General features: G+C 72.5%; 58 protein-coding genes, 2 tRNA genes and 1 pseudogene (1 of these 61 cut by a window edge). 25 read left to right on the plus strand and 36 right to left on the minus strand.

Features of this window, described 5'->3' with window-relative positions; genetic code table 11:
* Window positions 1–106 precede the first annotated feature (106 nt).
* Window positions 107–1,363 (plus strand): MFS transporter, encoded by a 1,257-nt coding sequence (locus tag V8J39_RS04585; RefSeq protein WP_336459671.1) that lies wholly within the window; start codon window positions 107–109, stop codon window positions 1,361–1,363.
* Window positions 1,364–1,411: 48 nt separating this feature from the next.
* Here V8J39_RS04585 and V8J39_RS04590 read toward each other — a convergent pair whose 3' ends face one another.
* The 3 genes from V8J39_RS04590 to rpsB form a co-directional block, all read right to left on the minus strand.
* Entirely contained in the window at window positions 1,412–2,608 is a 1,197-nt protein-coding gene (locus V8J39_RS04590) for an NAD(P)/FAD-dependent oxidoreductase (RefSeq protein WP_336459672.1), read from the minus strand.
* A 672-nt stretch (window positions 2,609–3,280) separates the two neighbouring features.
* Window positions 3,281–4,177: a translation elongation factor Ts gene (tsf, locus tag V8J39_RS04595; RefSeq protein ID WP_336459673.1), complete on the minus strand. Its 897-nt coding sequence runs from the start codon at window positions 4,175–4,177 to the stop codon at window positions 3,281–3,283.
* Window positions 4,178–4,319: 142 nt separating this feature from the next.
* On the minus strand, window positions 4,320–5,084 hold the full coding sequence (gene rpsB / locus V8J39_RS04600) for a 30S ribosomal protein S2 (protein WP_336459674.1): 765 nt from the start codon (window positions 5,082–5,084) through the stop codon (window positions 4,320–4,322).
* Window positions 5,085–5,458: 374 nt separating this feature from the next.
* On the opposite strand from rpsB, the gene V8J39_RS04605 reads away from it, so the two are divergent.
* Complete coding sequence (locus tag V8J39_RS04605; RefSeq protein ID WP_336459675.1) at window positions 5,459–6,262, plus strand: DUF502 domain-containing protein; 804 nt, start codon at window positions 5,459–5,461, stop codon at window positions 6,260–6,262.
* A complete protein-coding gene (locus V8J39_RS04610) occupies window positions 6,259–6,456 on the plus strand; it encodes a hypothetical protein (RefSeq protein ID WP_336459676.1) in 198 nt (65 codons plus the stop codon). Before V8J39_RS04605 ends, V8J39_RS04610 begins: the two co-directional genes overlap by 4 nt.
* A gap of 62 nt (window positions 6,457–6,518) precedes the next feature.
* Here V8J39_RS04610 and V8J39_RS04615 read toward each other — a convergent pair whose 3' ends face one another.
* Together V8J39_RS04615 and V8J39_RS04620 are read right to left on the minus strand one after the other, a co-directional pair.
* Window positions 6,519–7,589 (minus strand): patatin-like phospholipase family protein, encoded by a 1,071-nt coding sequence (locus tag V8J39_RS04615; RefSeq protein WP_336460199.1) that lies wholly within the window; start codon window positions 7,587–7,589, stop codon window positions 6,519–6,521.
* 365 nt (window positions 7,590–7,954) lie between these two features.
* Window positions 7,955–8,728, minus strand: a complete 774-nt coding sequence (locus V8J39_RS04620; protein WP_336459677.1) for a 3-hydroxybutyrate dehydrogenase — start codon at window positions 8,726–8,728, stop codon at window positions 7,955–7,957.
* Window positions 8,729–9,085: 357 nt separating this feature from the next.
* Here V8J39_RS04620 and V8J39_RS04625 point away from each other — a divergent pair, with 357 nt between their 5' ends.
* Together V8J39_RS04625 and V8J39_RS04630 are read left to right on the plus strand one after the other, a co-directional pair.
* A complete protein-coding gene (locus V8J39_RS04625) occupies window positions 9,086–9,652 on the plus strand; it encodes a hypothetical protein (protein WP_336459678.1) in 567 nt (188 codons plus the stop codon).
* A 415-nt stretch (window positions 9,653–10,067) separates the two neighbouring features.
* The gene (locus V8J39_RS04630; protein ID WP_442902547.1) at window positions 10,068–11,882 is read left to right on the plus strand and encodes an extracellular solute-binding protein; all 1,815 of its coding nucleotides are present in this window, start codon (window positions 10,068–10,070) and stop codon (window positions 11,880–11,882) included.
* 168 nt (window positions 11,883–12,050) lie between these two features.
* On the opposite strand, the gene V8J39_RS04635 is transcribed toward V8J39_RS04630, so the two are convergent.
* Window positions 12,051–12,503: a type II toxin-antitoxin system RatA family toxin gene (locus V8J39_RS04635; RefSeq protein ID WP_336459679.1), complete on the minus strand. Its 453-nt coding sequence runs from the start codon at window positions 12,501–12,503 to the stop codon at window positions 12,051–12,053.
* Between the two features lie 251 nt (window positions 12,504–12,754).
* Here V8J39_RS04635 and hpt point away from each other — a divergent pair, with 251 nt between their 5' ends.
* The 4 genes from hpt to V8J39_RS04655 all read left to right on the plus strand — a co-directional run bounded on the left by hpt (window position 12,755) and on the right by V8J39_RS04655 (window position 15,961).
* Window positions 12,755–13,312, plus strand: a complete 558-nt coding sequence (gene hpt / locus V8J39_RS04640) for a hypoxanthine phosphoribosyltransferase (RefSeq protein ID WP_336459680.1) — start codon at window positions 12,755–12,757, stop codon at window positions 13,310–13,312.
* Window positions 13,309–13,497 (plus strand): hypothetical protein, encoded by a 189-nt coding sequence (locus V8J39_RS04645; RefSeq protein WP_336459681.1) that lies wholly within the window; start codon window positions 13,309–13,311, stop codon window positions 13,495–13,497. The genes hpt and V8J39_RS04645 overlap by 4 nt, the downstream gene beginning before the upstream one ends.
* A gap of 324 nt (window positions 13,498–13,821) precedes the next feature.
* Window positions 13,822–14,712, plus strand: coding sequence for a cytochrome c (locus tag V8J39_RS04650; RefSeq protein ID WP_336459682.1), 891 nt, complete (start codon window positions 13,822–13,824; stop codon window positions 14,710–14,712).
* A gap of 154 nt (window positions 14,713–14,866) precedes the next feature.
* Window positions 14,867–15,961: a hypothetical protein gene (locus tag V8J39_RS04655; protein ID WP_336459683.1), complete on the plus strand. Its 1,095-nt coding sequence runs from the start codon at window positions 14,867–14,869 to the stop codon at window positions 15,959–15,961.
* A 145-nt stretch (window positions 15,962–16,106) separates the two neighbouring features.
* Here the strand turns inward: V8J39_RS04655 and V8J39_RS04660 are convergent, their stop codons facing one another.
* From V8J39_RS04660 to V8J39_RS04670, 3 genes are all read right to left on the minus strand, one after another.
* Complete coding sequence (locus tag V8J39_RS04660; RefSeq protein ID WP_336459684.1) at window positions 16,107–16,940, minus strand: lysophospholipid acyltransferase family protein; 834 nt, start codon at window positions 16,938–16,940, stop codon at window positions 16,107–16,109.
* A gap of 8 nt (window positions 16,941–16,948) precedes the next feature.
* A complete protein-coding gene (locus V8J39_RS04665) occupies window positions 16,949–17,794 on the minus strand; it encodes a GNAT family N-acetyltransferase (protein ID WP_336459685.1) in 846 nt (281 codons plus the stop codon).
* A gap of 199 nt (window positions 17,795–17,993) precedes the next feature.
* The gene (locus V8J39_RS04670) at window positions 17,994–18,167 is read right to left on the minus strand and encodes a DUF3553 domain-containing protein (RefSeq protein ID WP_336459686.1); all 174 of its coding nucleotides are present in this window, start codon (window positions 18,165–18,167) and stop codon (window positions 17,994–17,996) included.
* A 23-nt stretch (window positions 18,168–18,190) separates the two neighbouring features.
* Between V8J39_RS04670 and V8J39_RS04675 the strand changes: the two genes are divergently transcribed.
* Entirely contained in the window at window positions 18,191–18,898 is a 708-nt protein-coding gene (locus tag V8J39_RS04675) for a histidine phosphotransferase family protein (protein ID WP_336459687.1), read from the plus strand.
* A 124-nt stretch (window positions 18,899–19,022) separates the two neighbouring features.
* Here V8J39_RS04675 and V8J39_RS04680 read toward each other — a convergent pair whose 3' ends face one another.
* The 7 genes and pseudogenes from V8J39_RS04680 to V8J39_RS04710 form a co-directional block, all read right to left on the minus strand.
* Window positions 19,023–20,288, minus strand: a complete 1,266-nt coding sequence (locus V8J39_RS04680) for a glutamate-5-semialdehyde dehydrogenase (RefSeq protein ID WP_336459688.1) — start codon at window positions 20,286–20,288, stop codon at window positions 19,023–19,025.
* Between the two features lie 34 nt (window positions 20,289–20,322).
* Complete coding sequence (gene proB, locus V8J39_RS04685) at window positions 20,323–21,447, minus strand: glutamate 5-kinase (protein ID WP_336460201.1); 1,125 nt, start codon at window positions 21,445–21,447, stop codon at window positions 20,323–20,325.
* Window positions 21,444–22,484 carry a GTPase ObgE gene (obgE, locus tag V8J39_RS04690; RefSeq protein ID WP_336459689.1) on the minus strand — a complete coding sequence of 347 codons (1,041 nt, stop codon included), beginning with the start codon at window positions 22,482–22,484 and terminating at the stop codon, window positions 21,444–21,446. Before obgE ends, proB begins: the two co-directional genes overlap by 4 nt.
* Window positions 22,485–22,703: 219 nt before the next feature.
* On the minus strand, window positions 22,704–23,249 hold the full coding sequence (locus V8J39_RS04695; protein WP_336459690.1) for a GNAT family N-acetyltransferase: 546 nt from the start codon (window positions 23,247–23,249) through the stop codon (window positions 22,704–22,706).
* A 275-nt stretch (window positions 23,250–23,524) separates the two neighbouring features.
* The gene (gene rpmA / locus V8J39_RS04700) at window positions 23,525–23,794 is read right to left on the minus strand and encodes a 50S ribosomal protein L27 (protein WP_336459691.1); all 270 of its coding nucleotides are present in this window, start codon (window positions 23,792–23,794) and stop codon (window positions 23,525–23,527) included.
* 33 nt (window positions 23,795–23,827) lie between these two features.
* Window positions 23,828–24,178 (minus strand): annotated as a pseudogene (rplU, locus tag V8J39_RS04705) (50S ribosomal protein L21); the annotation flags it as partial.
* A 238-nt stretch (window positions 24,179–24,416) separates the two neighbouring features.
* Complete coding sequence (locus tag V8J39_RS04710) at window positions 24,417–25,310, minus strand: hypothetical protein (protein WP_336459692.1); 894 nt, start codon at window positions 25,308–25,310, stop codon at window positions 24,417–24,419.
* A 198-nt stretch (window positions 25,311–25,508) separates the two neighbouring features.
* Between V8J39_RS04710 and V8J39_RS04715 the strand changes: the two genes are divergently transcribed.
* A tRNA-Ser gene (locus tag V8J39_RS04715) sits at window positions 25,509–25,598 on the plus strand.
* Window positions 25,599–25,840: 242 nt separating this feature from the next.
* Here V8J39_RS04715 and V8J39_RS04720 read toward each other — a convergent pair.
* Window positions 25,841–26,083: a hypothetical protein gene (locus tag V8J39_RS04720; protein ID WP_336459693.1), complete on the minus strand. Its 243-nt coding sequence runs from the start codon at window positions 26,081–26,083 to the stop codon at window positions 25,841–25,843.
* Window positions 26,084–26,255: 172 nt separating this feature from the next.
* Between V8J39_RS04720 and V8J39_RS04725 the strand changes: the two genes are divergently transcribed.
* Window positions 26,256–27,371: a THUMP domain-containing class I SAM-dependent RNA methyltransferase gene (locus V8J39_RS04725; protein WP_336459694.1), complete on the plus strand. Its 1,116-nt coding sequence runs from the start codon at window positions 26,256–26,258 to the stop codon at window positions 27,369–27,371.
* A 64-nt stretch (window positions 27,372–27,435) separates the two neighbouring features.
* Here the strand turns inward: V8J39_RS04725 and V8J39_RS04730 are convergent, their stop codons facing one another.
* The 4 genes from V8J39_RS04730 to V8J39_RS04745 form a co-directional block, all read right to left on the minus strand.
* A complete protein-coding gene (locus V8J39_RS04730) occupies window positions 27,436–28,002 on the minus strand; it encodes an HNH endonuclease (protein ID WP_336459695.1) in 567 nt (188 codons plus the stop codon).
* 673 nt (window positions 28,003–28,675) lie between these two features.
* A complete protein-coding gene (locus V8J39_RS04735; RefSeq protein WP_336459696.1) occupies window positions 28,676–28,831 on the minus strand; it encodes a hypothetical protein in 156 nt (51 codons plus the stop codon).
* Window positions 28,832–28,894: 63 nt separating this feature from the next.
* Window positions 28,895–29,557 (minus strand): alpha/beta hydrolase, encoded by a 663-nt coding sequence (locus tag V8J39_RS04740; RefSeq protein ID WP_336459697.1) that lies wholly within the window; start codon window positions 29,555–29,557, stop codon window positions 28,895–28,897.
* Window positions 29,554–30,189, minus strand: a complete 636-nt coding sequence (locus V8J39_RS04745) for a DNA-3-methyladenine glycosylase family protein (protein ID WP_336459698.1) — start codon at window positions 30,187–30,189, stop codon at window positions 29,554–29,556. Before V8J39_RS04745 ends, V8J39_RS04740 begins: the two co-directional genes overlap by 4 nt.
* Window positions 30,190–30,518: 329 nt before the next feature.
* Here V8J39_RS04745 and bmt point away from each other — a divergent pair, with 329 nt between their 5' ends.
* Window positions 30,519–31,556, plus strand: a complete 1,038-nt coding sequence (gene bmt, locus V8J39_RS04750; protein WP_442902548.1) for a betaine--homocysteine S-methyltransferase — start codon at window positions 30,519–30,521, stop codon at window positions 31,554–31,556.
* Between the two features lie 175 nt (window positions 31,557–31,731).
* On the opposite strand, the gene V8J39_RS04755 is transcribed toward bmt, so the two are convergent.
* The 4 genes from V8J39_RS04755 to V8J39_RS04770 all read right to left on the minus strand — a co-directional run bounded on the left by V8J39_RS04755 (window position 31,732) and on the right by V8J39_RS04770 (window position 34,447).
* Complete coding sequence (locus V8J39_RS04755; RefSeq protein WP_336459699.1) at window positions 31,732–32,463, minus strand: DUF2726 domain-containing protein; 732 nt, start codon at window positions 32,461–32,463, stop codon at window positions 31,732–31,734.
* A 64-nt stretch (window positions 32,464–32,527) separates the two neighbouring features.
* Window positions 32,528–33,277, minus strand: a complete 750-nt coding sequence (locus tag V8J39_RS04760) for a DUF1638 domain-containing protein (protein WP_336459700.1) — start codon at window positions 33,275–33,277, stop codon at window positions 32,528–32,530.
* Window positions 33,274–33,426: a hypothetical protein gene (locus V8J39_RS04765; RefSeq protein WP_336459701.1), complete on the minus strand. Its 153-nt coding sequence runs from the start codon at window positions 33,424–33,426 to the stop codon at window positions 33,274–33,276. The genes V8J39_RS04760 and V8J39_RS04765 overlap by 4 nt, the downstream gene beginning before the upstream one ends.
* Before the next feature lie 319 nt (window positions 33,427–33,745).
* Window positions 33,746–34,447: a corrinoid protein gene (locus V8J39_RS04770; protein ID WP_336459702.1), complete on the minus strand. Its 702-nt coding sequence runs from the start codon at window positions 34,445–34,447 to the stop codon at window positions 33,746–33,748.
* Between the two features lie 168 nt (window positions 34,448–34,615).
* On the opposite strand from V8J39_RS04770, the gene V8J39_RS04775 reads away from it, so the two are divergent.
* The gene (locus V8J39_RS04775) at window positions 34,616–35,719 is read left to right on the plus strand and encodes a PA0069 family radical SAM protein (RefSeq protein ID WP_336459703.1); all 1,104 of its coding nucleotides are present in this window, start codon (window positions 34,616–34,618) and stop codon (window positions 35,717–35,719) included.
* Between the two features lie 157 nt (window positions 35,720–35,876).
* Here the strand turns inward: V8J39_RS04775 and V8J39_RS04780 are convergent, their stop codons facing one another.
* The 3 genes from V8J39_RS04780 to V8J39_RS04790 are packed head-to-tail and all read right to left on the minus strand — an operon-like array spanning window position 35,877 to window position 38,135.
* Entirely contained in the window at window positions 35,877–36,515 is a 639-nt protein-coding gene (locus V8J39_RS04780; protein ID WP_336459704.1) for a uracil-DNA glycosylase, read from the minus strand.
* A 22-nt stretch (window positions 36,516–36,537) separates the two neighbouring features.
* The gene (gene trpD, locus V8J39_RS04785) at window positions 36,538–37,557 is read right to left on the minus strand and encodes an anthranilate phosphoribosyltransferase (protein ID WP_336459705.1); all 1,020 of its coding nucleotides are present in this window, start codon (window positions 37,555–37,557) and stop codon (window positions 36,538–36,540) included.
* On the minus strand, window positions 37,554–38,135 hold the full coding sequence (locus V8J39_RS04790) for an anthranilate synthase component II (protein ID WP_336459706.1): 582 nt from the start codon (window positions 38,133–38,135) through the stop codon (window positions 37,554–37,556). The genes trpD and V8J39_RS04790 overlap by 4 nt, the downstream gene beginning before the upstream one ends.
* Window positions 38,136–38,338: 203 nt before the next feature.
* Between V8J39_RS04790 and V8J39_RS04795 the strand changes: the two genes are divergently transcribed.
* Both V8J39_RS04795 and V8J39_RS04800 read left to right on the plus strand, forming a co-directional pair.
* Window positions 38,339–40,351 (plus strand): divergent polysaccharide deacetylase family protein, encoded by a 2,013-nt coding sequence (locus V8J39_RS04795; protein WP_336459707.1) that lies wholly within the window; start codon window positions 38,339–38,341, stop codon window positions 40,349–40,351.
* Window positions 40,352–40,548: 197 nt separating this feature from the next.
* The gene (locus V8J39_RS04800; RefSeq protein WP_336459708.1) at window positions 40,549–41,319 is read left to right on the plus strand and encodes an enoyl-CoA hydratase/isomerase family protein; all 771 of its coding nucleotides are present in this window, start codon (window positions 40,549–40,551) and stop codon (window positions 41,317–41,319) included.
* A gap of 111 nt (window positions 41,320–41,430) precedes the next feature.
* Here the strand turns inward: V8J39_RS04800 and V8J39_RS04805 are convergent, their stop codons facing one another.
* Window positions 41,431–41,952: a cupin domain-containing protein gene (locus tag V8J39_RS04805; protein WP_336459709.1), complete on the minus strand. Its 522-nt coding sequence runs from the start codon at window positions 41,950–41,952 to the stop codon at window positions 41,431–41,433.
* 174 nt (window positions 41,953–42,126) lie between these two features.
* Here V8J39_RS04805 and V8J39_RS04810 point away from each other — a divergent pair, with 174 nt between their 5' ends.
* Window positions 42,127–42,729 carry a TerC family protein gene (locus tag V8J39_RS04810; RefSeq protein ID WP_336459710.1) on the plus strand — a complete coding sequence of 201 codons (603 nt, stop codon included), beginning with the start codon at window positions 42,127–42,129 and terminating at the stop codon, window positions 42,727–42,729.
* Window positions 42,730–42,865: 136 nt separating this feature from the next.
* On the opposite strand, the gene V8J39_RS04815 is transcribed toward V8J39_RS04810, so the two are convergent.
* Window positions 42,866–43,039: a DUF1328 domain-containing protein gene (locus tag V8J39_RS04815; protein ID WP_336459711.1), complete on the minus strand. Its 174-nt coding sequence runs from the start codon at window positions 43,037–43,039 to the stop codon at window positions 42,866–42,868.
* A 343-nt stretch (window positions 43,040–43,382) separates the two neighbouring features.
* Here V8J39_RS04815 and pqqA point away from each other — a divergent pair, with 343 nt between their 5' ends.
* From pqqA to pqqE, 5 genes are all read left to right on the plus strand, one after another.
* Window positions 43,383–43,481 carry a pyrroloquinoline quinone precursor peptide PqqA gene (gene pqqA, locus V8J39_RS04820; RefSeq protein ID WP_336459712.1) on the plus strand — a complete coding sequence of 33 codons (99 nt, stop codon included), beginning with the start codon at window positions 43,383–43,385 and terminating at the stop codon, window positions 43,479–43,481.
* A 69-nt stretch (window positions 43,482–43,550) separates the two neighbouring features.
* Entirely contained in the window at window positions 43,551–44,438 is an 888-nt protein-coding gene (gene pqqB, locus V8J39_RS04825; protein WP_336459713.1) for a pyrroloquinoline quinone biosynthesis protein PqqB, read from the plus strand.
* On the plus strand, window positions 44,435–45,202 hold the full coding sequence (gene pqqC, locus V8J39_RS04830) for a pyrroloquinoline-quinone synthase PqqC (RefSeq protein ID WP_336459714.1): 768 nt from the start codon (window positions 44,435–44,437) through the stop codon (window positions 45,200–45,202). Before pqqB ends, pqqC begins: the two co-directional genes overlap by 4 nt.
* On the plus strand, window positions 45,199–45,471 hold the full coding sequence (pqqD, locus tag V8J39_RS04835) for a pyrroloquinoline quinone biosynthesis peptide chaperone PqqD (protein ID WP_336459715.1): 273 nt from the start codon (window positions 45,199–45,201) through the stop codon (window positions 45,469–45,471). Before pqqC ends, pqqD begins: the two co-directional genes overlap by 4 nt.
* Window positions 45,468–46,598 (plus strand): pyrroloquinoline quinone biosynthesis protein PqqE, encoded by a 1,131-nt coding sequence (gene pqqE / locus V8J39_RS04840; protein WP_336459716.1) that lies wholly within the window; start codon window positions 45,468–45,470, stop codon window positions 46,596–46,598. The genes pqqD and pqqE overlap by 4 nt, the downstream gene beginning before the upstream one ends.
* On the opposite strand, the gene V8J39_RS04845 is transcribed toward pqqE, so the two are convergent.
* Genes V8J39_RS04845 through V8J39_RS04865 form a run of 5 tightly spaced genes read right to left on the minus strand, consistent with a single transcriptional unit; the run spans window position 46,576 to window position 50,594 of the window.
* Window positions 46,576–47,469: a nickel/cobalt transporter gene (locus tag V8J39_RS04845; protein ID WP_336459717.1), complete on the minus strand. Its 894-nt coding sequence runs from the start codon at window positions 47,467–47,469 to the stop codon at window positions 46,576–46,578. The genes pqqE and V8J39_RS04845 overlap by 23 nt on opposite strands.
* Window positions 47,460–48,089, minus strand: a complete 630-nt coding sequence (locus tag V8J39_RS04850) for a DUF1007 family protein (RefSeq protein ID WP_336459718.1) — start codon at window positions 48,087–48,089, stop codon at window positions 47,460–47,462. The genes V8J39_RS04845 and V8J39_RS04850 overlap by 10 nt, the downstream gene beginning before the upstream one ends.
* A 51-nt stretch (window positions 48,090–48,140) precedes the next feature.
* Window positions 48,141–48,848, minus strand: coding sequence for an alpha/beta fold hydrolase (locus V8J39_RS04855; protein ID WP_336459719.1), 708 nt, complete (start codon window positions 48,846–48,848; stop codon window positions 48,141–48,143).
* Window positions 48,841–49,842: an alpha/beta hydrolase gene (locus V8J39_RS04860; protein ID WP_336459720.1), complete on the minus strand. Its 1,002-nt coding sequence runs from the start codon at window positions 49,840–49,842 to the stop codon at window positions 48,841–48,843. The genes V8J39_RS04855 and V8J39_RS04860 overlap by 8 nt, the downstream gene beginning before the upstream one ends.
* Window positions 49,839–50,594: an alpha/beta hydrolase gene (locus V8J39_RS04865; RefSeq protein WP_336459721.1), complete on the minus strand. Its 756-nt coding sequence runs from the start codon at window positions 50,592–50,594 to the stop codon at window positions 49,839–49,841. Before V8J39_RS04865 ends, V8J39_RS04860 begins: the two co-directional genes overlap by 4 nt.
* A 302-nt stretch (window positions 50,595–50,896) precedes the next feature.
* On the opposite strand from V8J39_RS04865, the gene V8J39_RS04870 reads away from it, so the two are divergent.
* Complete coding sequence (locus V8J39_RS04870; protein ID WP_336459722.1) at window positions 50,897–51,028, plus strand: hypothetical protein; 132 nt, start codon at window positions 50,897–50,899, stop codon at window positions 51,026–51,028.
* Between the two features lie 320 nt (window positions 51,029–51,348).
* On the opposite strand, the gene V8J39_RS04875 is transcribed toward V8J39_RS04870, so the two are convergent.
* Window positions 51,349–51,432, minus strand: a tRNA-Tyr gene (locus tag V8J39_RS04875).
* 270 nt (window positions 51,433–51,702) lie between these two features.
* Between V8J39_RS04875 and rlmB the strand changes: the two genes are divergently transcribed.
* Both rlmB and V8J39_RS04885 read left to right on the plus strand, forming a co-directional pair.
* Window positions 51,703–52,485 (plus strand): 23S rRNA (guanosine(2251)-2'-O)-methyltransferase RlmB, encoded by a 783-nt coding sequence (gene rlmB, locus V8J39_RS04880; protein ID WP_336459723.1) that lies wholly within the window; start codon window positions 51,703–51,705, stop codon window positions 52,483–52,485.
* Between the two features lie 187 nt (window positions 52,486–52,672).
* Window positions 52,673–52,675, plus strand: the 5' portion of a protein-coding gene (locus V8J39_RS04885) for a YHS domain-containing (seleno)protein (RefSeq protein WP_336459724.1). 453 nt of this gene lie beyond the right edge of the window; 3 of the gene's 456 nt are visible here — the first part of the coding sequence; its start codon is at window positions 52,673–52,675; the stop codon falls past the right edge of the window.

Consider the following 52,675-nt stretch of genomic DNA (forward strand, 5'->3'; position numbering starts at 1 on the left):
CCCCCCGCACCTTCCTTCCCGCACGCTCTCGGCCGCGTCCTGCCGCGCCGTCCGGTCTTCCGCTCGCCGCGCCAAGCCGCTAGGCCTTGGGCAACCGGAGTTTTCCATGCCCCAGACCGACGCGCTTCCCCCATCCGCCCCGCCGTCCCCCCAGGCCGACATGCCGCGCGCCCGCCGCAACGTGGTGGTGCTCGTGCTCGCCCAGGCCGTGCTCGGGGCGCAGATGCCGATGATCTTCACCGTCGGCGGCCTTGCCGGGCAGGGTCTCGCGCCGAATGCCTGCCTTGCCACGCTGCCGATCTCGTCGATCATCCTGGGCAACGCGCTGGCCTCGACCCGGCTCGCGGCCTTCATGGAGCGGCACGGGCGGCGGCGCGGCTTCGTGCTGGCGACCGGGTCGGGTGCCCTCGGCGCGGCGCTCGCCGCGCTCGGGCTCTGGACCGGGACCTTCTGGCTGTTCCTGCTCGGCGGGCTGTTCACCGGCGTCTACATGAGCGCGCAGGGCTTCTACCGCTTCGCCGCCACCGATGCCGCGCCGAAGGCGTTCCAGCCCAAGGCGATCTCCTACGTGATGGCCGGCGGGCTGCTGGCGGCGGTGATCGGGCCGCAGCTGGTCAAGCTGACGGCCGAGGCGATGGTGATCCCGTTCCTGGCCACCTATCTCGCGGCGATCGCGCTGAACCTCGCGGGGCCGCTGCTGTTCGCCTTCCTCGACGCGCCGCGCCCGGCGGCGCGGGCGGCCGACGCGCCGCGGGGCCGGCCGCTGCGCGCGATCCTCGCCCAGCCCGAGGTCCGGGTGGCGATGATCTGCGGCATGGTCTCCTATGCGCTGATGAACCTGGTGATGACCTCGACCCCGCTGGCCGTCGTCGGCTGCGGCTTCCCGCGCTCGAGCGCGGCCGACATCGTCTCGACCCATGTGCTGGCGATGTACATCCCGTCGTTCTTCACCGGCCACCTGATCGCGCGCTTCGGCGCCAAGCCGATCGTGGCGATCGGCCTCGCGATCCTGGCCGGCGCGGGGGTGGTGTCGATGTCGGGGGTGGCGCTTGGCAACTTCTTCGTCGCGCTGGCGCTTCTGGGCGTGGGCTGGAACTTCGGCTTCATCGGCGCGACCGCGATGCTGACCGCCGCACAGCGCCCCGAGGAGCGCGCGCGGCTGCAGGGCCTGAACGACCGCATCGTCTTCGGCGGCGTCTTCCTTGCGTCGCTATCCTCGGGTGGGCTGATGAACTGCGCCGGCGGCTCGGTCATCGCGGGCTGGCACGCGGTCAACCTCGCGATGATCCCGTTCCTCGCGCTTGCGGGGGCGGCGCTGATCTGGCTGTGGCTGCGCCCGGCCGAGGCGGCCGCGGCGCGCTGAGACGCCGCCGCAGGCGACCGGAGCAGACGGTCATCGCAGGCGATCGCCTCAGACGATCGCCTGTTCCAGGAACCGCTCGCCGCGCAGCACCCGCTCCATCCCGAAGGGCGTGAGGTCGATGCTGCGATAGCCACCGGTCAGGATCAGCTCGGCCAGGCCGCGGCCGGCGGCGGGCGACTGCTGCAGCCCGTGGCCGGAGAAGCCGTTGATCAGGAACACGTTGTCAAGCCGCGGGTCGCGGCCGATGATCGCGTTCTGGTCGAAGCTGTTGAATTCGTAATGCCCGGCCCACAGCCGCAGCACCTTGGCCGCGTCGAATCCCGGCACCCGGGTGAAGACCCGTTCCCAGATCAGCGCCTCGAATTCCCCGGCGTTCGGCTCGAAATCGTCGGGGTCGCAGGGGCCGTCGACATCGGGCACGGTGGCCATGATCCAGGCCTCGCCCTCGGGGCGCATCCAGTAGCCGAGCGGATCGATCAGCAGCGGCGCGTCCGGGTGGCGGGCGTTCGGCGCATCGACCATGAACACCGTGCGCTTGCGCGGCTCGACCGGCAGCGCCTCGCCCATCATCGCCAGCAGCTCGCCCGCGCGGGGTCCCGCGGCCGACACGACCCGCGCCGCCGCGATCGTCGCCCCCGAGGCGAGGCGCGCGGCGGTGATGCGATCGCCCTGCCGCTCGAAGCCGGTCACCCGGTCGGTGACGAAGCGCGCCCCCTGCGCCCGCGCCGCCGCCCGCATCCCGTTCACGAGGCCCATGTTGTCGAACCACCCCTCGCCCGTGGGGCCGAAGCTGCCGGCGCTGATCCCCGAGGTGTCGATCCAGGGGAACTGGCGCGCGACCTCGGCCGGGGTCAGGATCCGCGTCTCGGCCCCAAGCCCGCGCTGCATCGCGGCAAGATCGCCGAGCAGCGCCGCGCCCTCGGCGGTCTCGGACAGGAACAGATAGCCGTTCTCGCGCAGCCCGAGCGATCCGACGCCGACGTCGTGGCCCAGCATCCCCTCGAAATCGCGCAGGAATTCCAGCCCGAAGCGCGACATCTCGACATTGGCGGGGTTCGAGAACTGCAACCGCACCGAGGCCGCCGACAGCGCCGAGGACGAGCGCGCGAAGCTTGGGTCCATCTCGACCACGGTGACCGTCAGCGCCGGATCCATCCGCGTCAGCCAGAACGCCGTCGCGGCCCCCATCGCCGCGCCCCCGATCACCAGCACGTCCGCCGTGCCCTGCGCCGCCACCTGCGTCATCGCGATCCCCGCTTCCGTCGTCGCCCAAGTGCTAGCGCCGAAGCGGCGCCGCCGGAAGCCCCCTCCGGCCCCCGCGCCGCGCGCGCGCCATCCTTCCCCCCGGCGCCGCCCCTGACGGGCGGCAGGCGGTCTGGACAGGGGCCGCACGCGGGGGTGGCGCGGCGCCGCCGGGAATCACCCCGGCACCCGCAACAGGCCCGCAATCGCAACTCACGCCCTCGCGATGGCGCCGTTTCGGCAACAATCCTCCGGTTTACCCGGGATTTCGGACCAGATGGTCAGTACAAAACGAGAATGACTTTCTAATAAGTGGTAAACGAGGCAGGATGAGGGCGTTCCGAGAGTGGTGGCTTTGGCCAGGAACACACCGCAAGGATCGTGCCCGTCGACTTAAGGCGGGGGTCTGCGCGGGGCCGGGAAGCCGGCGGGTCGATGCGGGGTGATTTCGCCCTCTAGGCCAAGATCTGATCCGGCGCTCCCCAGGGCCGGTGTGGAGAAGAAGACGGCGGCGCGATCCGGAGGGGACCGCGCCGCCTTTCTTTTGCCCGGGCGGCCCGCCCCGCGCCCGCCCCGCCCCCCGGTCCCGACAGCCCGCCCCGTCAGCCCCGGAGAAACGGCAAGGGCCGGAGGCATCGCTGCCCCCGGCCCTCGTGTCGCGTCGATCGGAACCGATCAGGCGCCGCGGGTCTTGGCGACCTCGGCGGCGAAGTCCTCTTTTTCCTTCTCGATGCCTTCGCCGACCATGACGCGGGCGAAGCCCACGACCTCGACGCCGGCTTCCTTGGCCGCCTGCTCGACGGTCAGGTCCGGGTTCACCACGAAGGCCTGGCCCATCAGCGTGACTTCCGACAGGAACTTCTTCATCCGGCCCGGGATGATGTTGTTCTGGATCACGGCTTCGGGCTTCGGCTTGGCCGAGGCGGCGTTCTCTTCGAGCGCCTTCGAGGTCTGCACGGCCAGCTCGCGCTCGACCACGGTCGGGTCCAGCTGGGCTTCCGACAGCGCCAGCGGCGCGGTGGCGGCGATGTGCATGGCGATCTGCTTGCCGATGCCGTTGTCGGCACCCTTCAGCGCGACCAGCACGCCGATCTTGCCCATGCCCTCGGTCGCGGCGTTGTGGACGTAGGAGACGACGGTCTCGCCTTCCACGACCTGCATCCGGCGCAGGGTCATGTTCTCGCCGATCACGGCGATCGCCTCGGTCAGCACGGTCTCGACCGGCTTGCCGTCGACGGTCGCGGCCTTCAGCGCCTCGACGTCCGACACGCCGAGCGCGGCGGTGGTGATGCCGCGCACGAGCGCCTGGAAGTCGGCGTTCTTGGCGACGAAGTCGGTTTCCGAGTTCACCTCGACCGCGACGCCCTTGCCGCCGTCGACGGCCACGCCGACGAGGCCCTCGGCCGCGACGCGGTCAGCCTTCTTGGCGGCCTTGGCAAGGCCCTTGGTGCGCAGCCAGTCGACGGCCGCTTCCATGTCGCCGTCGGTCTCGGTCAGCGCCTTCTTGGCGTCCATCATGCCGGCGCCGGTCGATTCGCGCAGTTCCTTCACCATCTGTGCGGTGATAGCCATGTCGGGCTCCTTACGATCTCGAAATCAGACGGGCCCGGTTCCCGGACCCCAGTCGTGTCTCAGGCGGGGAGTATCCCCGCCTGATGAAGCTTGTTTGACGGCGAAGCGATACCGGGGGGCGCCGCCCCCCCGGGAGCCCTGATCAGGCTTCGGTGCTTTCTGCCAGCTCTTCGGCCGGGGCCTCTTCCAGCTCGCCGAGGTCGACGCCGGCGGCGCCCATCTGGGCGGTCATGCCGTCGATGGCGGCGCGGGCCACGAGGTCGCAGTAGAGCGAGATCGCGCGGGCGGCGTCGTCGTTGCCCGGGATCACGTAGTCAACGCCCTTGGGCGAGCAGTTGGTGTCGACCACGGCGACGACCGGGATGCCCAGCTTCTGGGCTTCGAGGATCGCGAGGTCTTCCTTGTTGACGTCGATGACGAACAGCAGGTCCGGCAGGCCGCCCATCTCGCGGATGCCGCCGAGCGAGGCTTCCAGCTTGGCCTGCTCGCGCTCCATGTTCAGGCGCTCTTTCTTGGTGAGGCCCTCGGCGCCGGTCGCCATGATCTCGTCGATGGCCTTGAGGCGCGCGATCGACTGGGAGACGGTCTTCCAGTTGGTCAACGTGCCACCGAGCCAGCGGTGGTTCATGTAGTACTGGGCCGATTTCTCGGCGGCTTCGGCGATGGCTTTCGAGGCCTGGCGCTTGGTGCCGACGAACAGGATGCGGCCGCCCTTCGAGACGGTGTCGCGGATCACCTGCAGCGCCTGGTCCAGCATCGGGACGGTCTGCGTCAGGTCGATGATGTGGATGCCGTTGCGGTCGCCGTAGATGTATTCGGCCATCCGCGGGTTCCAGCGTTGCGTCTGGTGACCGTAGTGAACGCCAGCTTCGAGCAGCTGACGCATCGAGAAATCAGGGAGCGCCATGTCCAGTTCCTTTCCGGTTTTGCGCCTCGGCAGGGGATTTCAGGCTTTCGCCCAACCGGCGGACCCTCGGGGATGTCTCCCCCTCGGGCCCAGCCCCTGCCTGTGAAGTGGGGTGCGCTTAGCCGATCGCGGCGTCCCCGGCAAGGGTGAAACGTCGCCCCCCCGCCCGGCCCCGCGTCCGGGGGCCGCGCCGGACCGGCCCTGCACGGGCGCCAGCCCGCCGCACGGGGCCGGCTTGGCGCCCGCGCGGGTACCGGCCCGGTGCCACCGATCCCTGGCACCGCTCCCTGCCGCCGATCGTCGCCCCCGATCGTTGGCATTGTGCCCGGCGGGGCTTGGCCCTAGGCTGCCCTTCGCTCCCCGACGGCACCGAGATGACCGAAGACAAACCCCTGATCCCGCCCCCGCACCCGCCGCGTCGCCACGGCTTCTTCGGCGCGTTGCGCGCCTCGTTCCTGGCCGGCCTGGTGGTGATCCTGCCGATCGCGCTGACGGTCTGGCTGATCTGGTCGGTCACCGGCTGGATCGACGGCTGGGTGCTGCCGCTGGTGCCCTACCGCTTCCGGCCCGAACATTACATCGGCATCGACCTGCGCGGCGTCGGCGTCATCTTCTTCCTGCTGTTCACCGTGGTGATCGGTTTCTTCGCCAAGGGCTTCTTCGGCCGCTCGATCATCCGCCAGGCCGAGTCGCTGGTCGACCGGATGCCGGTCGTGCGCTCGGTCTATTCCGGCATCAAGCAGATCGCCGAGACGATCTTCGCGCAGAACGAGACCTCGTTCGACAAGGCCTGCCTCGTCGAATACCCCCGCCCCGGCACCTGGGCCATCGGCTTCGTGTCGACCATGGCCAAGGGCGAGATCGCCGCGCGCTCGCCCGCGGGCGACCCGCTGGTCTCGGTCTTCGTGCCGACGACGCCGAACCCGACCTCTGGCTTCCTGCTCTATGTGCCCGAAAGCCAGCTGAGCTATCTGGAGATGACGATCGAGGATGCGGCGAAGCTGATCATCTCGGCCGGCCTCGTCTATCCGCAGCCGCGCCCGCCCGCGGGCGAGACCCAGGGTGCGGGCCAGCCTGCGGGCCAGTCGTCATCCCCGTCGCCGACCACCCCTCCGGCCGCGGGCCGGAGCGTGCCCCCGGCCGCCCCCCTGCCGCAGAAGGAAAAGGACCCCGCATGAAATCCGCGCTTCTTCCCGCCGCGCTCGCGCTCACGGCGCTGGCCGCCTGCAACGGCCCGATCGGCGGGGTCGGCCAGTTCGGCGGCGCCCCGGCCGCGCCCTATGGCGCCGCCGCCCCCGCGACCGCCCAGCCGATGTTCACCCCCGAGCCGGTGGTGCCGCAGGATTCGATCTCGACCACCAGCCTCGGCTGACGGCGCGCGCGCGGGCCCGGCCGCAGCGGCGGGGCCCGCACCGCCGCTGCGGATCGCGCCGCTCAGGTGAACATCTTGACGATGTCGACCGAGGCGCTCTCGCCGATGCGCGCCGCGTCCTGCTGCAGGAACCGCCCGGCCGCCTCGCGCCCGGCCGCCTTCAGCTGCGCCAGCAGCGAGGGGGTCGGCAGCAGCTTGGTCATCGCCGACAGCGACTGCATCAGCGCGTCATCGGCGATCATGTGCACCCGCACATCCTTCATCGCCCCCTTCGCGATCACGCCCTCGGCCAGCAGCCGCTTGACGAAGCCGATGGCGCGCAGTTCGCGCAGCAGGGAAGAGTTGAACGATATCTCGTTGATCCGGTTCGAGATCTCTTGCGCGGTGGTCGGCACGGCCTCGCGCACCAGCGGGTTGATGTTCACGATCACCAGGTCGTCGGGCAGGTCGCGGTCATACAGCGGGAACAGCGCCGGGTTGCCGGCATAGCCGCCGTCCCAATAGGCCTCGGTGGTGCCGGTGGCCGGGTCCTCGATCTCGATCGCCTTGAAAAGGTTGGGCAGGCAGGCCGAGGCCAGGATCACCCGCGTGTCGATCTCGCCGTCCGAGAACACCCGCACCTTGCCGGTGCGCACGTTGGTGGCCGAGACGAAGAACCGCGGCCCCTCGCGGGCGCAGACCTTGTCCCAGGCGAACTGGTCGACGACCTTCTGCAGCGGGTTTTCCCAGAACGGCAGGTCGTAGGGGCTGATCGCGGTGGTCATCGCCTCGAACACCGGGAAGGGGAACATCGCCTCGAGCATCTTGGCGGTCATCGCCGGGCCGGGCAGGAAGGTCATCAGCCACTGGCCGAAGGACAGGTCGGGGATCGCGCCCATCTGTTCCCACAGCCAGTCGAGCGTCGCGCGCGCGCCCTCGCGCCCGCCCATCGCCCAGCCGGACTTCAGCGCCGCCCCGTTCAGCGCCCCGGCCGAACAGCCCGAGATCGCCGCGATCTCGAGCCCCTCTTCCTCGAGCAGGCGGTCGAGCACGCCCCAGGTGAAGGCGCCATGCGCGCCCCCGCCCTGCAGCGCCAGCGTGATCCGGCGCGGCCCGTCGGCAAACAGCTTCGGCCGTGCCCCCGCATTCGCCATCGTCTCGGCGCGCTCGGGCGTCAGCCCCTCGGCCGAGGCGGCGCCGCCCTGCCCCTCGCCGGTCAGGGTCTTGGCGGTCTTCGCCGGCGCCTTGCGCGCGGGGCGCCGGGCCGCCTTGCCCGCTTCTGCCTTGCCCGCGTCTGCCTTGGCGGCGGCAGGCTTCGCGGCGGACGCCTTCGGCCCGGCGGCCGATGCAGGCTTCGCCTTGGCCTTCGGCGCCGCCTTCCGCGCGGGCTTGGCCGCAGCCCCGGCCCCGGCCTTGGCGGCAGGCTTGGCGCCGGGGGTGGCGGCGCCGCGCCGCCGGCGCGGGCCGGACGACGTCTCGGGCGGGGCCTTGGGGGGCGTCTCGGGCGCGTCGTCGGCCATCAGAGCGCGGTCCAGCCGCCGTCGACCGAGATCGTGGTCCCGGTGATCTGGTCGGCCGCGGACGAGCACAGGAACACCGCGGTGCCGCCGATCTGCTCGACCGTCGCGAATTCCTTGGTGGCCGAGCGCTGCAGGATCACCTTCTCGATCGCCTCGTCGCGGTCCATGCCGTACTGCTTCATCGTGTCGGGGATCTGCGCCTCGACCAGCGGGGTCATCACGTAGCCCGGGCAGATCGCGTTGCAGGTGATCTTGTCGCGCGCCAGCTCCAGCGCCACGGTCTTGGTCATGCCGACGATGCCGTGCTTGGCCGAGACATAGGCCGACTTGTAGGGCGAGGCCGAGAGCCCGTGCGCCGAGGCGATGTTGACGATCCGGCCCCAGCCCGCCGCCTTCATCCCCGGGATCGCGGCCGCGGTGGTGTGGAAGGCCGAGGTCAGGTTGATCGCGATGATCGCGTCCCATTTCTCGACCGGGAAGTCCTCGATCGCGGCGACGTGCTGGATGCCGGCGTTGTTGACGAGGATGTCGCAGGCGCCCGCCTGCGCGATCAGCGCCCGGCACTCGTCGCCCTTGGACATGTCGGCCTTGATGTAGACGACCTCGGTGCCGAATTCGGCGGCCATGTCGGCGGCGAGCTTGTGATCCTCGTCCCGGTCGGTGAACGAGTTCAGCACCACCCGCGCCCCCGCCTTCGCGAGCTCGCGCGCCACGCCGAGGCCGATGCCCGAGTTCGAACCGGTGACGACCGCCGTCTTGCCCTTGAGAGACATTCTGCATCCTCCTGCATTGTCTTGGGGTCAGACGATAGATGCTGCGGACGCGAAGAACAGGGCAAATCCGCGCGATCCGCTGGCCGCCGGCGCACAGGATCACCCGCGCGGTGGCCGCCCGGATCAACGCCGGGTTGCGCGATCGGGGCCAAGCGGGTGTCCTGTTCCCGCTGAACCGCCCCCAAGGGGCCCCGGACGAGCGTCACCGGACAGGGGTCCCCAGCGGGCCCCGGACAAGGCCCCAGAGACGCGGGCCGCTGGACGCGGGCCGCCAGACACGGGCCGCCAGACACGGGCCGCCAGACACGGGTCCCCGGACACGCGCCCCCGGGCGGGGCGACACCGAGGAGGACGCCCATGACAGAAGCCCCGTCACCCGACCGCAGCCGGGATCCGCGCCGCCGCTGGGCGCCCCCGGGCCGGGCGCCCCGGCGCCTTGCCGCCGCCGCGCTCGCCACGGCGACGCTTTGCGACCTGCCCGGTCCGGGCGACGCCGCGACCTTGCGCGCCGCCTACACCGGCCCCGACCCATCGGGCGCGGGGCTTTCCTTCGCCATCGACTTCCTCGACCGCAACGAAGACAGCTTTTTCGAGATCGGCGAGATGACCGGCTTCAGCGGCTTCGCCATCGAGGGGATCACGTACGGGATCCTTGTGCAGGTGCCCACGGTCCCGGGCCTTGCCACCGGGAACACGACCTCGACCTTCTGGCTGTTCGAGAGCGCCACGGTTCCCTTCGCCAGCATCGCCGTGCCCTGGCAAAGCTGGAGCTATTCGCTGGCGCTCGACCGCTCGCTGCCCGGCCCCGGCGGCCCGAGGACCCCGATCCCCGGCGCGGTGCCGCTGCCGGCGACGCTGCCGCTGGCGGCGGCGGCGCTGGTCGTGCTGCCTGGCCTCGGGCGCCGGCGCCGCCGACCCGGCTGATCACGCCCGCGCCGGGCCCGCAGGTCGATCCCGCGGACGGGACGCGCGGATGGTTGGCGCAGGAAGACGGCACGGAAAGACGGCACGGTCAGATGGCGGGACGGCCCGGATCGGTCGACCGGTGCGATCAAGCGGTGCGATCACGGGTGCGATGACGGGGCGGGCGGACTGCGGCGCCTGCCGGAGATTCGGGCAAAAAAAAGCGCCCGCACAAGGCGGGCGCAAGTCGTTGAGGCAGGTTTCATACAGGCAAGAAACCTATCGAGCAGTGAGGCGGTTATACCTCTATCCATCGGCGGGTCAAAGCTAAAAGTTTGAAACCCACCCCTGGGGCGTCTAGCCTGCCCGCAACCACAAGAAGCAGGCTGGGACTGTTCCCGAAATGAATTCAATGTTGTCGAACGCTCACCGGAGCGTGATTCCCTTGCTGCAATCGCCCTTGCGGGGCCTGACCGCGGCGGCGGTCTCGGCGCTGTGGCTGGCCTGCGGGGCCGCGGCGGCGGCACCGAGCCACGGGCTGGCCATGTACGGCGCGCCGGCCCTTCCGGCGGGATTCGACCACCTGCCCTATGCCAATCCCGACGCGCCGAAGGGCGGGCGCATCGTCTATGGGGAATCGGGCAGCTTCGATTCGCTCAACCCCTGGATCCTGAAGGGGCGCGCGCCCTGGGGCATGGGCCAGCACGTGGCCGAGACGATGATGGTGCGCTCGATCGACGAGCCCTTCACCCTCTACGGGCTGCTGGCGCAGTCGGTCGAGGTACCGCCCGACCGCTCCTGGGTCGAGTTCACCCTGCGCCCCGAGGCGCGGTTCTCGGACGGCAGCCCGGTGACGGTCGAGGACGTGATCTGGTCCTACGAGACGCTGGGGACCGAGGGGCACCCGCGCTATCGCACCGCCTGGGCGCGGGTGAGGTCGATCACCTCGCCGGGGCCGGGCCGGGTGCGCATCGACTTCACCGAGCCCGACCGCGAGCTGCCGCTGCTGATGGCGCTGCGCCCGGTGCTGAAGAAGGCGCAGTGGCAGGACCGCGACTTCACCGCCTCGACGATGGAGCCGCCGATCGGCTCGGGTCCCTACGTGGTGGGCGCGGTCGATCCCGGCCGGTCGATCACCTTCCGACGCAACCCCGACTGGTGGGCGAAGGACCTGCCCCTGACCCGCGGCACGCAGAACCTCGACGAGATCCGCTACGAGTATTTCGGCGATGCGGGCATCGGCTTCGAGGCGTTCAAGGCCGGCGCGGTCGACGTCTGGCGCGAGACCAACGCCGCGAAATGGGCGCGCGACTACGACCTGCCCGCCATCGCCGCGGGCGAGGTGGTCAAGGAGGAGATCCCCCATCACCGGCCCTCGGGGATCACCGGGCTGGCCTTCAACACCCGCCTGCCGGTCTTCGCGGACTGGCGGGTGCGCGAGGCGCTGACGCTGGCCTTCAACTACGGCTTCATCAACCGCACGATCAACGCGGGCGACGCGCCGCGGATCGGGTCCTATTTCTGGAACTCGGACCTTGCCGCGCCCGAGGGGCCGCTGCAGGGCCGCGCCGCCGAGCTGCTGGCACCCTTCGCCGCCGATCTGCCGCCCGGCACGCTCGAGGGCGCGCCGCTGCCCGCGGGCAGCGACGAGCCGGTCAACCGCGGCGACATGCGCCGCGCGGTGCGGCTGCTGTCCGAGGCGGGCTGGACGGTGCGGGACGGGGTGCTGAAGGATGCCGCGGGCACCCCCTTTGGCTTCGAGATCCTGCTGGCGCAGGGCGCGGGCGAGCCGGGACAGGTCGTCGACATCTACCTGCAGTCGCTGGCGCGGCTGGGGATCGTGCCCACCGTCTCGACCGTCGATGCGGCGCAATACGTGCTGCGCACCGAGGCCTACGACTTCGGCATGGCCTGGTACACCCGGGCGCTGTCGCTTTCGCCCGGCAACGAGCAGCGGCTCTACTGGGGATCGGAGGTCGCGGGCGAGCCCGGCAGCCGCAACTGGATGGGCATCCGCTCGCCCGCCGTCGACCGGCTGATCGCGCATCTGGGCGAGGCGACCGAGCCCGCGGAATTCACCGCCACCGTGCAGGCGCTCGACCGGGTGCTGACCGCGGGGCGCTGGGTGATCCCGGTCTGGTATTCGCCCGTCGACCGCATCGCGCACAAGGCGCGGCTGCATCACCCCGACCGGCTGCCGCTGTATGGCGACTGGCCGGGGTTCCTGCCGGATGTCTGGTGGTCGCAGTGATCGTGCCGCGGAGGGGGCGCTGCCCCCGCCCCTGCGGGGCCCCCCGGGATATTTTCACCAGGGCGAAAGCCGGGAAGCAGGCTGACGCCGGGAGAAGGGGGGGCTCCGCCCCCGCGCGTGCCGCGCTCCCCCGGGATATTTCGGCAAAGTCGAGGGCGCGGGCGCGCCTCAGCGCGGGCCGTAGAGCTTGACCGCGCGGGTCTCGAAGGCCTGGACCATGCGGCGCACCGCCTCGCCGAAGACGACGCCGATGATGCCTTGCAGGATCGCGTTCCTGAATTCGAAATCGACGAAGAAGTCGACCTCGCAGCCGGTGGCGGTGTCGCGGAAGGCCCAGTTCGACTTCATGTAGCGGAACGGGCCGTCGAGATATTCGGTGTCGATCCTGCGGGCTTCGGGCCAGAGCACGACGCGGCTGCCGAACTTCTCGCGGAAGACCTTGAACGAGATCACCAGATCGGCCTCCATCACCACCGATCCGTCGTCGCGCGGCGTGGTCGAGCGGACCCGGGCGGCGGCGTTCCAGGGCAGGAATTCCGGGTAGCGCTGCACGTCCGCGACGAGGTCGTACATCTCTTGCGCGGTGTAGGGCAGCTTGCGGGTCTCGGCGTGTTTGGGCATCGCGTCCTTCCGGTCCGGTTCCCGGGAGGGCGGCCCCCGGGGGAAGTCTTGTTCGGTCTGGCGGCGTCACCGGGCCCTTGCCGGGGCCCGTCTGGTGAGCAGTCTTCTGGGCAGTCTTCCAGGCAATCCCTGGGGCAGTCTGGCATGCGCCCTCTGCGGCGCCGCCCGGGGCGGCCCAACGCGACGGCCGCGTGGACGTTCCGCCCCCCGTGTCGTAGAAACCGCCCCGAGGTTCAAGAGGAAGCCTGAGCATGGCCGCATCCGCACGTCCCTATGTCATCGACGAGATGATTTCGGCCAAGGCGATCGCCGCCCGGGTCGAGGCGCTGGCGCGCGAGATCGACGCGACCTTCGCCGGCACCCAAAAGCTGGTCGTCGTGGGTCTGCTGCGCGGGTCGTTCATCTTCATCGCCGACCTCGTGCGCGAGATCGGGCTGCCGGTCGAGGTCGATTTTCTCGAGGCCTCGAGCTATGGCGATGCCACCGTCTCGAGCCGCGAGGTGCGGATCCTGAAGGACCTGCGCGGCGAGATCGCCGGCCGCGACGTGCTGGTGGTCGAGGACATCGTCGACACCGGCTTCACCCTGAGCCACGTGATCCGCCTGCTGGAGAGCCGGGCGCCGCGCCGGCTTGAGGTCTGCGCGCTGCTGGACAAGCCGGCGCGGCGCGAGGTCGAGGTGCGCGCGACCTGGACCGGCTTCACCATCCCCGACGAATTCGTCGTCGGCTATGGCATCGATTACGGCCAGCGCGACCGCAACCTGCCGCATATCGGCAAGGTGCGGTTCACCGACGGCGGGGCGGCATGAACCACCTGCTGTGGCTGATGCGGGCGCGGCACTGGCTGCGCCATCCGCCGCGGCCGGGCCGGGTGGTGCTGGTGGCGGTGGTGATCGCGCTGTGCCTCGCGCTGGCGGGGGCCGAGCGGTTCGGCCTCTGGCCCGAGGGCTGGCAGGTCGAGGGCGGCCGGCGCGGGATGCTCGCGCGGCCCTGAGGCGGGACGTGACCCGGGAGCCGCGCCGAGCCCTGGGCCGAGCCCTGCGCCGGTGGTGGCGGTCAGGCCGGCTGGGCGCGGCGGTGTCCCCGCGCCGGTCGGCGGCCCGGAGAGACGGCGCGGAGCGGTGGTGCATCTCGATGCCGCGGCGCGAAAAAGCCTGCGATCCGACACGCTTGCGTGAGGGTGCGCCGCGGGCGCTTGCCCGGTGCGGCGCGGTCTCTAGGCTGGGGCGCAAGGCGCTGCCCCCGGTATGACGCGCCCCGGTGCGATGCTCCCCGGTGCGACGCGCCCCGCCCCGACCCGGAAGAAAGCGAGATCCCGATGCGCCGCCTGCTGACCGCCCTTGTCGTGCTTGCCGCCGTGATCGTCGCCGCCGGGCTTTGGATCACCCGCCCGCGCCACGCCGACCCGGCCGAATTCGCCGGGCTGAGCGGCGATCCCGGCCGCGGCGCGCAGGTGTTCTGGGCCGCGGGCTGCGCCTCGTGCCACACGGCCGAGGGCGCGGCGCCGGCCGAGATGCCGGTTCTGGCCGGCGGCCGCCGCTTCGACAGCGACTTCGGCAGCTTCACCGCCCCCAACATCTCGCCCGACCCGGATGCGGGCATCGGCCGCTGGAGCCTCGCCGATCTCGCCGATGCGCTGCGCGAGGGCACCGACCGCGCCGGGCGCCATCTCTATCCCGCCTTCCCCTATGCCAGCTACACCCATGCCAGCGCGCAGGACATCGCCGATCTCTACGAATTCCTGATGACCCTGCCCCCGGATCCGACGCCGAACCGCCCCAACGACGTGCGCTTCCCGTTCTCGATCCGGCAGGGGATCGGGCTGTGGAAGGCGCTGTACCTGACGGACGGCTGGGCGGTGCCCGGCCCGCTGTCGCCCGAGGCCGAGCGCGGGCGCTACCTTGTCGAGGCGCTGGGGCATTGCGCCGAATGCCACACGCCGCGCGACGCGATGGGCGGGCTTGACCGCGACCGCTGGCTGGCGGGCGTGCCGGGCCCGGACGGGCGCGGCGGGCCGCCGAACCTGACCCCCGGCGCGCTGGACTGGAGCGAGGAGGAGATCGCCGAATACCTGTCCTCGGGCTTCACCCCCGATTACGACAGCGCCGGCGGCGAGATGGCCGAGGTGGTGTCGAACTTCGCCCGGCTGCCGGCGGCGGACCGGCTGGCGGTGGCGGCCTATCTCAAGGCGGTGCCGGCGGTCGAGTGACGCACCCTATGGCGGTAGGGTGTGGAAAAACCGCAAGACTTGGGAAAGAAATCAAGGATCTGGTGGTTTTTCGGGTGCGACAGCGCCCCAGTTGCGCTAGCATCGCGCCATACCGGCCCGTCCAGAGGCCGGACCCGAGACCGAGGATGAGAGCATGTTCCGACCGATCCGCCCCGCGCGGGCGCGCGCCCGCATCGGGCTCGCCGCCGCCGCCGCGACCCTGTCGACCGCCGCGCTGAGCACCGCCGGCTGGTCCGAGGAATACCAGTACGGCTATACCGCCGCCAACGGCTATGGCGCGGGCGCCCCGCGCAGCGCCGCCCCCGGCTATTCCGCGCCCGCCTATGCCACCGCGCCGCGCGCGCCCAGCTATTCCGACGGCGCGCCGCCGGTGAGCCGCGGCTATGGCGGCGTGCAGTCGCCGTCGGGGCGCGGCTACACCGTCTCGGGCCGGCTGGAATACGAGACGCTGGTCAACCGCGACCATTCGACGGGCTTTGCCTATGGCGACGTGACATTCGGCTTCATGTCCCCTTCGGGCCCCTTCGGCTTCGAGCTGGGCTTCGAGGGCTATCAGGCCGGCGAGGGCGACATCGCCCCCTATGGCGCGGTCAAGTTCGACACCGGCGCGGGCGTGGTCTCGGCCGGGGTGCCGCGCTCGTCGATGGACACGTTCCTTGACATCCCGGCGATCGGCGGCTCGCAGCGCGAGGATCTCGCGGTGGGCGCGCTCACGCGCGGCACCGTCGGCACCAGCTATCTCTCGGGCGCCGACACGCCCTGGGGCCTGCGCTACGACGGCAGCTTCGGGCAGGCCGCGCTCTCGGGCTCGGTCCACCAGTTCGAGGGCGACGGGACCGTGGTCGACGGCACGATCCACGTGCAGACCGGGATGTTCACGCTCAGCGCCGGGGCCGAGAACGTCGACCGGACCGAGGGGCGCTCGGGCGTCAACATCGTCACCGGGGCCAAGGTCGCGACCGGGATCTGGGAGGGGGGGCTGTACTATTCCGACGTGCAGCGGCCCGACAAGATGACCGGCTGGACCGGCTATGGCCGCTGGGCCCCCGGCGGCCCGGTCGCGGTCACCGGCACGCTGATCTCGAAGCGCGAGAGCGGCGAGACCGACACGCTGTACGGGCTGTCGGGGGAATACACCTTCTGGGAGGGCGCCTATCTGCAGGGCGGCTTCTTCGACGGCGAGGACACCAAGGCCACCTACGACATCTCGATGGGCTGGAAGTTCTGACACCCGACACCCGGGTGCCGAAAGGGGCCGCGCCGGGCGCGGCCCCTTTTTGCTGCACGCCTCAGGCGCCCCGTGCGCGTCCCCGGGCCCGGCACCGCACCGGGACGGCACCGCGCCGGGGCGGCACCGCAGCGGCTGTCGCGGCTCAGTGCGGTCCGTGCCCCGTGGCGCGGTCGACCGGGCCGCGCACCGCCGCCTCGGCCGTCGCCGCCAGCGCCTTGCGCCCGCCCGACTGCGCGACGGGGATCTCGGGGTGGAAGGTCACGCGGGCCTCGGACCGGCCGCCGCTGGCCATCAGCTTGAGCAGGTGCGGCCCGAACGCCATGTCGCCCCACCAGCCCAGGAACCGCGGGTCCTGCCCCGCCGGGGCGCGGTAGCTGACCGAGACCGGCTGGATCGCCGTCTCCTGCGCCAGCCCGTCGAGGAAAAAGGCCGCGAAGAGCGTGGTCTTGAACGGCAGCACCCGGCGCCCGTCGGTCGAGGTGCCTTCGGGGAAGAACAGAAGCCGGTGCCCGGCGCGCAGCCGCGTCTCCAGCAGGTCCTGCTGGCGGCGCGCCGCGCGCGGGTCGCGGGTGATGAACAGCGTGCCCGTCGCGCGGGCAAGCCAGCCGATGCCGGGCCAGCGCGCCACCTCGGCCTTCGAGATGAAATAGATCCGGTCGCAGGCGTTCAGCGTGAAGATGTCGAGCCAGCCCGCGTGGTTGGCGACCAGCGCGCCGCGACCGCGCATCGGCCGCCCCTCGATCCCCAGCCGCACGCCCAGGATCGCGAGCGCGCCGCGGCAGACCCCTTGCGTGATCCAGGGCGTGACCGGCCGGTGCAGGCCCCAGATCGCGCGTTCGGGCAGGCGCAGCGCCAGCAGCAGCGCCAGCCCGCCGAAGGTCAGCCCCGCCAGCAGCGGGGCCCGGACGGCCACGCGCAGCCAGCCCCGGGCCGTGGCCCGCGGCACCGCCGGCGGCGTGTCGTGCCAGGTCGCCACCGCGCGGCTCAGCCGCGGCCGCGGCCGGGGTCGGCCTTGCGGGTGTAGAAGCCCTTGTGCTTGGCGCTCATCGCCTCGGTGTCCATCAGCAGGCAGACGTCGGTGGTGTTGAACGGGCGGTCGACGAAGGCCCCCTCGCCCACGAAACCGCCCAGCCGCAGGTAGGCCTTGATCAGCGCCGGCATCTCGAGCATCGCCTGCCGCCGGTCCAGGTCGTCCTTCGCCACCAGGTCCATCGGCTGGAACGCGCGCGAGCGCACGCGCAGCGGCTCGGGCGCGAGGTGGTGGTGGTGCAGCCAGGCCAGCGGCCGGCGCAGCGCCTCGACATCGGTGCCGTGGAACGAGGCGACACCGAACATCACCTCGATCCGCCGGTCGAGCACGTAGTCGGCGAGCGCGTTCCACAAGAGGAACATCGCGGCGCCGCCCCGGTGATCGGCATCGACGCAGGAACGCCCCAGCTCGAGCAGCCGCCGCCCCGAGGCCCGAAGCGGCGCGAGGTCGTATTCCGCGTCGCAGTAGAACCGCCCGAACGCCTCGGCCCGGTCCGAGGGCAGCAGCCGGTAGGCCGCGATGACATGGTCGTGGCCGGCCGGGTCGCGCGCGGGATCGACCAGCACCAGGTGATCGCAGACCGGGTCGAACTCGTCGCGCTCGTAGCGGCCGACCGGGTCGACCAGCGCGCCGCCGCCGCCCAGCTCCTCGACGAAGACGCGGTAGCGCAGCCGCTCGGCGCCGCGCAGGTCCGCCTCGGTCGCGGCGATCCTTGCCTGAAGGGCCGGCCCCGCCGTCGCCGCCGCCGCGTCCGTCGCCGCCGCCGCCGTCGCCGCGCCCCGTGTCACCGCTTCTGCCATGCCTGCCCCCGCCTGGTTCAGCGGCGTTCTAGGCGGCGCCGCGCCACCGCGCAACCGCCCAGACCTGCGGCAGTGTCGCCGCGCCGGCGCACGGTCGATGCGCGATTCGCATCCTGCGCGATCATTTCGCTGTCGGCAGCGCTCAGGGCGATTGACAGCGGAAATCCGCGCACGCATAGATTGTAAACATTCTAGGGATTCACGGGTTGTGCACGGGTTCGAGCGTAATGATCGTGCCATCCAGTACGAGCTTGCCCATGTTCTGGAAATTCACGGTGATGCGGTTGCCGATATTCGACTGTACCTGCCCCACGCCCCAGGATGGCTCGCTCGGATTGCGCACGATCATGCCGGGTTCAAGAAACTCATTCATCCGTTCAACCTCCGGTACCGCACTTGAGCCATGACATCTCTCCGCTGCCGCCCGTCCGGGCCGAGGATCTGCTGCCGCTTCTGGGCTCGCGGATCTGTCACGACCTGATCAGCCCGCTGGGCGCGATCAGCAACGGGCTGGAGCTGTTGCAGATGTCGGGCATGGCGCCGGGCCCCGAGATCGAGCTGATCGGCCAGAGCGTCGCCAGCGCCAACGCCCGCGTCAAGTTCTATCGCCTCGCCTTCGGTGCCGGCAGCAGCCAGCGCATCGGCGCGCGCGAGGTCGCGGCCCTGCTCGAGGAGATCTCGCTCGGCTCGCGGCTGAAGCTGGTCTGGCAGGGCGAGGGCGACGTGATCCGGTCCGAGCTGAAGCTGGGATTCCTCGCGCTCCAGTGCCTCGAGACCGCGCTGCCCTGGGGCGGCGAGGCCGCGCTGTCGCACGAGGCGCGGCGCTGGACGGTGACGGGCAGCGCCGCGCGCATGAAGATCGACACCGATCTCTGGGCGCTGATCGACGACGACCGCGAGGTGCCGCTGGATATCGCGCTGACGGCGGCGCATGTGCATTTCGGGCTGCTGGTGCTCGAGGCGCGGCGGCAGAACCGCTGCCTCGTGCACGAGGTCGCTATGGCCGAGCCGCCGCCCGCGGCGGCCCCCGGGCGCGACGGCACGCAGGCGCGCGCCCCGGGCGCCACGCCCGCAGGCGACAGCCGGATCATCATCCGCTTCTGACCGCCCTGCCCGCGCGCGCGCCGTCCTCGGGTCACAACACCCGCGGGCGCACAGGGCGGCCGCCGGGCGCCGCGACCGGCGGTCGACCGGCACGCCGCGCCCCGGCGCCGTGCCGGGGCGGCGGTCAGGCCCGGATCGCGCCATTGCCCTCGACGAGGTACTTGAAGCTCGTCAGCTGCTCGGCCCCGACCGGCCCGCGCGCATGCAGCTTGCCGGTGGCGATGCCGATCTCGGCGCCCATGCCGAATTCGCCGCCATCGGCGAACTGGGTCGAGGCGTTGTGCAGCAGGATCGCGCTGTCGAGCCGGGTGAAGAACCGCTCCACCGCCGCCGCGTCCTCGGTCAGGATCGCCTCGGTGTGCTGGCTGCCGTAGCGCCGGATATGCGCGATCGCGCCGTCGACGCCATCGACTAGCCGCACGGCGATGATCTTGTCGAGGAATTCGCGCCCGAAATCCTCGGGCGTCGCCGCGACGGTGCCCGGGATCCCGGCCAGCTCGGCCTCGACGCGGACCTCGACGCCCTTCTCCAGCAGCGCCTCGACCAGCCGCGGCCCCTGCGCCGCGTAATAGGCGCGGTCGATCAGCAGGCATTCGGCAGCGCCGCAGATGCCGGTGCGGCGGGTCTTGGCATTGATCACGATCCGCTCGGCCATCGCCGGGTCGGCGGCGGCGTCGACATAGACGTGGCAGATGCCCTCGAGATGGGCGAAGACCGGCACCCGCGCCTCGCGCTGGACCAGCCCGACCAGGCCCTTGCCGCCGCGCGGCACGATCACGTCGACATGCGCGGTCGCGCGCAGCAGCTCGGCCACGGCGGCCCGGTCGCGCGTCGGGATCAACTGGATCGCATCCTCGGGCAGGCCCGCCGCGCGCAGCCCCTCGACGAGGCAGCCGTGCAGCGCGCCCGAGGAATGGAAGCCCTCGGAGCCGCCGCGCAGGATCACCGCGTTGCCCGACTTCAGGCACAGCGCGCCCGCGTCGGCGGTGACGTTCGGGCGGCTTTCGAAGATCACGCCGATGACGCCGATCGGCGTGCGCACGCGGCGGATCTTCAGGCCCGTCGGCCGGTCCCACTCGGTGATCACCTGGCCCACCGGATCGTCCTGGGCCGCGACGGCCTCGAGGCTCTGCGCGATCGCCTCGATGCGCCCCGCGTCCAGCACCAGCCGGTCGGTCATCGCCGCCGAGATGCCCTTGCCCGCGGCATAGTCCAGGTCCAGCCGGTTCGCGGCCAGGATCTCGTCCGCGCGGGCGCGCACGGCGGCGGCGGCGGCGGTCAGCGCCGCGGCCTTCAGGTCGGATGGCGCGAAGGCAAGCTCGGCACTGGCGGCGCGCGCGCGCGCGCCGATCGCGTCGATCAGGGCGGGGATGTCGTCCATGTCCTTCATGGCCCTTGCCTCCTTTGGAACAGTCTGCGGTGCGCTAGAGCACCATGTCGTCGCGGTGGATCAGCGCCGCCCGGCCCGGATAGCCGAGGATCGCCTCGATCTCGCCCGAGCGGTGGCCGGCGATGGCCCGCGCCTCGGTCGAGGTATAGCGGCAAAGCCCCTTGCCGAGAACCTCGCCCGATGGCGCCACCACCGCCACCGGCTCGCCGCGGCCGAAGCTGCCGGTGATCCGCACCACGCCCGCCGGCAGCAGCGACTTGCCGTGGCTCAGCGCCTCGACGGCGCCGGCATCGATGCGCACCTCGCCGCGCGGCTTCATCGCCGCGATCCAGCGCTTGCGCGCGGCCTGCGGATCGCCCTCGGGCAGGAACCAGGTGCAGTTCGCCCCCGCGGTCAGCGCGCTCAGCGGCCGCGCGACCGAGCCTTCCATGATCGCCATCGCGCAGCCGCCCGACACGGCGGTGCGCGCGGCCAGAAGCTTGGTCTTCATGCCACCCTTCGACAGGCCCGACACCGGGTCGCCCGCCATCGCCTCGATCTCGGGCGTGATGTGCTCGACGATCTCGAAGCGCACGGCGGCCGGGTCTTCCTTGGGGTTGGCCGAATAGAAGCCGTCGACATCGGACAGCAGCACCAGCTGGTCCGCCCCCACGGTCACCGCGATCTGCGCCGCCAGCCGGTCGTTGTCGCCAAAGCGGATCTCGTCGGTGGCGACGGTGTCGTTCTCGTTGACGATCGGCACGACGCCCAGGCCCAGCAGCGTCTCCATCGTCGCGCGGGCGTTCAGGTAGCGGCGCCGGTCGGTGGTGTCCTCCAGCGTCATCAGCACCTGGGCCGCGGTGATGTTGTGCGGGGTCAGCACCTCTTCATAGGCGCGCGCCAGCCGGATCTGCCCGACCGCGGCAGCGGCCTGGCTCTGCTCGAGAGGCAGCGCCGCGAAGGGCAGGTTCAGCAGGATCCGCCCCAGCGCGATCGACCCCGAGGACACGAGGATCACGTCGGTCCCGCGCGCCCGCGCCGCCGCCACGTCCTCGGCCAGCGCGGTCAGCCAGCCGGTCTTCAGCCCGGTCTCGCGATCGACCAGCAGCGCCGAGCCGATCTTGACGACCAGCCGCCGCGCCGCCCGGATGTCGGGGCGGGTCGCCGCCGCCGCGGTCAGGGTTGCCACGGCTCGGCCTCCACGGGGGTGATCCGGTCGGCATCGATCTCGGCCATCAGCGCGCGCAGCACGTCCTGCACGCCCTTCTGCGCCGCGGCCGAGATCAGGAAGACCTTGCCGCCGGATGCCTTCTCCAGCGCGGCGCGCTTCTCCTCCAGCTCCTCGGGGGCGATGGCGTCGATCTTGTTCAGCGCGGTGATCCGGGTCTTGGCCGCGAGATCCTCGTCATAGGCCTCGAGCTCGTCGATGATGGTCTGGTAATCCTCGGCCACGTGCTCGGCAGTGCCGTCCACCAGGTGCAGCAGCACCGCGCAGCGCTCGACATGGCCAAGGAACCGGTCGCCAAGGCCCCGCCCCTCGCTCGCGCCCTCGATCAGGCCGGGGATGTCGGCCATGACGAATTCGCGCCCGTCGACGCCGACGACGCCCAGGTTCGGCACCAGCGTGGTGAACGGGTAATCCGCGATCTTCGGCCGCGCGTTCGACGTGGCGGCCAGGAAGGTCGACTTGCCCGCGTTCGGCAGCCCCAGAAGGCCCGCGTCCGCGATCAGCTTCAGCCGCAGCCAGATCGTGCGGTCGATCCCGGGCTGGCCCGGGTTCGCGCGCGACGGCGCCCGGTTGGTCGAGGACTTGAAATGCAGGTTGCCGAACCCGCCGTTGCCGCCGCGCGCCAGCAGGACGCGCTGGCCGGGTTCGGTCAGGTCGGCGATGATCGTGCCCTCGTCGCCCTCGTCGCTGTCGGGCTCGATGATCTCGGTGCCGACCGGCACCTTCAGCACGATGTCGTCGCCATTGGCGCCGGTCATCTGCCGGCCCATGCCAGGCGTGCCGTTCTTGGCGAAGAAATGCTGCTGGTAGCGGAAATCGATCAGCGTGTTCAGCCCCTCGACCGCCTCGGCCCAGACCGAGCCGCCATTGCCGCCGTCGCCGCCGTCGGGCCCGCCGAACTCGATGAACTTCTCGCGCCGGAAGCTGACGCAGCCGTTCCCGCCACCGCCGGACCGGATGTAGACCTTGCAGAGATCGAGGAACTTCATGAGGGGACACTTTCGGAAAGGCTGGCGGACCCGCCCCGCGACGGGCGGGGCGCATCGGGCTGTCATGCGAGCCGATAGGGGTTTTTGCGTCGGGGCTCAAGCCTCGCGCTCGGGCGACGGCCGTGCGGCCGCGGTTTCGACTTTGCGGAAATATCCCGGGGGAGGCCCGGAACGGGCCGGGGGCAGCGCCCCCTCGCCCGCCCGCAGCAGCGGACCGGCTCAGACCATCTTGCGCAGGTAGGTCCAGGTCGGGACGCGGGCGTTGCGGGCCACCGACCAGCTCTCGGCATCGCCGAGATAGTCGAAGCCGCAATTGGTCAGCACGCGGGCCGAGCCCGGGTTGTCCTGGAACACCTCGGCGAACAGCGTGCGCGCGCGGTGCGGGTTGGCCGCGACCAGCGCCGCCACCGCTTCCGAGGCGAAGCCCGTGTTCCAGAACCCGGGCGCCACCCAATAGCCGATCTCGGACTGGTCGTTTTCCATCCGGGTCAGCGACACCAGGCCCAGCACCTCGGCCAGCCCCTCGTCCGATCCGTCCATGGCCCAGACGTCCTCGACCCGGCCGGCCGACATCGCGCGGGTGACGAAGGCCTCGGTCGCGCCGGGTGGCAGCGGGTGCGGGATGGCGCGGGTGCCCTCGGCCACGCGGCGGTCGGCGGTGTACAGCGCGATGAGACCGGCATCCGACTTCCGCAGCGGTCGCAGCACGAAGCGCTCGGCCGTGATCACGGGTTGCTCTGCCAGCAGGATGGTGTCCTGGATCATCATCGTCTCCCTTCCCGCTCGCGCGGTCTCCCACCCCTGATGTGGCGGGTTCACACTTATCAATCCAGTGCCGGTGGGCGGATTTCGGCCCGAATCCCGGCAAAACATGGGTTTTTCGCCCGAACGTGATCCCGAAGCCGCAGTGATCACGGCCAGCCGGCCCGCATCGTTTCAGCGCGGCCCCGCCGACAGAGACGGGCGCGGGCGGCCCGAAATCGAAAAGGGACCGGCCCTCAGGCCGATCCCCTCTTACAGCAACCCTGTGAAGGTTCGGCTTACTCGGCCGCCTCCGCCACCGGGAGAACCGAGATGAAGGTGCGCCCCTTGAGGCCCTTCTTGAAGGCGACCTTGCCTTCGGTCACGGCGAAGATGGTGTGATCACGGCCCATCTCGACGCCCTCGCCCGGCCACCAGGTGGTGCCGCGCTGACGCACGATGATATTGCCCGGGATCGCCGCCTGGCCACCGTAGAGCTTCACGCCGAGACGACGGCCAGCCGAGTCGCGGCCGTTGCGGGACGAGCCGCCTGCTTTCTTGTGTGCCATGGGAGATTACTCCTGCGCTTCGAGTTTCGTGCGGGCGCCGACGGCGGCCTTCACGCCCGACTTTTCCGCGCCCGAGGCGAGGATGTCGGTGATCCGGACCAGCGTCAGGGTCTGACGGTGGCCACGGGTGCGCTGCGACGAGTGCTTGCGGCGGCGCTTGTGGAAGGTGATGACCTTGTCGGCCTTGATCTCGTCGATCACTTCCGCCTGCACGGCGGCGCCAGCGACCATCGGCAGACCGAAGACCGGGGCGTCGCCGCCGACCATCAGGATGTCGTTGAACTGGATCTTGTCACCGGCCGCAGCATTCAGGCGCTCGACGCGGAGCACGTCGCCCGCCTGCACCTTGTACTGCTTGCCACCGGTCTTGAGGACCGCGAACATGGGTCGTTCCTTTCGTTTCCCGCGTCCTGCGGCCCCCGGGCACCCCGGGCGTTCGTGGCGGGCATCCCCGCCGCCTTCAGACTGCGCGCCCCCGGATGGGGCGTCATTGCAATAACCCTCGGGCGGGCCGCGCGGGTCCGCCAAGGATGCGGGCTTATCGGGGATCGAAGCGCCCATGTCAAGCCGCCTGTGGCCCGTGTCCCGGCAGTCGTCGGGGGTGCGCGCGGCCCGGGCGGGACTAGAGGTCCTGCCCCGCGATCCGCTGCGCCGCGGCCAGGCCCATGCGATAGGAGACGTCGGTGAAGACGGCATCGAATCCGGCGAAGACGGCCGCGTTCAGCGCCTGCCCCGGCGCCGAGGCGGTGAAGGCGGTATAGCCGGCCAGCTCGCCCTCGCCCAGCGGCGCATAGGCAAGGGCGAAATAGGCGAACAGCCAGTCGCGGGTTTCCGAGCGGATGTCCTCGACCTGCGCCGTGACCTTGTCGAGCATGTCCTCCTCGGCCATCGGCTCAGGGAAGGCGCCGCCGTCCGACAGCCCGCGCCAGAACGCGAGGTTGGCGTTCATCGCGCCGATCACGTTCGCCTCGACCAGGTCGCCCGCCTCGATGAAGGCGCCGAGCGAGCGGAAGCGCGGGTCGCGCGCGGCCATCAGGTTGCCGGCCTTCAGCGTAGCGTCGTCCTCGACGTCGTCGTCCAGCATCGCGCGCCGCGCCGACACCTCGAGCGGGACCGCCCGCGCCCCGATTCCCTCGCCGAAGAACGCGGCGATCGGCGCGGTGTCGCGCCCGGCGAGCACGTCGCGGAAGGCCGCGTCGAACACCGGGCCGGTGCGCGCCGGATCGTAAAGCCCGCGCACCTCCTCGATCCAGCTCGCGCCGCCCTTGCCCGGGAACAGCTCGGCCTCGACATCCTCGGCATACGAGGCGCCCTCCTCGCGGGTCAGGTCCAGAAGCTCGGGCACCGCGATCAGCGCCTCCAGCCGCGCGACCTCGTCGGCGGCCACAGTGACCGAGGCGGTGGAGGTCGCGGTGGCGGGTGCCGGCGGCCCCTCCGCTACGGCGGCGCCGGGCAGGCCCAGCAGAATCGCGGCGGCGACGGGGACGAGCGTGAACGGGAGGGAGAGGTTCTTCATGATCGAAAGCTAGTGCGCGCCGCGACGGTTGCCAATGGGTCGGAACGGCGCTGAAACCCCTTGTGAGAAACGCTGCGGGATGCGCCGCCGGCCCGGTCCCGGACCGGCCGGTCGACGGATCTTCGCCGTGGATGAAAAATCGGGTTGCAGCCCGCGCGAACCATCGCTAAATCCCCGCTCCACGACGACCCCTGACGCGGAGAGGTGGCAGAGTGGTCGAATGCGGCGGTCTCGAAAACCGTTGTCGGTGTGAGCCGACCCAGGGTTCGAATCCCTGTCTCTCCGCCATCACTCCGGTCGCGATGACCCTTGGAAACAAGGCATCCGACCGGACGGCGCCCAGCCCCCCGGTTCCAGATTGTCCGGCATCACCGCAGCGTTTTCGCGCACGGACAGGCGTTTCGCGCCCCCGGCGCGGCGATCGGCATCCGGCAAAGTCTGTAAACGTCGCTTTCGCTGCGCCCGCGTTCCTGACCAATCGTCCCAGATCAGCCTGCGCGAACCGTCTGCGGCGGACGCCAGGCCGGGCGTCAGTGCCGGCGGGCGTGCAGCCGACCCCCGGCCACGCTGAGAAATGCCTCGGTCGTCAAGGCACGGACACGCTCGATCGAGCACATCTCGAGATCGCACCAGAAGATCGCCTCGTGCGCGGCCTCGACCAGCGCGTGGCCGCGGGCGTCGATGCGGTCCAGAAGGGCGCGCGCGTCGGAGGTGGTTGCAATCGCGGGCACAAGGTCGACAACCGCCCGATTCCCGCCAGCATAGCCTTGCATGCCTGCTCTCCCGTGTTCCTCTCATCCCGCCGTACAACCCACGGTTCTCTTGACAGTTCCCTGAAAAACCGGCCCGCGCCACAAATTTGAGCGGAAATTCGCCACGGTCCGACCGCTTTCGCCCTGCAAGAGCCCGCTTCCCGGCCGCGCCGCTTCCCGCTATGACCGCGCGATGACCGAGACATCCGATTTCGAGATCCTGCTGATCACCCCGCCGGGGCTGGAGACCGCGCTGGCCGAAGAGGCCGCGGCGGCGGGCTTCCCCGCGCCCACGACGATCGAGGGCGGCGTCCTCACCCGCGGCGGCTGGCCCGAGGTCTGGCGCGCGAACCTGACGTTGCGCGGGGCGACGCGGGTGCTGGCGCGGATCGGCAGCTTCCGGGCGCTGCACCTTGCGCAGTTGGACAAGCGGGCGTCGAAATTCCCCTGGGCCGACTTCCTGCCCAAGGGCCAGCCGGTGAAGGTCGAGGCGAGCTGCCGGGCCTCGAAGATCTACCACGACAAGGCGGCGGCGCAGCGGGTGGCCAAGGCGGTGTCCGAGGCGCTCGGCGCGCCGGTCAGCGCCGAGGCGGCGCTGTCGGTGCGGGTGCGGATCGAGGACGACCTGTGCACGATCAGCCTCGATACCTCGGGCGAGCCGCTGCACAAGCGCGGCATGAAGCCCGAGGTCGGCCGCGCGCCGATGCGCGAGACGATGGCGGCGATGTTCCTGCGCCAGATGGGCTTCGACGGGACCGAGCCGGTGATCGACCCGATGTGCGGCTCGGGCACCTTCGCGATCGAGGCGGCCGAGATCGCGCTGGGGCTGTTGCCCGGGCGGGACCGCGGCTTCGCCTTCGAAAGCTTCCCCGGCTTCGACGCCGCGGCCTTCGCGGCGCTGAAGGCGCAGGCGCCCGGGCGCGCGACCGACCTTCTGTTCCGCGGGTCGGACCGCGACGCGGGCGCGATCCGCGCGGCCAGCGCCAATGCCGCGCGGGCGTGCGTCGAGGGCTGCACCCGCTTCGTGCAGGCGCCGGTCAGCGCGCTCGAACGGCCCGAGGGGCCGCCGGGGATCGTGATCGTGAACCCGCCCTACGGCGCGCGGATCGGCAACCGCAAGCTGCTGTTCGGGCTCTATGGCGCGATGGGCCAGGTCTTGGCCGAGCGGTTCTCGGGCTGGCGCGTCGGCATCATCACCTCGGATGCGGGGCTGGCGAAGGCGAGCGGGCTGCCGTTCCTGCCGGCACTGCCGCCGGTCGCGCATGGCGGGCTGAAGGTGGTGATGCACCGCACCGCGCCGCTGCCCTGATCCCGGGCCCGATCCCTGCCCCAGACCCTGCCCTCATCCCGGGCCCGGTGCGGCGGCGCCGGGCCTAGTCGTCGAGTTCGCTGCCCCAGTACAGGAAGTCCATCCAGGTCTGGTGCAGGTCGCCCTTGGCCCAGGGCAGCCGCCGCGCCGCGGCGTCAAGCTGGCGCGGCGTCGGCTCGAACGGCTCGCGCATCAGCTTCATCCCGGCCTCGCGCGGGGTCTTGTTGCCCTTGCGCAGGTTGTCGGGGCCGCAGGCGGTGACGATGTTGTCCCAGCGCGACGACCCGGCGCGCGACCGCGGGATCACGTGATCGAAGGTCAGGTCGCGGGCGGCGAAGCGGTTGCCGCAGTACTGGCAGGTGAATTCGTCGCGCAGGAAGACATGGTAGCGGGTGAACGAGACCTTGCGCCGGCGCCGATAGCGTTTCAGCGCAACCACCGCCGGCACCTCGAAGGGCCGCGAGGCGGAGTGCACCATCACGTCGTCATAGGCCTTGAGCTGCACCACGCGGTCCTGCAGCACGGCGACGAAGGCCTGCTGCCAGCTCCAGACCGAGAGCGGCGCCCAGCTCAGGGGCTGCATGTCGGCATTCAGCACCAGCGTGCGCAGGTTCGAGACCGGGGCGTTCATCGCATCCCCCCCTGCGCCGGCCACCGACCCGCTGCCCGAGGCGCCGTCTCGAGAACCGGGCGCTCGAGAACCGGCGTCTCGGGAACAGTGCCCCTGAAAAGAACGAAGCGCGTGACGGCCACGCGCTTCGGGTTCGGTCCTGCGATGGAACGGCCGCCCAAGCTTTCGGGCGCCCTCGCGGCCGGCATCCGGCCGCCGCGGCTGTCGCCGAGGCCCGCCTGTCGCGCAGCGATTTCCCGGGCGCGCGGCGCGCGGCCCCAAGGCATCGGTGCGGTGTCTTCCCTGTGATCACGCATCGTCATCATCGTCCCTGCCTTCATCCGGCGGGCACCAAGGGTGCCGGGCGGACGGTCTTCGCGGTCCGTGGGCGGGGCGGGCAAGCACCCCGACCTTACGTCAACTATATCTGGCGTCGCGAGACTGACAAGCCCCGCGATCTCGCGGCTCTGCCCGCAGACTTGCTATCGCGCGATGGTGACAGCCGGGTGACGGCGGGGTGAGGGTTCGGCGAAGGCACGGCAGGGGCCACCCGCGGGCCGCGGCCGCGATCCGGCGGCGGGACAAAAACCGGGCCACAACGAAAAACGCCCGGTGCCAATGGCACCGGGCGCTTGGAATTGGGGTGGCATCGGCCTGCCTCTCGCGGCGGGACCGGGCCCCGCGCGCGGTGTCCTCAGCGGCGCGGCTGGCCGCGGCGGCGGCGGTCGGCTTCGACCGGGATCGGCTTCAGCTCGGGGGTCGGGCGCAGCGCCTTCACCACATGCGCGGCCACCTGTGCGACCACGAGGATCGCGACGGTCATCAGGGCGGCGTTCACGGTGTGGGGCATAGCGACCTCTCCTTGACTGCTACCCTTCGAAGATAGCGGCGCGCACGCCCCTATCAAGGGGATTCACGCGGGAAGGTTCTGGCGCAGGAAATAAAGTGCCGAGGAAAGCCCATCTGGCGCAATTCCGTGGCCAGTGCCGCGCATCACATGGGCAAAGACCTCGTTCCCCGCCGCCGAAAGCGCGTTCGCCGCCGCCTCCATCGAGGCGAAGGGGACGACATCGTCGGCATCACCGTGCAGCAGCAGAATCGGTGCGCGCACACGGATCTCGTCCTTCAGCGCCTCGGGCGCCACCAGCCGGCCCGAGAAGCCGACGACGCAGGCCAGCGGCGCGGCCCGGCGCGGCGCCACCTGCAGCGACATCATCGTCCCCTGCGAGAAGCCGACGAGCGCGAGCGCCGAGGCCGGCAGCCCGAACTCGGCCAGCCGCGCGTCGAGGAAGGCGTCGACATCGGCGGCCGAGGCCAGCATCGCCGCGCGCGCCGCCTCCTCGGTCGAGCCGTCGAAGCGCGGGATCGGGAACCACTGCCGGCCGAAGGGATTGCCGGCGCAGGGATCGGGGGCCTCGACCGACAGGAAGGCGGTGTTCGGCAGGTGCGGCGCCAGCGGATCGGCCAGGCCCAGCAGGTCGGCCGCATCGGCGCCGTAGCCGTGCAGGAACACGACCAGCGAGGTCGCGGTCCCGGACTGCGCCGGCTTGATCTTGTAGTCGAGGCTGCGCGTCATGAGATCCCCTCGCGTCCGGTGTCCATGCGGTAGTAGACCCACAGCGCCCGCGCCGCAACCGAGCCCCAGGGCGACCAGCCCGCCGCCATCGCCCGCAGCGCGCGCTCGCCCGGGCGCGCGTCGAGGCCGAACAGCCGCCGCGCCGCCTCTTGCAGGGCGAGGTCGCCCGCGGGGAAGGCATCGGCCTGCCCGAGGCTGGACAGCGCGTAGACCTCGGCGGTCCAGCGCCCGATCCCGGGCAGCGCCACCAGCCGCGCGACCGCCGCCTCGACCGGCATCGCCGCCAGCGCGCCGTAGTCGAGCCGCGCCGCGGCCAGCGCCATCACGGTGCGGATCTTCGGCCGCGACAGGCCGCAGGCGCGCAGCTCCTCCTCGGTCGCGGCGGCGGCGCGGTCGGGGTCGGTCAGCCCCGCCGCCGCCAGCCGCGCCACGATCGCCGCGGCCGAGGCGGTCGAGACCTGCTGGCCCGCGACGACGCCGACGAGGCTTGCGAAGCCCGCGGGTGCGAGCCGCAGCGGCAGCGGCGCGGCCAGCGCGGGGGCAAAGCGCGGCTCGCGCGCGGCAAGCCAGGCCGCGCCCTCGGCGAGGCAGGCGGGCCCGAGGATGCGGCGGGCGGCGGGGCGGTCGGGCATGGCGGCGGCTTTTCGGAAGGAGCAAGGGGGGCGGACGGGGGGGGGGGGGGGGGGGGGGGGGGGGGGGGGGGGGGGGGGGGGGGGGGGGGGGGGGGGGGGGGGGGGGGGGGGGGGGGGGGGGGGGGGGGGGGGGGGGGGGGGGGGGGGGGGGGGGGGGGGGGGGGGGGGGGGGGGGGGGGGGGGGGGGGGGGGGGGGGGGGGGGGGGGGGGGGGGGGGGGGGGGGGGGGGGGGGGGGGGGGNGCGCTGCGTGGCATGGCTCGGGCGCAGGCCGTCGCCGCGCCGGAGGGGCGCGGGCGGCGGGACCGGAACGCCCGAACGGAGGCCCGAGATGACCAGCACGCCCGCTTCACCCCTGACCGACAACCGGCTGTCGCGGATGCTGGCGGCGCGGGACTGGATCCTGGCCGACGGCGCGACGGGCACCAACCTGTTCAACATGGGCCTCGCGGCGGGCGAGGCGCCCGAGCTGTGGAACATCGATCGGCCCGACGACATCCGCGCGCTGTATCGCGGCGCGGTCGAGGCCGGGTCGGACCTGTTCCTGACCAACAGCTTCGGCGGCAACGCGAGCCGGCTGAAGCTGCACGGCGCGCAGGGCCGGGTGTTCGAGCTGAACCGCGCCGCCGCGGCGCTGGGGCGCGAGATCGCCGATGCCGCCGGGCGCGAGATCGTCGTCGCGGGCTCGATCGGGCCGACGGGCGAGATCATGGAGCCGATGGGCACGCTGACGCCCGCCGCCGCGGTCGAGATGTTCCACGAGCAGGCCGAGGGGCTGAAGGCCGGCGGCGCCGACGTGCTGTGGGTCGAGACGATCTCGGCGCCCGAGGAATATGCCGCCGCCGCCGAGGCCGCGCGGCTGTCGGGCCTGCCCTGGGTCGGCACGATGAGCTTCGACACCGCGGGGCGCACGATGATGGGCGTGACCTCGGCCCAGCTGGCGGCCCTGGTCGAGACGCTGCCGCTGCCGCCGCTGGCCTTCGGCGCCAATTGCGGCGTCGGCGCCTCGGACCTGATGCGCACCGTGCTGGGCTTCGTCGCCGCCGGGACCGAGCGGCCGATCGTGGCCAAGGGCAACGCGGGCATTCCGCGCTATCACGACGGCCACATCCATTACGACGGCACGCCCGCGCTGATGGGCGACTACGCGGTGCTCGCGCGCGATGCGGGGGCGCGGATCATCGGCGGCTGCTGCGGCACCATGCCCGAGCACCTGCGCGCGATGCGCCGGGCGCTGGAGGAGGTGCCGGCAGGCCCGCGCCCGACGCTGGACGAGATCGCGGCCCGGCTGGGGGGCTTCTCCTCGGCCGCCGACGGCACCGGGCCCGAAGAGCCCGGCCGCGAGCGGCGCGGGCGCCGGCGCGGCTGAGGCCGGGGGAGCGGCGGGGCGCGGCGGGGCGCTGGCACGCGCGCGCGCGGCGTGACGCTGCGCGCCCGGCCATGCCCGCCGGGGTCGGACCTGACCGGAGCTGACGGGGCCCGATTGGACCTGACCGGACCGGACCGGACCGCGCAAGACGGGACCGGGCCGGGTCGCGGCGGAATCAGCCGGCGGCGCGCCGCGGCTCGGGCGGGCGCGGCAGGTGCCGGTGCAACAGTGCACGCAGCCCGTCCGGCGTGATCTCGGCCGGCAGTTCGAGGAACGGCACCCCCGCCTTGCGCAGCGCCTCGCGCTTGACCGCGTCGCGCAGAAAGCTCGTTTCGTGGTAATGGCCGTGGCCCTGGTACTCGATGGCCAGCAGCAGCCAGCCGCCCCCGTCGAACACCGCGAAATCCAGGCGCTTGGCATTGATCGCGTTGAAGGCCGCGCGGCGGCTGTCGGCGGTGCCCTCGCTCTCCGACGGCCGCAGGATCTCGCCCAGCGAGACCTGGGCCATCACCCGGTGCCCGCGCCCGAGCGCCGCCACCTCGGCCTCGATCACCGGCAGAAGCCGCGCCTCGGCGCGATTGAGCAGGCGGCGGCGCTCGAAGCCCGACCGGGCGACGGCGTCGAGATGGTCATGGGCCAGGTCGGGCGGCGCACCGGGCGCCTGCCGCAGCCGCCAGAGCCGCGATGCCTGCACGACCGCTGTGCCCATCCCTGCTCTGGCCCCCGCTCCGGCCCCCGTGCGGCGGCCGCGCGGGGTGGACCGGTGCGCCAGTCGGCGGAGTGCGACGCGCAGGACCGCGACCAGCGCGCCGACAAGCAACAGCCCGATCCAGGCCAGCACCGGGTCGAGATCCTGGCCCGCGGGCAGCGTCGCCGGGGTCTGGAAGTGGGGATCGCTCTGGAACATCCTGTCTCTCCGGCACAGGGTCTGGCGACCAGACTGCCGGGCGATTCAGGCCAAATTCGGGCGCTCAGGCCCCGGCGAGCGCGGCGGCGAGGTCGCCGTAGCCGGTGAAGCGCCGCTCGTAGCGCAGGCCCAGCCGCGCCGCCGCCGCCTCGGCCCGCGCCGCCAGCGCCGGGTCCTCGGTCTGGGCAAGAAAGACCAGCCGGTCGTAATGGGCGAAGTACATGTCGCGCAGCTGCGGGTGACGGTCGAGGCCCATCGGCCGCCAGACGAAGGCGTCGAACTGGCGCACGAGGAAATCGGTGAGGTAGAAGGCGCCGATCTCCTCCTCGGCCCGCGCCGCGAAGGCGTCGTTGCCGTCGAAGAAGGCGTAGCAATGCGGGCCCGCCACCATCTCGACCCCCATCTCGGCGCAGGCGGCCTGCAACAGACCGCCGGTGCCGCAATCGGCATAGACCACGAAGACGCGGTCATAGGCGGCGCGGTGCTGCGCCACCGCCGCGCGCACCGCCGGGGTGATCCGGTCGGGCCAGAGATGCAGGTTCGCGGGCAGGCAGGTCAGGTCGAGATGGTCCCAGCCGTTCGCGGCCTTCAGCGCCAGGATCTCGCGCGCGAGCGCGCCGCAGGCGATCAGCAGCACCCGGCCCCGCCCCGCGGGCGCCAGACCGGCCCTTGTCAGGATCTCGTCTTCAGGCAGGACCCCGTCCCCGGGCAGGACCTCGTCCCCGGGCGGAAGGTTGTCCGCCGGCAGGATCCCGTCTTCGGACAGGACAGCGGGGGGCAGAACCGTGGGGGACACCACCGGAGGCGCGGTCATTTCCGCCCGAGCCTCAGCGCCAGCGCCGCCGCCAGCGTCACCGGCGCCAGCGCCGCGACCGGCGTGCCGGTGGCCCAGATCAGCGCCACGGTGGCGGCGGCCGCGATCAGCGCGCCGCCGAACATCAGCAAGGCCTGGTCTGGCGGCATCGCGGTCTCCTTCTCTGCCGTCTTCGGGCTGTGCCGTCTTCGGGGGCAGCGCCCACAGCCTGGCACCGGCGGTCGGTCCACGGCAGTCGGGCCCCGGCAGAGGCGCGCCCGAAATCCCGACCCGTGACCTGTCGCGCCCCCTGCCGGTCAGGGCGCGCGCCCCCGCGATCTGGGGCCGCGCCCCGGCCCGGTCAAGGGCGACCGGGCAAGGGCTGATGGCCGAGGACGGGCGTCACGGACGAACGTCCAAGGATCGGGGGCCGAGGGTCCGGGGCCGAGGATCTGGCGCGACGGGCCGGGGGCACGCCGGTGATGGGCCTCAGCCCGCCGCCATCCGGTTGTGCTTGCGCGCGATCCAGGTCTTGGCGGTCTCGACCGCCACCGCCGCGTCGCGGCAATAGGCGTCGGCCCCGATCGCGCGGCCGAATTCCTCGTTCAGCGGCGCGCCGCCGACGAGCACGATGTAGTCGTCGCGGATCCCCTGCTCGACCATCGTGTCGATGACCACCTTCATGTAGGGCATCGTCGTGGTCAGCAGCGCCGACATCCCCAGGATGTCGGCCTCCTCGGTCCTCAGCGCCTCGAGGTACTTGTCGACGGCGTTGTTGATCCCGAGGTCGACCACCTCGAAGCCGGCGCCCTCCATCATCATCGCGACAAGGTTCTTGCCGATGTCGTGGATGTCGCCCTTGACGGTGCCGATCACCATCTTGCCGACGCGGGGCGCGCCGGTCTCGGCCAGAAGCGGCTTCAGGATCGCCATCCCGCCCTTCATCGCGTTCGCGGCCAGCAGAACCTCGGGCACGAACAGGATGCCGTCGCGGAAATCGGCGCCGACGATGGTCATGCCGGCGACCAGCGCGCGGGTCAGCACGTCGTAGGGCGCCCAGCCGCGGCCGAGCAGGATGTGCACCCCCTCCTCGATCTCGTCCTTCAGGCCGTCGTAGAGATCGTCGTGCATCTGCTGCACCAGCTCGTCGTCGTCGAGCTCCGACAGGATGATCTCTTCCTCGTCCGCCATGATCCCGCCTCCAGGGAAAGCCTCCCCGCCAGACTACGGGCGGCACGCGCGGCGACATTGGCGGATTGCGACACCGGCAGGGCGCGAAGCGACTTGGCGGTGCGCGCCGGCGCGCGGGACCCCGGACGGGGGCTTCCCGATGTTCCACATATGTTCTAGCGTCCGGCCATGACCATGCCGCATCCGACTCGCCCCCTGCCCCCGGCCGACCCGGCCCTGCGCCTGAAGGCGCGGGGGGCGGGCGAGAACCCGGTGTCGCGCTTCGATCCCTACGTGCGCGAGGTCGACTGGGACGGCTGGGACATCCCCGAGGAGGCGCGGCTTGCCCGGACCGAGGTCAGCTTCGAGCGCCCCCGCTCGGTCCTGACCCGCAACGACAGCCCCGACGTGCCCTTCGACCGCTCGGTCAATCCCTACCGGGGCTGCGAGCATGGCTGCATCTACTGCTTCGCCCGGCCCTCGCATGCCTACCTCGGCCTGTCGCCGGGGGTGGATTTCGAGACCAGGCTGGTGGCGCGGCCGGCGGCGCCCGAGGTGCTGGCCAAGGAGCTGTCGCGCAAGGGCTACCGCCCGGCGCCGATCGCGCTGGGGACCAACACCGACCCCTACCAGCCGATCGAGGCGCGCCACCGGATCATGCGCGGCATCCTGCAGGTGCTGTGGGACTTCCGCCACCCGGTGACGATCGTGACCAAGGGCGCCATGGTCGAGCGCGACCTCGACCTGCTGGCGCCGATGGCGGCGGCGGGGCTGGTGCACGTGGGGATCTCGGTCACGACGCTCGACCCCGACCTGTGCCGCAGGCTGGAGCCGCGCGCCCCCTCGCCGCAGCGGCGGATCGCCGCGATCCGGACGCTGGCGGGCGCGGGCGTGCCGGTGCGGGTGATGGCCTCGCCGATCATCCCGGTGCTGACCGATGCAGAGGGCGAGGCGATCCTTGCCGCCGCGGCCGAGGCGGGGGCGACGGCGGCGAGCTGGATCCTGCTGCGCCTGCCGCACGAGGTGGCGCCGCTGTTCGTCGAATGGCTGCGCCGGCACTATCCCGGCAAGGCCGACCACGTGATGAGCCGGCTGCGCGCGATGCGCGGCGGGCGCGCCAACGATCCCCGCTTTGCCAGCCGGATGACCGGCGAGGGCCCCGAGGCGCAGATGCTGCACCTGCGGATGCGGGTCGCGGCGAAGCGGCTGGGGCTGGAGAAGGAGCGCCGCGCGCTCGACTGCGGCCAGTTCCGGGTGCCGCCGAAGCCCGGCGACCAGCTGAGCCTGTTCTGAGGCCGGGCCCGCGGCGGGTCCCTTGCCCGACGGTCGCGCGGGCGGCGGGGGCGGAAGCCTCCGGCGGGGATATTTGGGCAAAGTCGAGGGGCGGGAGGGACCGGGCGGGAGAGGCCGGGCGGACCGGGCCGGGAGGCGGCGGCGCGGGCGGGGCGCGTCAGGCGCTTGCGACCCAGTCGATCGGCGCCTCGCCCCGGGCGGCAAGCCAGTCGTTGACGCGGGAGAAGGGGCGCGAGCCGAAGAAGCCGCGCCGGGCCGAGAGCGGCGAGGGATGCGCGGTCTCGATGCGCAGGTGCTGCGCGCCGGTCACGCTGGCCGCCACCTTCTGCGCATGCGCGCCCCACAGGACCAGGGCAAGCGGCCGGCGCGCCGCGGCGTCGGCCAGCACCTCGGCCACCAGCCGGTCCCAGCCCCAGCGGGCATGGCCCCCGGCGCCGCCCGCCGGCACCGACAGCGCGGTGTTGAGCAAAAGCACTCCCTGCCGGGCCCAGTGCGTGAGGTCGCCGTCGCGCGGCCGCGCGCCGAGATCGGCCTCCATCTCCCTGTAGATGTTGGCAAGCGAGCGCGGCAGCGCCACCCCCGGCGCGACCGAGAAGGCAAGCCCGTTGGCATGGCCCGGCGTCGGATAGGGGTCCTGCCCCAGGATCACCGCGCGCACCTCTTGCGGCGGGGTCAGCGCCAGCGCGGCAAAGCGCCGGTCGGCGGGGGGCAGCACCACGCCCGGCGCACCCCGAAGCCGCGCCGACAGCGCCGGCCAGTCGCGCGCGAAGAACGGCAGCGCGCCCCAGTCGCCCAAGCCCTCCGGCGAAGCCACTCGTTCAGGCCGCGACCGGGCAGAGCCGCGCCAGCGCCGCGACCTTGGACTTCGCCGCGCCGCTGTCGATCGACTCGGCCGCCCTCACCGCGCCCTCGCGCAGATCCGCCACCACCCCGGCAACCTTCAGCGCGGCCGCGGAATTCAGCAGCACCGCGTCGCGGTAGCCGCCGGTCTCGCCTTCCAGCAGCCGCCGGAACGCGGCCGCGTTATGGGCCGGATCGCCGCCGACGATCTCCTCGAAGGCATGGACCGGCAGGCCCGCCTCCTCGGGATGCACCGTGAACTCGCGGATCTGGCCGCCCGACAGCTCCGCGACCCAGCTTTCGGCCGAGATCGCCAGCTCGTCGGTGCCGTCGCCGCCATGCACGAGCCAGGCCGCGTCCGAGCCGAGCTGGCCCAGCACCTCGGCCATCGGCCGGATCCAGTCCTTCGAGAAGGCGCCGGTCAGCTGGCGGCGCACGCCGGCCGGGTTGGTCAGCGGCCCGAGCAGGTTGAAGATCGTGCGCGTGCCGAGTTCCACCCGCGGCCCGCCGACATGGCGCATCGAGGGGTGGTGCATCGGCGCCATCATGAAGCCGATCCCGGCCTCGGCCAACGCCTGCTCGACCCGCTCGGGGCCGACCATCACGTCGATGCCCATCGCGCCCAGCGCATCGGCCGCGCCCGACTTCGACGACAGGTTGCGGTTGCCGTGCTTGGCCACCGGCACCCCCGCCCCCGCCACCACGAAGGCGGTCGCGGTCGAGATGTTGAGCGTGCCCTTGCCGTCGCCGCCGGTGCCGACGATGTCGATCGCGCCCTCGGGCGCGCGCACGGGCAGGCATTTCGAGCGCATGACGGCCGAGGCGGCGGCGATCTCGCCCACCGTCTCGCCTCGGGTGCGCAGCGCCATCAGGAAGCCGCCGATCTGCGCCGGCGTCGCTTCGCCGGCAAACAGCGCCTCGAAGGCCGAGCGGGCTTCCTCGGGGGTCAGCGGCCGGGTCGCGGCCACGCCGATCAGCGGTTTCAGCCGGTCGCTCATGCCGCCACCTTCGCGCCGTCGAGGAAGGTGCGCAGCATCTGGTGGCCATGCTCGGACGCGATGCTCTCGGGGTGGAACTGCACGCCCTCGATCGGCAGCTCGCGGTGGCGCAGCCCCATGATCATCCCGTCCTCGAGCCAGGCAGTGACCTCGAGGCAGTCGGGCAGGCTCTCGCGCTCGACGATCAGCGAGTGGTAGCGGGTGGCCTGGAACGGCGAGGGCAGGCCTGCGAAGACGCCCTTGCCCGCGTGGTGCATGCTGCCCATCTTGCCGTGCACGATCTCGCCCGCGCGCACGACCTTGCCACCGAAGGCCTGCCCGATGGTCTGGTGGCCCAGGCACACGCCCAGAAGCGGGGTCCGCGTCTCGGCCGCGGCGGCGGTCAGCGCCAGGCAGATCCCGGCCTGCGCCGGGTCGCAGGGCCCGGGCGACAGCACGATCGCCGCGGGGTTCATCGCCATCGCCGCCTGCACGTCCAGCGCATCGTTGCGCCGGACCACGACATCCGCGCCGAGCTCGCCGAAATAATGGACGAGGTTGTAGGTAAAGCTGTCATAATTGTCGATCAGCAGCAGCATCGCGGATCTTCCTGCACTTGGCACGGGCAGACTGGCTGCCGATGGACGGGCGCCCTGCGCCGGGGCGCCTGGCCGGAACATGTGGTGGACCGCGAACGAGGGATGACCCCTGCCACGGACCGGGGTATAGATGCGCCCGAAGCGCCCCCGGGGTCAAGGCAGGGCGCGCATGGCGGATGGCAGGCGGCGGACGGGGGCAGAGCATGGGCAAGGGCGTGATCTGGGGTGGCGTGAGCGGCCTTCTGGCGGGCGTGGCGCTGCTTGCCATCGCCTCGCTGAGCGCGCCGGTGCCCGAGCAGCCCCGCCTCGCCCTGCCCGGCGCCCTGACCGGTGCGCAGCCCGGTGCGCAGCCCGGTTCCCGGCCCGAGACCCCGCCTGCGACCGAGCTTGCGACCGGCACCCCGGACGGGGTGGCGCCCGAGACCGCGACGGGGGCCGGGGAGGCTGCCGAAAAGACTGCCGAAGAGGCGGGCGAAACGGCGGGCACAGAGACGGCGACCGGCGGGACCGAGACCGGAGAAGTGGCCGGCGCTGGCGCTGGCACTGGCACCGCGCCGACGGACCGTGCCGATGCCGTGCCGCCCGCCGAAGTGGCACCCGAACCCGCGCCCGGCCAGACCCCGGTGGCCGAGGCCCCGGCCGACCCCGAGACCGCCCCTCTGGCGCCGCCGCTTCTCGCCGATGGCGTGCCGCCGGCGCCCGGGACGAGCGGGACGACCGCGATGCCCGCCGAGGCCCCGCCGAAGGTCGCGCCCGAACCGGACACGGCCACCGACAGCCCCACCGACAGCGCCACCGACAGCACGCCCGGGGCGGCCCCCGGCGCCGCCCCCCCGGCCGATGCCGCCGTCGAGGTGCCCGGCGCCTCTGACTTCGCCCGGGCGGGCGAGGATCGCGCCCCGGTCTCGCCCGCGGCCGATGCCGGCCAGCCCGCGCCCGCCGACCCCGCGGCGCTCGAGGCGGCCCCCCGCGACGCCTCGCCCGATCCGGGCGCGGCCCTGCCCGCCCCCGACATCGCCCCGTCCGTGCCCGAGGCGCCCGCCGACACCAGCCGCATCGCCGTGCTCGATCCGGCGCCGCCCGCGGCCGGGCTGCCGCCCGGCCCGATGGCACTGCCGACGGCCCCGCCGCCGGCGCTGGCCCCTCCCGCGGCGGCCCCGGGCGACCGCCCGGCGCTTGCCGTGCCCGAAGCGCCGCTCGAAGCGCCCCCCGCTCCGGCCAACGCCCCCGCGGCCGATGCCCCCGCCGCTACCGCGACCCTGCCGACCGAGCCGCCGCCCTCTGCCCCCCTGCCCACGCCCTCCGGCGACGACTTGGCCGAGGCGCCCCGACCGGCGCCGGCGGGCGTCCCGGGCGTGCTGCCCGAACCCGGCACCGGGTTCCGCCCGGTCCCGGGGCTGGGCTCCAGCGGGCCGCAGCCGGGCTTTGCCCCTGCCCCGCGCCTTGGCCTGTCCGGCGCCCCCGCGACCACGGCCACCGCCCCAGACGGCACCGGCACCGGCACCGGCACCGGCGCCGACGACGGTGCCGCGGGCTCGCCGCTCGCGCTGCGGCGCAATGCCGCCGCCAGCGCGCCGGCCAGCGGCCCCGAGATGTCGGTGCTGCTGATGGACGAGGGCGCGCAAAGCCGCCCCGATCCGCGGCTGCTGGCCGACCTGCCGTTCCCGGTCACCGTCGCCGTCGATCCCGCCGCCCCCGGCGCCGCCGCCGCGGCCGAGGCCTACCGCGCCGCCGGGCTCGAGGTCGCGATCCTCGCGGGTTCGGTGCCCGACGGTGCCACGCCCGCCGATCTCGAGACCGCCTGGCAGGCGTTCCTCTACGAGGTGCCCGAGGCGATCGCGGTGCTCGACGGTCCGGCGGCGCGGCTGCAGAACGACCGCCCGCTCGCGCGCCAGCTGGTGACGCTCGCGGCCTCGGGCGGCTATGGCCTGCTCAGCTGGGACACCGGGATGAACCCGCTCGCCCAGATCGCCGAGACCGACGACGTGCCCGAGCTGCGGATCTACCGCCGGCTGGATGCCGCGGGCGAAGAGGCGCCGGTGATCGCGCGCTATCTCGACCGCGCCGCCTTCGAGGCGACGCGCAGCCCCGGCATCATCGTGGCCGGCGCCGCCCGGCCGGCGACGATCGCGGCGCTGCTCGACTGGGCGGTGGGCCAGCGCCGCGGGCTGACGCTGGTCCCGGTGTCGCAGCAGCTGCAGCAGCAGCTCGACTGACCCCGCCGCATCCGGTCCCCCCCCACGGCATCGGGCGCGACCCGACGTCCCGCGGGCCCGGCGATTGACAGGCCGCCCCGGGACGCGACCCTTGTGCGGGCCCGCCCGGCGCCCTGACCGCGCCCGGCCGGCGCCCGACCGGTCCCGCCCCCGGGGCCGCAGCGGGCCGCCGCCAACCGACCGATGCGAGGATGCGCATGACCGACCAGCTGTCCCGGGAATGGCCGAGCGAGCGGATCTGCCGCCTGCGGCTGCAGCGCCCGCGCGCCTACAATGCCCTCAGCCGCGCGCTGGTGGCCGAGCTGCGCGCCGCGATCGCCGGGCTTGGCGCGACGCGCGCGCAGGTGCTGATCCTCGCCGCCGGCGACCCCGGCTTTTGCGCCGGGGCCGACCTGAAGGAACGCGCCACCATGACCGCGGACGAGAAATTCGCCCACAACCGCGCCATCAACGCGCTGGCGAACGAGATCGCGGCCCTGCCGATGCCCACGATCGCCGCGATCAACGGCATTGCGCTGGGCGGCGGCTGCGAGATCGCGCTGGCCTGCGACCTGCGCTATGCCGCGGCCGGCGCCAGCCTCGGGCTGACCGAGGCGCGGCTTGGCGGCATCCCCGGCGCCGGCGGCACCCAGCGGCTGCCGCGGCTGATCGGCAGCGCCCGCGCGCTCGAGATGATGTATACCGGCGAGCCGATCACGGCCGAGACCGCCGCGGACTGGGGCCTCGTGAACGCGGCGGTCGCGGCCGACGCGCTCGAGGCGCGGGTGCTGCAGGTCGCCCAGACGATCGCCACCCGCTCGCGACGCTCGGCCGCGCGGCTGAAGGACACGGTCTGGCGCGGGCTCGACCGGCCGCTGGCCGAGGGGCTGGAGATCGAGGGCGCGGCGATCCGCGACGTGCTGGGCTCCGACGACTACCGCGAGGGCCTCGCCGCCTTCGCCGAGAAGCGCCCGCCGGTCTTCGACTGATCCCGCCCCCCGACCGCGCCTTCGTGATCACGCCATCCGCCCGCCGCGACGGGTGCCACGGGCGCCCCGGCCCGAAGCGCCGTGATCACGCGCGCCGCAACCGGCCGGGCGTCAGCCCTTGGGGCGATGGATCGGGTCGATCCAGGCCACCGCCTCGGGCGGCTCGACCGGGGCGATGTCGGGCAGGTTCACCACCACCGCCTCGTTGTCGGACCGCACCAGCACGCAGCGCAGCTCCTCGCCCGGGTCGGCGTTGATCTCCTGGTGCGGCACGTAGGGCGGCACGAAGATGAAATCGCCGGGCCCGGCCTCGGCCACGAATTCCAGCCGCTCGCCCCAGCGCATCCGCGCCCGGCCCGAGACGACGTAGATCACGCTCTCGAGCGCGCCGTGGTGATGCACGCCGGTCTTGGCATCGGGCGCGATGGCGACGGTGCCGGCCCAGATCTTCTGCGCCCCCGTGCGCGCGGCATTGATCGCGGCCTGGCGGTACATGCCCGGCGTCTGCGCGGTGTTGTCATCCAGCTTGTCGCCGGGAATCACCTGGACCCCGTCGTATTTCCAGCGCGGTGCCCCGGCATCATGGGCATGGTCGTGGGGCTGGCCCGCGTCATCGGACTGGTCGTGCGGCATCGGTCTCCTCCTCGGGGTCGTCCCGACCCGAGCCTAGGCCCCCGCCGCCGGCGGAACCAGCCCCCGGGGTTGCACATTCCCTCGCGGGGGCGTTCAACACCCCCCGACACACTCCCCGAAGGACGGCGCGCCATTCCCCGCGCGCCCCCTCCCCGAACCAACCGGAGAACGAGAATGGCCGAGGGCGAACTCGCAGCCTTCCTGACCGTCGTGCTGATCGACGTGGCACTGGCGGGCGACAACGCGGTGGTGATCGGCATGGCCACGGCGGCGCTGCCGGCGGCCGAGCGGCGCCGCGCGATCCTGATCGGCATCGGCTTCGCGGCGGTGCTGCGCATCGCGCTGGCCTTCCTCGCGACGCGGATGCTCGAGATCACCGGGCTGACCTTCGCCGGCGGCCTCTTGCTGCTGTGGGTCTGCTGGAAGCTGTGGCGCGAGTTGCACGAGGGCGACGAGGACGCGGCCGGGGCCACCGGCAAGGCCAAGACGCTGGGACAGGCGATCTTCCAGGTGATCATCGCCGACCTGTCGATGTCGCTCGACAACGTGCTGGCGGTCGCCGGCGCGGCGCAAGAGCACGTGACGGCGCTGATCTTCGGCCTGGCGCTGTCGGTGGCGCTGATGGCGCTGGCGGCGAACTGGATCGCGGGGCTGCTCTCGCGCCACAAGTGGATCGCCTATCTCGGGCTGGCGATCATCCTCTACGTCGCGCTGAAGATGATCTGGGACGGCTATTCCGACGTGCCCGAGATCGCGCACCGGATGGGCATGTTCTGACGCGGCCCGCGCCGGGGGCCGCGGCTGCACGGATCTGAACACCAAAGCAAAAGCCGCGGGGTCTGGCCCACCCCACGGCTTTCGCTCACTCGGAAAACGTCCTGCAAGGCGCCCTTGCGGATCGCCTGTGCCGCGGTCAGACCGGCGGCTGGCCGCGGACGGCGCGGGCGATCATCGCGACGATGAACAGCACGATGAAGACGAAGAACAGGATCTTGGCGATGCCGACCGAAGCGCCGGCGATGCCGCCGAAGCCGAGAAGACCGGCGATCAGAGCGATGACGAGGAAGGTGAGAGCCCAGCCGAGCATATCGGAAACTCCTTGATTAGGGATGGCGCGGCAGAGGCTCTGCCGGCCGCTCGAACCCCAAACGTCGCTCCGGCCACGGAAGTTCCACGACCACCGCACGACGGGTTGCAATTCACGCAACGCTCCCCCGTGCGCGCGCGGGCACGATCGCGCCGGTGTCGAATCGCCCCCGGACGCGGGCGAGGATCGCGATCCAACCAACTGTCATCGCACGGAAATCCACCTTCCCTGCCCGCACCCCGACGGCCGGGACCCGGCGGACAACTCATCCATAGGTCTCATTGCCTGCGATCCGCCGGACGCCCATACCTTGGACATTCGGTTCAAAAAGGAGTCCGAGAAAATGGCCTGGAGCAAACCCAAAGCCCGCGAAATCCAGTGCGGCATGGAAATCAACATGTACGGCCCCGCCGAGGATGAAGGCGCCCGCCCGCTGATCTGATCGCGCCGACCCGGCCCGCCTGAGTGCCGGGGACGCTCACCGGACAGTTCACCGGGAAAGGCCTGCGCGATGCGCCTCAAGGTACTTGGCGCCGCTGCCGGCGGCGGACTGCCGCAATGGAACTGCGGCTGCCGCAACTGCGCCGACGCCCGATCGGGACGACTGCCACGGATGACCCAGTCGTCCGTGGCCGTTTCCGCCGACGGCCGCGACTGGGTGGTGCTGAACGCCTCGCCCGACATCCGCGCGCAGCTGACCGCCACGCCCGAGCTGTGGCCGCGCGCGCTGCGCGACAGCCCGATCGCGGCGGTGATCTGCACCAACGGCGACATCGACCATCTCGCGGGCCTGCTGACGCTGCGCGAAAGCCAGCGCTTCGACCTCTGGGCCACCGGCGCGGGCCTCGGCGTGATCGAGGGCGACCGCGTCTTCGGGGTGATGAACCCCGACCACGTCGCGCGCCGCCGCATCACGCTCGACCAGCCGTTCGAACCAGTGCCGGGCCTGCGCGTCACCGCCTTCGCCGTGCCCGGCAAGGTCGCGCTGTTTCTCGAGAGCGACAGCCCCGACCCCCAGCGCCTCGGCGAGGAAACGGTGGGGCTGCGACTGCAGGCGAACGGGCGCACCGCCTATTACATCCCCGGCTGCGCCGCGCTGCCCGACTGGCTGGTCGCGCGCCTTGCCGATGGCGACCTGCTGCTGTTCGACGGCACGGTCTGGACCGACGACGAGATGGCCACGGCCGGCACCGGCACCAAGACCGGGGCACGGATGGGGCATCTCGCGATTTCGGGGCCCGGTGGCAGCCTTGCGCGACTGGCCGCGCTGGCGTCGCGCAAGGTGCTCATCCACGTGAACAACACCAACCCGGTCCTGCGGCCCGACGGGCCCGAGCGGGCCGCGATCGAGGCCGCGGGATGGACCGTGGCGCAGGACGGACTGGAGATCACCGCATGAAGGACGTCACGCAAACCGCGGCCACCCCTGAAGAGTTCGAGGCGCGCCTGCGCGCGATCGGCGCCGCGCGCTATCACGACAGGCACCCGTTCCACCACCGCCTGCACGGCGGCGGCTGCACCATCGACGAGGTGCGCGCCTGGGTGATCAACCGCTTCTACTACCAGTCGCGCATCCCGATGAAGGACGCGGCCTTCCTCAGCCGGGTCGAGGATCCGACCCTGCGCCGGATCTGGCGCGGCCGGATCGAGGATCACGACGGCACCGCCGAGCGGCCCGGCGGCATCACCCGCTGGCTGAAGCTGGCCGAGGGCGTCGGGCTCGACCCCGATTACGTGCTGTCGTGCGAGGGCGTGATGCCCGCCACCCGCTTCGCCGTCGACGCCTATGTCCGCTATGTCCGGGACGAGCCGCTGCTGAAGGCCGTCGCCGCCTCGCTGACCGAGATGTTTGCTCCTGCGATACATGAGGAACGGATCGCAGGTCTTTTGAAACACTACGCTTTCGCGAACCAGGAAACCACGTCCTACTTCCGTCACCGCCTGTCCGAGGCGCCGCGGGAAGTGGCCTTCGGGCTGCAATGGGTGCTGGATCGCGCGACGACGCTGCGCGACCAGGATGACGCCGCCGCGGCGCTGACCTTCAAGACCGAGGTGCTCTGGGCGCAGCTCGACGCGCTGTGGGGCGGCTATGTCGCGCCCGGGCGGATCCCGCCGGGCGCCTGGCAGCCGGGCGAGGCGCTGCTGCCCGGGGCCCGGCCATGAGCGGCGGCGTGCCGGTCCTGCCGCGCGGGGTGCGCTGGCGCTGGGACCCGGTGCGCCGGACCCATGTGCTGCTTGGCCCCGAACGCGCGCTGATGCTGGACGAGATCGGCCATGCCGTCATCGCCGAGGTCGACGGGCTGACCGACATCGACGGCATCGCCCGCCGGCTGGCCGAGCGCTATGGCGCGCCCGAGGCCGAGATCCGCGCCGACGTGGCCGAGTTCCTGGGCGGCCTTGCCCGGTCGCGCCTGCTGGAGATGCGCCCATGACCGCGCCGCACCGCCATGTGCCCCGCCCGCAGCCGCCGATCGCGATGCTGGCCGAGCTGACGCACCGCTGCCCGCTGGCCTGCCCCTACTGCTCGAACCCGCTGGAGCTGACGGCGAAGGACCGCGAGCTGTCGACCGCGCAATGGTCCGCGATCTTCCGCGACGCCGCAGCGCTCGGGGTGCTGCAGCTGCACCTGTCGGGGGGCGAGCCGGCCTCGCGCCCCGATCTCGCGGCGCTGGTCGCGGCGGCGTGCGCGGCGGGGCTTTACACCAACCTGATCACCTCGGGGATCGGGCTGACGCCGCGCCGGCTGCAAGAGCTGGACGCCGCCGGGCTCGACCATGTGCAGCTGTCGGTGCAGGGCGTGCGCGCCGACATCGCCGACCACGTGGGCGGCTATGCCGGCGGCTTCGCCCGCAAGATGGAGATCGCGGCAGAGATCGGGCGGCTGGGCCTGCCGCTGACGCTGAACGCGGTGATGCACCGCGCCAATCTCGACGACCTGCCCGCGACGCTGGAGCTGGCGCTGCGGCTGGGCGCACGGCGGATCGAGGTCGCCTGCGTGCAGTTCCAGGGCTGGGCTCTGAAGAACCGCGCCCAGCTGCAGCCGACGCGCGACCAGGTCGAGCGCGCCAAGGCGCAGGTGGCCGAGGCGCGCGCCCGGCTTGACGGGCGGCTGGTGATCGATTTCGTGCCGCCCGACTATTATTCCGACCTGCCGAAGGCCTGCATGGGCGGCTGGGGGTCGACGGGCCTGAACATCGCGCCCGACGGCCGGGTGCTGCCCTGCCACGCGGCCGAGACGATCCCGGGGCTGGCGTTCCAGAACGCGACCGAGGTGCCGCTGGCCGAGATCTGGTATGCCGGCCCCGCCTTCGACGCCTTCCGCGGCACCGACTGGATGCCGGCGGGCTGCCAGGCCTGCGACCGGCGCGACATCGATTTCGGCGGCTGCCGCTGCCAGGCGATGGCGGTGCTGGGCGACCCGGCCGCGGCCGACCCGGTCTGCCGGCGCACGGCCGGGCGCGCGGCGCTGGACGCGGCGCTTGCGGCCGAGGGCGACAGCGCCGCGCCCTACGACTATCGCCGGATGCCGAAGCCGGTCAAAGCCACGGCAGCGCGGTGAGCGCGACGATCACGAGCCCGCCCGCGACCTGAAGCCCGCCCGCCACCGCGCGGGCGCGGCCGGTATCGGCCCGGGCGCCGGCCCAGGCCAGCCGGCGCGCCACCAGCCCGCCGGTGATCGCCAGCGCGTTGAACGCCGCGGTGCCGCAGCCCATCGCCAGCACCGCCAGCGCCCCGGTCCCCGGGATGCCGAAGCGCCAGGCGATCACCAGAAGGAAGATCGCCCCCGTGCAGGGCCGCGCCGCGACCGAGCCGACCAGCGCCGCGGTCTCGCGCCAGCCCTGTGCGCGCGCGACCTCTGCCGGAGCGGGGCCGTGGTTGTGATCACAGCCGCAATGATGGTGGTGGTGGTGGTGGTGGTGCGCGCCGCGGGCCGTCAGCGCGCGCAGGCCGCGCCAGACCAGCGCCGCGCCGATCAGCGCGATCGCGACCCGGCTCGCGGTGGCAAGCCAGCCCTCGGCCAGCCGGCTCGCATCGGCGGAGCCGAGCGAGAACAGCCGCACCCCCACCGCCACCAGCACGATCGCCGCCAGCGCCTGCGCGAGGCTCGCCGCGGCGCCGATCGCGAACATCTTCGCCGCCGTCGCGCGCGAGGCCATCGCCGCGCCGCCCAGCACCACCTTGCCATGCCCCGGCCCCAGCGCATGCACGAAGCCATAGCCCGCCGCCAGCGCGCAGAGCGAGGCGACCGCATGCGGCTGGCCGGCCTGGATCGCGCGGATCGCGCCGGCCATGGCGTTCTGCACCTGAAGCTGGCGCGCCGCCGCCCACTGGAAGGCCGCCGCCGCATGGACCCCGCCCGCCAGCCAGGCCAGCGCCGCCGCCAGCCCCAGCGCCAGCGCGACCGGGACCACGACCCCGGTCAGTCGCATTGCAGGCGGATCTCGTCGGCGAAGCGGGCGCCGATCTCGGGATCGTCGGGGATCTCTTCCTGCGACAGCGCGGCGAGGGTCGCCATGATCCTGCGATCGGCATTGCCGGGCTCGAACGGGATCACCCGGGCTTCGCAACCGGCTGGAAGCTCGCCCGACAGGCCCTTGATCGAATAGGCGTAATAATAGCTGGGGTCGTAAAGCTTCAGGCTGGCCGCGCCCAGCCGCGCCGGGTCGGCCAGCGGCAGATCGAAGCTGACCTCGACCCGGTCGCCGACCATGCGCGCGGTGCCGTTGCGCGGCCGGCCCAGCGCGCGCGGGGCGCCGTCGACCCACAGGTAGGTGTCGCCCTCGTATTCGGGCGGCCAGTCGGTCTCGCCCTCGGCCACGCGGGCGAGGTCCCCGGCATCGAGCTGGCCGTCGCCATCGGCGTCGAGCGAGAGCTGGTCGTAAAGGACGAGCGTGGTGAAGGCGTCGTAGAGCCAGCTGATCCGCAGCCCCGCCAGCCGCCCCTCGGCGTCGAAGGCGAAGCCCGCGTGGCTGTCGGCGAAGACATGCGGATGCGCCAGCGCCGGCAGCGGCGCAAGCAGGAGGGCAGAGGTGAGGGTCGCGCGGATCATGCCCGGATGGCTAGCCGCCCCGGGCCCGCGCGTCCAGTCACCGATGGGCGATCACGACGTCAGCCAGTCCGCCAGCGCCGCCGTCACCGCCTCGGGCTGTTCCAGTGTCGGCAGGTGGCCCGCGCCCTCGATCTTCAGGAACTGCCCGCCGGGCATCAGGTCGGCCAGCAGTTCGTGCCGGCGCACCGGGCAGACGGTGTCGGCGGCACCGCACAGCACCAGCGACGGGATGCGCGTCGCGCGCAGGGTCTTGTGATAGTCGGGCCGGCGCATCAGCGCGCGGGCCTGGGTCACGTAGCGCTCGGCCCCCTGCGCCTCGGCCATGTCCAGCAGCATCGCCCGGGCCGTCAGGTTGGTCTCTCCGGGCGCGAGCGCGGCCTCGGGCACCTCGTCCATCACCACCTCGGCCAGCCGGCCGCTGCGCGCGCGCACCATCCGCGCCTCGCGCTCGACCGCGGTCTGGGCGCCCTCCGGGAAGGGGTTGATGTCGAGCAGCGCGATGCGGCTGACGCGGTCGGGCGCGCGTTCGAGGATCTCGAGCGCGACGACGGCGCCCAGCCAGTGCCCGGCCAGCGCGAAGCGCTGCGGCGCATCGTCGAGCACGGTCAGCGCCATCTCGCCCACGGTGTCGCCGCTGCCAAGGTGCGCGACCTGCAGCATCCGGCCCGTCGAGAGATGCGCGATCTGGTGCCACCACAGCCGCGCGTCGGTCATCAGGCCCGGCAGCAGCAGCAGCGGGTCGGAGGAGGTGTCAGCCATGCGTGTCGATCCAGGCGGCGATGAGCCCGGCCGTCGAACGCACCTGCGAGGGCGAGAGCACATGGCCGGACAGGATGTGGCGGTCGGGATCGTCGGCGCCGGTCAGGCGGCGCTCGACGACGTCGGGGGCGCGGCCGCCGGGACCGCGGCCCCAGAGCGCGGCGATGCGGCGGATCTCGGGGACCGAGACGACGTGGTCGTCGGGGCTGAAGACGATCAGCGCCGGCAGGCCGACGCGGGAATAGTCGGCGCGCGCGGCCCGGCGCGCGGTCCAGCCCATCGGCACCAGCGCCGAGGGCGGGTAATGGCAGGTCCAGTAGCGGCCGTGCGCCTCGCTCACCGGCGGCAGGCCGACCTCGCCCCCGAGCGCGAGCCTGAGCCAGTGGCGCGCCAGCGGCCAGTTCACCCGCTGCCAGTTCGGCCGGCCAAGGCCGAAGTTCGGCGACAGCAGCACCACGCCCGCGATCCGCGCCGCCAGCCGGGGGTCGGCCGCCGCCAGCGCGGCAAGGCTGCCGCCGGTCGAGCAGCCGATGAGCCAGACCCGCTCGCCCAGCCGTTCGCCGACCGCGATCGCCTCGGACAGATCCTCGAGCCAGTCGGCGGCGCGGGGCTCGGCCATCGCCGGGCCGCCGCGGCCGTGGCCGTGCAGCCGGGTCAGGAACAGGTTCGCCCCCAGCGCCTCGGCCGCCAGGTCGAGCGTCGGCTGCAGCTCTTCGCCCGAGGCCGAGAAGCCGTGCAGATAGACCAGCGCGCGGGCGCTGCGCTCGCCGACGGCACCGGCCCAGCGGATCCGCTTCTGGCAGCCGGGCACGATGTCGGGCCAGGCGGCCTCGCTGCGCACCAGCCAGTCGGTCAGGCCGCGGCAGTCCGGCAGCTCGCGCAGGTCGAACCGCGGGCGGCGGCGCACCCGCGGCCCCAGCAGCCGCAGCCGCGGCTTCGCCCCCGGCGCCGCGGTCACCCCGCGCTGGCCGAGCGGGACCGGAAGCCGGGTCATCCGGCCGCCCCGAGGCGCGCCGTCACCTCCGCCACCGCCCCCAGCATCAGCGCGAGGCAGTCGGGGCTGGAAAAGCGGTGGTCGGCGCCCTTGACCAGCGTCAGGCGGATGTCGTCCGAGCCGGCATGGCCCAGCAGCGCGAGCGCGACCGAGACCGGCACCTCGGCATCGGCGGTGCCGTGCAGCAGCCGCACCGGCCCGGGCAGCGGCAGCGGGCTGCGCAGCACCAGCCGGTCGCGCGCCTCCTCGATCAGGCGGCGGGTGATCGGATAGCTGCCGTCGGGCGGGGCCGGCTGGTCGATCGCGCCGTCGCGCAGCAGGCTCTCGCGCTGCGCAGGCGTGAACGAGGCCCACATCAGGTCCTCGGTGAAATCGGGCGCGGCGGCGATGGTCACAAGGCCCGCGACACGTTCGGGCCGGGCGCGCGCCACCAGAAGCGAGATCCACCCCCCCATCGACGAGCCGACGAGGATCTGCGGCCCCTCGGTCAGGGTGGTGATCGCGGCCAGCGCATCTTCGTACCAGTCGCCGATCGCGCCGTCGCGGAAGGCGCCGCCGCTCTGGCCATGGCCGGAATAGTCGAAGCGCAGGAAGGCGCGGCCCTCGGCCTCGGCCCAGGCCTGCAGCGCAAGCGCCTTGGTGCCCTCCATGTCCGACATGAACCCGCCGAGGAACACGACCCCGGGCCCGGTTCCCTCGGTGCGCCGGAAGGCGATGGTGCGGCCCTGCGGGCTGGTGAAGGTCTGGGTCATGCCTGTCGCTCGTCTTGCGGGACCGCGCTTGCCGGGCGGCTTGGCCAGAGCCTAGCGCCCGGACCCGGGGCATTCAACGGCCCGCGGGCGCCGGGCGGGTGCCCGGGGGCCAGAGAGGGGGCCAGAGTGGGCTGCCTAGCGGGCGCCGGTTGTGCGGCAAGTATCGAAATCGCGCAACCCGCTGTGCGAGAATATGGATTATCAACTCATCCTTTGCGTGCATAGTGTGACGCAAGGGTCGGAAAACGGGCCCATCGGTAAGGACGAAGACGACTCGGCCCCGGCCCCTGGGAGAATGACTGGTGAAGACGTTGAACGACGCGAAGACGCGCCCCGGCAAGGTATCCGGGCCGCGCAATGGCCTGTTGGCGCTGTTCCTTCTGGGCACGCTGCTGGCGACGCTGGTTGCCACCGCGGCGATCGCCCTGATCTGACCGCCCGCCCGCGCCTTGCGGGCCGGTCCCGCACAGGCCGGACGCAAACACGGGACATGTGAACCGGACACGCCACCAGCGCGGGCCACCAGCACAGCCCACCAGCTCAGGCCGCCAGCGCGGGTGGCCATTCCCCGCCCCAAGGCGCGGCGCCCGGACCGGGCGCGCCCCGGGACAAAGGGACGGAAGGATGGCCCGGATCGGCGGCGGGACCCGCGCGCAAGCAGCTTCCAGATCCGGTGAAGACCCGATCCCAACTGCCTGGATTTCCTGAAGATATCGCGTCTGATCCTGTCACCGTTCCCAGCCCGAGGGGGGAATGGTGGGCGACCCTGGAATCGAACCAGGCATGGGTCTCCCCGGCGGAGTTACAGTCCGCTGCCGCACCTTGCAGCACGTCGCCCGACGCTGGCGGCGGAATATCGGAGCCCCCCGGGGGCGTCAAGCGGGTTTTTCCCGCGTGGCGCGACCGGTGCGGGATGCCCCGACGGCAGCCCCCGCAGCCCTGCCCCGGACCGCGCGCGCCCGTACCTGTGCCCGTGCCAGTACCCGTGCCCGTACCCGTGCCTGGCATCGTGGCGGGACGGGCCTTTCGCTTCGGCCCTTCGTTTCGCCTTGCGTCTCGCCCTTCGTTTCGATTGTGCGGCGCGCGCGAACCGGCTATCGCCGGGGGCATGAAAAAACCGACCTGGGTCATCGACAAGGAACGCGCCAAGCGCAAGGCTGAGGCCGAGACGCTGTGGCTGTTCGGCATTCACGCCGTGCGCGACGCGCTGGAAAATCCCGCGCGCGAGAAGCTGCGGCTGGTGGTCACCAAGAACGCGCTCGACCGGCTGGGGCCGGTGGTCGAGGCCTCGGGGCTGGAGCCCGAGGTCATCGACGCGCGCGTCTTCGACAAGACGGTGCCGCTGGCGGGCGACAGCGTGCACCAGGGGGCCGCTCTCGAGGTGAAGCCGCTGAAATGGGGCAAGGTCGCCGATGTCTGCATCGACGGCGCCGGCCTGCCGCTGGTGGTGATGCTCGACCAGGTCACCGATCCGCACAACGTCGGCGCGATCCTGCGCTCGGCCGAGGTGTTCGGCGCCCGCGCGGTGATCGCCACCGCCCGCCATGCCGCGCCCGAGACCGGCGCGCTGGCCAAGACCGCCTCGGGCGCGCTCGAGCGCCAGCCCTACCTGCGGGTGACCAACCTGTCGGACGCGATGCAGGAGCTGCGCGAGATGGGCTATTGGCTGGTGGGTCTGGCCGGCGAGGCCGAGGCCGATCTGGCGCCGGCGCTGGCGCAGGCGGGTTCGCGCCCGGTGGCGCTGGTGCTGGGGGCCGAGGGGCCGGGCCTGCGCGAGAAGACCCGCGCGACCTGCGACGTGCTGGCCCGCATCCCGTTCGCGCGCGACTTCGGCTCGCTCAACGTGTCGAACGCGGCGGCGGTGGCGCTGTACGCGGCGGCCACACGATAAGGTGTTGCCGCGTGCGGGGCCCGGGGGTTCCGCGCGGCCGTCGCGATCGCCATCTTGCGCTGGCCTGCCCAAGGAGATCCGCTTGTCCCCGACGCTGCCCGCCACCGCCCGGCCACCCGTGCCGTTCCCAATCCTGAGCCACGCCCTGCGCGGGCGCCGCCGGGACAGGGATCGGGATCGGGGCCTGATG

It is taken from the genome of Frigidibacter sp. MR17.24 (genome assembly GCF_037095655.1).
Lineage (GTDB): Bacteria > Pseudomonadota > Alphaproteobacteria > Rhodobacterales > Rhodobacteraceae > Frigidibacter.

What these genes read in the sequence shown, in the direction of transcription:
- V8J39_RS04585 (WP_336459671.1), top strand. Translation starts at nt 107, where the DNA reads ATGCCCCAGACCGACGCGCTTCCCCCATCCGCCCCGCCGTCCCCCCAG.
- V8J39_RS04590 (WP_336459672.1), bottom strand. Translation starts at nt 2,608, where the DNA reads ATGACGCAGGTGGCGGCGCAGGGCACGGCGGACGTGCTGGTGATCGGG.
- tsf (WP_336459673.1), bottom strand. Translation starts at nt 4,177, where the DNA reads ATGGCTATCACCGCACAGATGGTGAAGGAACTGCGCGAATCGACCGGC.
- rpsB (WP_336459674.1), bottom strand. Translation starts at nt 5,084, where the DNA reads ATGGCGCTCCCTGATTTCTCGATGCGTCAGCTGCTCGAAGCTGGCGTT.
- V8J39_RS04605 (WP_336459675.1), top strand. Translation starts at nt 5,459, where the DNA reads ATGACCGAAGACAAACCCCTGATCCCGCCCCCGCACCCGCCGCGTCGC.
- V8J39_RS04610 (WP_336459676.1), top strand. Translation starts at nt 6,259, where the DNA reads ATGAAATCCGCGCTTCTTCCCGCCGCGCTCGCGCTCACGGCGCTGGCC.
- V8J39_RS04615 (WP_336460199.1), bottom strand. Translation starts at nt 7,589, where the DNA reads ATGGCGAATGCGGGGGCACGGCCGAAGCTGTTTGCCGACGGGCCGCGC.
- V8J39_RS04620 (WP_336459677.1), bottom strand. Translation starts at nt 8,728, where the DNA reads ATGTCTCTCAAGGGCAAGACGGCGGTCGTCACCGGTTCGAACTCGGGC.
- V8J39_RS04625 (WP_336459678.1), top strand. Translation starts at nt 9,086, where the DNA reads ATGACAGAAGCCCCGTCACCCGACCGCAGCCGGGATCCGCGCCGCCGC.
- V8J39_RS04635 (WP_336459679.1), bottom strand. Translation starts at nt 12,503, where the DNA reads ATGCCCAAACACGCCGAGACCCGCAAGCTGCCCTACACCGCGCAAGAG.
- hpt (WP_336459680.1), top strand. Translation starts at nt 12,755, where the DNA reads ATGGCCGCATCCGCACGTCCCTATGTCATCGACGAGATGATTTCGGCC.
- V8J39_RS04645 (WP_336459681.1), top strand. Translation starts at nt 13,309, where the DNA reads ATGAACCACCTGCTGTGGCTGATGCGGGCGCGGCACTGGCTGCGCCAT.
- V8J39_RS04650 (WP_336459682.1), top strand. Translation starts at nt 13,822, where the DNA reads ATGCGCCGCCTGCTGACCGCCCTTGTCGTGCTTGCCGCCGTGATCGTC.
- V8J39_RS04655 (WP_336459683.1), top strand. Translation starts at nt 14,867, where the DNA reads ATGTTCCGACCGATCCGCCCCGCGCGGGCGCGCGCCCGCATCGGGCTC.
- V8J39_RS04665 (WP_336459685.1), bottom strand. Translation starts at nt 17,794, where the DNA reads ATGGCAGAAGCGGTGACACGGGGCGCGGCGACGGCGGCGGCGGCGACG.
- V8J39_RS04670 (WP_336459686.1), bottom strand. Translation starts at nt 18,167, where the DNA reads ATGAATGAGTTTCTTGAACCCGGCATGATCGTGCGCAATCCGAGCGAG.
- V8J39_RS04680 (WP_336459688.1), bottom strand. Translation starts at nt 20,288, where the DNA reads ATGAAGGACATGGACGACATCCCCGCCCTGATCGACGCGATCGGCGCG.
- obgE (WP_336459689.1), bottom strand. Translation starts at nt 22,484, where the DNA reads ATGAAGTTCCTCGATCTCTGCAAGGTCTACATCCGGTCCGGCGGTGGC.
- V8J39_RS04695 (WP_336459690.1), bottom strand. Translation starts at nt 23,249, where the DNA reads ATGATCCAGGACACCATCCTGCTGGCAGAGCAACCCGTGATCACGGCC.
- rpmA (WP_336459691.1), bottom strand. Translation starts at nt 23,794, where the DNA reads ATGGCACACAAGAAAGCAGGCGGCTCGTCCCGCAACGGCCGCGACTCG.
- V8J39_RS04710 (WP_336459692.1), bottom strand. Translation starts at nt 25,310, where the DNA reads ATGAAGAACCTCTCCCTCCCGTTCACGCTCGTCCCCGTCGCCGCCGCG.
- V8J39_RS04720 (WP_336459693.1), bottom strand. Translation starts at nt 26,083, where the DNA reads ATGCAAGGCTATGCTGGCGGGAATCGGGCGGTTGTCGACCTTGTGCCC.
- V8J39_RS04725 (WP_336459694.1), top strand. Translation starts at nt 26,256, where the DNA reads ATGACCGAGACATCCGATTTCGAGATCCTGCTGATCACCCCGCCGGGG.
- V8J39_RS04730 (WP_336459695.1), bottom strand. Translation starts at nt 28,002, where the DNA reads ATGAACGCCCCGGTCTCGAACCTGCGCACGCTGGTGCTGAATGCCGAC.
- V8J39_RS04735 (WP_336459696.1), bottom strand. Translation starts at nt 28,831, where the DNA reads ATGCCCCACACCGTGAACGCCGCCCTGATGACCGTCGCGATCCTCGTG.
- V8J39_RS04740 (WP_336459697.1), bottom strand. Translation starts at nt 29,557, where the DNA reads ATGACGCGCAGCCTCGACTACAAGATCAAGCCGGCGCAGTCCGGGACC.
- V8J39_RS04745 (WP_336459698.1), bottom strand. Translation starts at nt 30,189, where the DNA reads ATGCCCGACCGCCCCGCCGCCCGCCGCATCCTCGGGCCCGCCTGCCTC.
- bmt (WP_442902548.1), top strand. Translation starts at nt 30,519, where the DNA reads ATGACCAGCACGCCCGCTTCACCCCTGACCGACAACCGGCTGTCGCGG.
- V8J39_RS04755 (WP_336459699.1), bottom strand. Translation starts at nt 32,463, where the DNA reads ATGTTCCAGAGCGATCCCCACTTCCAGACCCCGGCGACGCTGCCCGCG.
- V8J39_RS04760 (WP_336459700.1), bottom strand. Translation starts at nt 33,277, where the DNA reads ATGACCGCGCCTCCGGTGGTGTCCCCCACGGTTCTGCCCCCCGCTGTC.
- V8J39_RS04765 (WP_336459701.1), bottom strand. Translation starts at nt 33,426, where the DNA reads ATGCCGCCAGACCAGGCCTTGCTGATGTTCGGCGGCGCGCTGATCGCG.
- V8J39_RS04770 (WP_336459702.1), bottom strand. Translation starts at nt 34,447, where the DNA reads ATGGCGGACGAGGAAGAGATCATCCTGTCGGAGCTCGACGACGACGAG.
- V8J39_RS04775 (WP_336459703.1), top strand. Translation starts at nt 34,616, where the DNA reads ATGACCATGCCGCATCCGACTCGCCCCCTGCCCCCGGCCGACCCGGCC.
- trpD (WP_336459705.1), bottom strand. Translation starts at nt 37,557, where the DNA reads ATGAGCGACCGGCTGAAACCGCTGATCGGCGTGGCCGCGACCCGGCCG.
- V8J39_RS04790 (WP_336459706.1), bottom strand. Translation starts at nt 38,135, where the DNA reads ATGCTGCTGCTGATCGACAATTATGACAGCTTTACCTACAACCTCGTC.
- V8J39_RS04795 (WP_336459707.1), top strand. Translation starts at nt 38,339, where the DNA reads ATGGGCAAGGGCGTGATCTGGGGTGGCGTGAGCGGCCTTCTGGCGGGC.
- V8J39_RS04800 (WP_336459708.1), top strand. Translation starts at nt 40,549, where the DNA reads ATGACCGACCAGCTGTCCCGGGAATGGCCGAGCGAGCGGATCTGCCGC.
- V8J39_RS04805 (WP_336459709.1), bottom strand. Translation starts at nt 41,952, where the DNA reads ATGCCGCACGACCAGTCCGATGACGCGGGCCAGCCCCACGACCATGCC.
- V8J39_RS04810 (WP_336459710.1), top strand. Translation starts at nt 42,127, where the DNA reads ATGGCCGAGGGCGAACTCGCAGCCTTCCTGACCGTCGTGCTGATCGAC.
- V8J39_RS04815 (WP_336459711.1), bottom strand. Translation starts at nt 43,039, where the DNA reads ATGCTCGGCTGGGCTCTCACCTTCCTCGTCATCGCTCTGATCGCCGGT.
- pqqA (WP_336459712.1), top strand. Translation starts at nt 43,383, where the DNA reads ATGGCCTGGAGCAAACCCAAAGCCCGCGAAATCCAGTGCGGCATGGAA.
- pqqB (WP_336459713.1), top strand. Translation starts at nt 43,551, where the DNA reads ATGCGCCTCAAGGTACTTGGCGCCGCTGCCGGCGGCGGACTGCCGCAA.
- pqqC (WP_336459714.1), top strand. Translation starts at nt 44,435, where the DNA reads ATGAAGGACGTCACGCAAACCGCGGCCACCCCTGAAGAGTTCGAGGCG.
- pqqD (WP_336459715.1), top strand. Translation starts at nt 45,199, where the DNA reads ATGAGCGGCGGCGTGCCGGTCCTGCCGCGCGGGGTGCGCTGGCGCTGG.
- pqqE (WP_336459716.1), top strand. Translation starts at nt 45,468, where the DNA reads ATGACCGCGCCGCACCGCCATGTGCCCCGCCCGCAGCCGCCGATCGCG.
- V8J39_RS04845 (WP_336459717.1), bottom strand. Translation starts at nt 47,469, where the DNA reads ATGCGACTGACCGGGGTCGTGGTCCCGGTCGCGCTGGCGCTGGGGCTG.
- V8J39_RS04850 (WP_336459718.1), bottom strand. Translation starts at nt 48,089, where the DNA reads ATGATCCGCGCGACCCTCACCTCTGCCCTCCTGCTTGCGCCGCTGCCG.
- V8J39_RS04855 (WP_336459719.1), bottom strand. Translation starts at nt 48,848, where the DNA reads ATGGCTGACACCTCCTCCGACCCGCTGCTGCTGCTGCCGGGCCTGATG.
- V8J39_RS04860 (WP_336459720.1), bottom strand. Translation starts at nt 49,842, where the DNA reads ATGACCCGGCTTCCGGTCCCGCTCGGCCAGCGCGGGGTGACCGCGGCG.
- V8J39_RS04865 (WP_336459721.1), bottom strand. Translation starts at nt 50,594, where the DNA reads ATGACCCAGACCTTCACCAGCCCGCAGGGCCGCACCATCGCCTTCCGG.
- rlmB (WP_336459723.1), top strand. Translation starts at nt 51,703, where the DNA reads ATGAAAAAACCGACCTGGGTCATCGACAAGGAACGCGCCAAGCGCAAG.